This is a genomic window from Streptomyces sp. NPDC005070, from assembly GCF_053600395.1.
Genome location: NZ_JBSFZS010000072.1, coordinates 1 through 43,529 on the forward strand (window position 1 = coordinate 1; position 43,529 = coordinate 43,529).

The following is a 43,529-nucleotide window of genomic DNA, read 5'->3' on the forward strand; positions in this document are numbered from 1 at the left end:
GGCCGTCGTGGCCGTCGTCGGCTTCAAGGGCCTCACCGCCGCCGACGGCTCCGACGACTCGTCATCGATGCCGGGGATCGAATCCCAGAAGGCCTTCGACCTCATCGACCAGCGCTTCCCCGGAACCGAGGCCGACGGGGCGAGCGCGCGCATCGTCTTCGTCGCGCCGGACGGACAGAAGGTCACGGCCGCCGCCAACCGCGAGGCCATCGAGAAGTCGGTCACCGATGCCGCTGCCGGCGGCCAGGTCGCGAGCGCGGTGAACCCGTTCCAGGCGAACGCGGTCAGCGAGGACGGCGGCACCGCCTACGCGACCGTCACCTACAACGTGACGGCGAAAGACATCTCCGACGGCAGCAAGAGCGAGCTCCGGCAGGCGCTGGGTGACGCGAGGAAGGCCGGCCTCACCGTCGAGACCGGCGGCAACGCCGTGGCCGCGCAACCGGAGGCCGGCGGTCTGGGGGAGGCGGCGGGTGTGCTGGTGGCCGCGCTCGTCCTGCTGGTGACGTTCGGATCCATGGCCGCGGCCGGACTGCCCCTGCTGACCGCCATCATCGGCGTGGCCACCAGCATGCTGGCCATCACGGCCTTGAGCAGTGCCTTCGGCCTGTCGTCCTCGACGGGAACCCTGGCCACCATGCTGGGCCTCGCGGTCGGCATCGACTACGCGATGTTCATCGTCTCCCGGTACAGGGAAGAGCGAGGCAGGGGCCACACGCCACGGGAAGCAGCCGGCCGGGCCACCGGTACCGCCGGCTCCGCCGTCGTCTTCGCCGGGCTCACCGTCGTCGTCGCCCTCGCGGGACTCTCGATCGTCGGCGTCCCCATGCTGACCAAGATGGGAATCGCGGCCGCCGGAGCGGTCCTGCTGTCCGTGATCATCGCGCTGACCCTGGTTCCCGCGCTGCTCGGGTTCTGGCCGAACGCGGTCCTGCCCCGACGCCTGCGCCGCCGGAACCGCAAGGCCGGCAACACCGACGGCACCGGCGAGAAGCACCTCCCGACCGCCGCCGGGGCGCCGGCCGGGACCAAGGAATCGAAGTGGGCCCGCTTCGTGCTGCGTCGCCCGGTGCCGGTCCTCCTGCTGTCCGTCATCGGACTTGGAGCACTCGCCCTGCCGGTGACCGATCTGCAGCTGGGCACCTCCGGCGACGAGGCCAAGCCCACCTCCACCACCGAACGACGTGCCTACGACGCCCTGGCCGACGGTTTCGGCCCCGGCTTCAACGGCCCGCTGACCATCGTGGTCGACGCCCAGGGCGCCCGCGACGCGGCGGGAGCGGTGGACACCATCGCGCAGAAGATCGCTTCGACGGACGGAGTCGTCTCCGTGTCCGAGCCGCGCTTCAACGAAGCCGGGGACACCGCGATCATCTCCGCCACGCCATCCACCTCGCCCACCAGCGAGGAGACGAAGAATCTCGTCCACACCATCCGAGGCGAGCGCTCGGGGCTGGAAGCGGCGACGGACGCGACGTTCCAGGTCACCGGGACGACGGCGGCCAACATCGATGTCGCGCAGAAGATGCAGAACGCGCTGATCCCCTACCTGGCCGTCGTGGTCGGGCTCGCCTTCCTGCTCCTGCTCATCGTCTTCCGCTCCATCCTGGTCCCCCTCAAGGCGGCCGTCGGGTTCCTCCTGTCCGTCCTGGCCTCGCTGGGCGCGGTCGTCGCGGTATTCCAATGGGGCTGGGCCGCCGACCTCCTCGGCGTCGAACAGACCGGCCCGATCATGAGCATGATGCCGATCTTCCTCGTCGGCATCGTCTTCGGCCTGGCCATGGACTACCAGGTCTTCCTCGTGTCCCGCATGCGGGAGGCCTACGTCCACGGAGAGACCCCGGGCCGCGCCATGGTCACCGGATTCGGTCACAGCGCACGCGTCGTCGTCGCGGCAGCGCTGATCATGATGAGCGTGTTCTCCGGTTTCATCACCGCCGGGGAATCCATGATCAAGATGATCGGCTTCGGTCTCGCCATCGCCGTCCTCTTCGACGCCTTCGTCATCCGCATGGCCTTCGTGCCGGCCGTCCTGACCCTCCTCGGCCACCGGGCCTGGTGGCTGCCCCGATGGCTCGACCGCATGCTCCCCCGCGTCGACGTCGAAGGCGAAGCGCTCACCCGCGGCGACACCCCCACGGCATCGTCCGACGCGAGGCCACGGGAAACCGCCGGAGTCTGAGCACACCCCGGTGAGGCCGCCCGACGACGTCGAGCGGCCTCACCGGCCTTCACCGGTGGATGCTCCACCATTGATCCGACAGCCACTGCAACCGGAGACCGCGATGCCCAGCGCCGCCCGCCGCTTTGCTCTCGACCACCCGCACGTCGTGGACGCGGTGCTGCTGACCTGCGTGCTCGCCTGTGTGGTCTCGGCGAGCTTCTTCGGCACGTGGGACGTGCGGGAACCGATCGCCTGGTGGCCAGGGCTGGTCCTGGGCGTCATCGCCACCGCCGCCCTGCTGTGGCGGCGAACCCGTCCTCGTCAGGTCGTCGTCGTCACCGGCGCGTGCGCCATCGCCGCGGTGAGTCTCGGCTACCTCACCACCATGCTTCTGCTCGCCCCCGTCATGGTGGCGTTGTTCTGGCTCGCACTCCTCGACGAGCGCCGGACCGCTCACTTCTTCGGTCTCGGCGTGGTCGTGCTCATGGTCCCCATCGCGATCGTGCAGGCACCCCGCTACGCCAGTTTCATCCTCGTGACGCTGAACCCGGCCCTGGCACTGCTCCTGCCCGTCGCCTGGGGCTCCGCCCTACGGCTGCGCCGCGCGTTCACCGACTCGCTGCGGGCCCGTGCCGAACACGCGGAACACACCCGCGAGGAGGAGGCGTTGCGCCGAGTGGCGGAGGAACGCGTACGCATCGCCCGCGAGCTCCACGATGTCGTAGCCCACCACCTCACTCTCGCCAACGCCCAGGCAGCCACCGCCGCGCACCTCATCCGCGACGACCCCGAACAGGCGGAGGAACTCCTCACCGGCCTGAGCGGCACGACCGCCACCGCCCTGCGCGAACTGAAGGCGACGGTAGGACTGCTGCGCCGCCCCGAGGACTCCGACTCGCCTCTCCAGCCGGCCCCGAAACTGGAGCAGCTCCCCACCATGGTGGCGGCCCTCGCGACCACAGGACTCGATGTCGCCGTCACGACCGAGGGAGAGGCCCGGCCGCTCTCCCCCGCCGTGGACCTGACCGCCTTCCGGATCATCCAGGAGGCACTCACCAACGTTTCCAAGCACGCTGGAACCCCCACGGCGCAGGTGACACTGACTTATACGGACGACGTGCTGAGGATCGAGATCAGCAACGAGCAAGGACACCCGACCACGACGGCCTCGACGTCCGTGGACTCCGGGTTCGGGCTCATCAGCATGCGCGAACGCGCCCTGTCCACGGGAGGCCGGTTCACCGCGGGCCCCCGCCCCGGCGGTGGCTACGCAGCCGTCGCCGAACTCCCTCTCCACTTCTGATCCGGGAACCCCATGACCATCCGAGTGCTCCTCGCCGACGATCACGCCCTTCTCAGGGACACCTTCCGCATCCTGATCAACTCCGCCGGCGATCTGGAAGTCGTCGGGGAAGCGTCCGACGGCGCGGAAGCCGTCACCCTCGCCGGGACACTCCACCCCGACATCGTGATCATGGACATCCGCATGCCCGGCACCGACGGCCTGGCCGCCACGACCGCCATCTGCGCCGACCCCGCCCTCTCGGACGTCCGCATCCTCATCCTCACCACGTTCGAGACCGACGAGTACGTCGCCCGCGCGCTGCGCGCCGGAGCCAGCGGGTTCCTCGGCAAGGACGTCACAGCCGACGCCCTCCTCGACGCCATCCGCACCGTCGCGGACGGCGACGCCCTGCTGTCCCCGGCCGCCACCAAGATGCTCGTCAGCCGCTTTCTGGTCACACCCGAGCCGGCCTCCGACACCGAGCTGCCGGACCGGATCGGCGTCCTCACCGCACGCGAACGAGAAGTGATGATCATGGCCGCGCGCGGCATGTCCAACACGGACATCGCCGACGCCCTCTGCCTCAGCCCGCTGACCATCCGCACCCACGTCCAACGCGCCATGACCAAGCTCCACGCCCGCGACCGAGCCCAACTCGTCGTCGCCGCCTACCAGTCAGGACTCGTACAGTCCGGACCGCCCGCCACCCCCTGACCCGTGGACACCGGCCCGGAGTCGTCGGCGTGCCGCCCGGTCCAGCGTCGTCGAGGCAGGCGTGGATGTCAGGGCTTCCGACTCGTGGCTCCAGCGGGAGCCCGTATCAGATCGCGTCCACCTGCCAGGCGATCATGCCGGTCGATCCCTCGGCCCCGTCGACATCGATGTGCACCCACTTGCGCATCGTGATCCGTTGCTGGACCACCGACTGATCACACGGCACCTCGGTCTTCGTTCCGGCGCTCGCCGGTACGAACGTCAACTGGGCGCTGCCCCTGCCGAAGCAGACCACGTTGAGCCGGTAGGTCTTGCCCTCGCCCAGGGTGGGCTCGGTGTGGATCCCGTCGCTCACCCGCTCGACTCCAGCCTCGACCAACTTCCCGCTGTGCACGGCGGCCAGGGCCGCCTGGGCCTGCTCGGTGAGCTTCTTCTCGGACGCCTCGTCCGCCGTCCGAGACTCGCTCGGCGCGGAGGACGCCGACGGAGCGCCTTTCCCCTCACCACTGCCGGAGGTGCACGAGACGACCAGGAACACCGACGCCACCACGGCGTACACAGCCAGGTAGGACCGGGAATTCGAACGGGCCACGAGATCCCCCATGCGACACCTTTCCGGTGGACCGCCCCCTGGCGATCGAGCACTGGAACACTACGTGAAGATCACGCACGCGCATGGCCATGCCGGTGTACGGGGCAGCGACACGCAGAATCACTTCGCCGCGGTGCACGGCTCCGGCACAGGATGTGGACCTGTGGCCCTGCCCTTTCCATCGCTGATGTCAGCTCCCCGTGACGGCCTTGACCTGCGAAGACGGTGTCGTGTCCGCTCCCCCGAGGGTTAAGATCCGCTGCCGACCTGCGAGGAGTCCGTACGGGCGGCCTCCAGGAGGTGCGACATGGTCGGAACCGTCAGGCTGCCGCGCGGGCAGGCCTGGTTCGCCGGCGCCGCGCTCACCGCGTTCGCGCTGGTGACTGCCGCGGCCGGGCTGGTGGCATGGCACAAATACCAACTGCTCGGGGGACCGACGACGCCGGGGCCGTACGTCGACAACCCGCTGGTCGAGGTCGACACGTATTTCAGAAACCTGATGGGCTGGCGAACAGGGCTGCTCCTCGTGGCCCTGCTTCAGTTCAGCATCTGGCTCGCCAACATGCGCGACGTCGCCGATGTGCTCTGGCGTCAGGGACAGCGTCGGCGCAGGGCGTGGCTGGTCTTCGGCTGGGTGATACCGGTGGCGCAGCTCTTCGTGCCCAAGATGTTCGTCAACGATCTGTGGGCTGCCAGCCAGCCGGCATCGCAGCGCCGACGCGGGCATCCCCTGCTCACAGCGTGGTGGCTGTCCGTCCTGGGCGCAGCGAACGCGTATCCGTTCGACGATGCCTCGGAGGACTTGAAGAAGGCGGCCACTCCGGACCAGGCACGTCACGCCCTGCGGCGGATCATCATGGGCGACGGCCTGTACATCTGCGCTGCCGCGCTGTCGATCGCCGTCCTCTGGCAGCTCATCCGGCGGTTGGAACGCGCCGCTGCGACGGCATCCGCGGATCCGGCCGGTTGCGCACGGCCCCAGATGGACGATGTCTCGACGACCTGAGCGTTGTCCCGCAAACGGCACGCTCAGGGGCCGCTGACGGGGGCGATCCTCGCTCGCCCCCGTCAGCGACTCCCGCAGCCGTCTGCCAGCGTCGAAGGAGTTTGCTCCGCCCCACCCTCCGTCAAGCCGCGCTCGGAGACCGGGGCAACCGACGGGATCAGCCTGTCGTTGCCATCCCTTGGCGCAGCTTGACGAGGGTGCGGGAGAGCAGGCGGGAGACATGCATCTGGGAGACGCCGAGGTGTTCACCGATCTGTGCCTGGGTGAGCTCGTCGACGAACCGCATGTGGATGATGCGGCGTTCACGCTCGTCCAGTTGCGCGATCAGCGGGGCGAGTGCGTGGAAGTCCTCGACGAGTTCGAGGGCGTTGTCCTCCGTGCCGATGAAGTCGGCCAGAGCACTCTCGCCTTCGTTGTTCGTGCTGATGGCCGCGTCGAGGGAGCTGGAGTTGTAGCCGTTGGAGGCGAGGCGTGCCTCGTTGACCTCTTCCTCGGTCAGGCACATCAGCTGCGACAGTTCCTTGACCGTGGGGGTACGGCCGAGCCGGCTCCGCAGCTCCTCGGTGGCCTTGGCGAGCTGGACGCGGGCTTCCTGCAGCCGGCGGGGCACGTGCACGGCCCAGCTCGTGTCGCGGAAGAACCGCTTGATCTCGCCGACGATGTAGGGCACCGCGAAGGAGGTGAACTCGACCTCGCGGGTGAGTTCGAACCGGTCGATCGCCTTGATCAGTCCGATCGTGCCGACCTGGACGATGTCCTCCATCTCGTCCGCGCCACGGCTGCGGAAGCGCGCTGCGGCGAAACGGACCAGAGAGATGTTCATCTCGATCAGCGTGTTGCGGGCGTACTGGTACTCCGCCGTGCCCTCTTCGAGGACGGCAAGCTGGTCGAAGAACAGCCTGGACATCTGACGTGCGTCCTTGGGAGCGACCTGAGAGGGGTCCGCAATCTCCGGCAACACCCTTGTCTGCGTCTCGGTCACCGCGGTCACCGTCATCTCAGGCCCCTCCCCTATGTCGTAGCCCCTGCGCCGGTGCCCTTGGCGACCGGTGTCAGTGCGTGTACCCGGGTTCGAGGAAGGCATGCCAGGCAATTCCGGGCCGGACTCCACGAGGCCGAGCGGGACGAGGGCAGCGTGCATCGGGGCGGGCTGGATGATCGCCGGATCCACGGCGCGGGTCAGCGACGGCGCAGCATCATGACGACGGCGACAACGACGATGATCAGGACGACCGTACCCAGGCCTATGTACACGGGTTTCTCTCTTCGTTCGAGGGGACGGAACCGATCGGTGCCGCAGAATGCCGAGTGCCCTCGCCTGCGCCACCTAGCCCCCCGAGGGGTACTCCTTTTGCCCGGTCGTGATCTGGCCCGTACCACCCGGACGATGCCAACCGCCCTGTGCCGGCCCGTCTTCGAATGACGGAGTGACGTCCCGTGGCCTGTGGAGCGGCGTGTGTGAAGACGCCCAGATGACGGCGCACGAGAGCTCGGTGGCGAGTCGAGGCACCGGCTTCCATCCCCTCGGTCACCGACCAGGCCACGAACCCGGACGCCGAGGAGCCCCCTTCCGATCGAGGAAGGGGGCTCAGGTGGTCTCGGTCCGTCATGGGAGAGCCGAATCGCTCTCAGACCCACGACCGCTCGGCGCCGGCACGGCGTTCTTCACCGCCGACCGACCGGGCATGACGAGGGCACGGATCGCTTGTTGCCGAGTCTCGTCAGTGCCCCGCCACCGATGAAACGGTCGTGATCGCTCCTTACGGTGCGGTGACCACGTCCACGTTGGCGACCTTGGCACAGATGGCGTACGCCCTGAGCTTGCCGGGGGTGTTGGGATCCATGTTGGTGGCGTAGGCCCACCACTGCTGGTTGCCGTTCGGGAAGCTGGAGACGAGCTTGTAGTTCTGGGTGTAGGCGTTCCCGGACGTGACGTTGGCGCCGCCACCAGTGAGAGTTTCCCCGGCGGGGCAGCTGGCGGTGGCCGCGGCATTGCCGGCGAAACTGCCGGTGGCCGGGGGAATCGTGACCTCGGCCCCCTGGACGATGTGCAGATCCGAGTTGGCCTGGGCCATTCCGGCCGTTCCGAACATCATCGCGACGGCCGCGGCGGCCACAAGAGACTTCTTGAGCACAGGGTTCTGCTTTCGCTTGTTCTGGTGTGTGAAGCCCGCGCCGGAGGCGTGAACTTGCCAGAGGCATAACCAGGATTTGCCCGAGGCCCCCGCCCGCCTCGCGGAAGTCAGCCGTTTGCCCCGGGGCCGGTTAGGCCAGCCAGTGATTGATGCAGCCGCACATCCCTCACCCCAGCGGCTGTCCCGTCAGCCGCGGCCCACCCCACCGTCGGCGAGCAGCCAAAAACAGCGGCCGCCGCCTCGGCCTCGCTCGCTCCCGCCAGAGCCTCGGCCGCCCGATCGAGGGCCCCGCTCACGTCAGTGAGAGTCGCGGCAAGGTTTCGCGCGCCTGCGGTGCGAGCTGCCCCGCAATCGCCTGTACGCGGCCTGACATGATCGACGGGTGTCCACTGAACCTGCGCGGCCGGGCCGCATGAAGTACGTCCTGTTCGACGTCGACGGCACGTTGATCGACGCGGTGAGCAACCAGCGCAAGGTCTGGGAAACCTGGGCGGAGCGGTACGGGCTGGATGCGGACGAGGTCTACCAAGTGGCTCTGCGGACGCGGCCGATGGAGACGTTCGCCCAGGTCGCCGGGGACCGAGACCCGCGCGAGTGCCTGGCCACACTGCATGAGCTGGAGGACGAAGACGTCCGATCCGGCGTTTATGCGGCCTTCGACGGCGCATCGGAGCTGCTGCACGGCCTGCCACTGAAGTCCTGGGCGCTGGTGACCTCGAACTACGAGCACCGGGTGCGCGGGCGTTTCCTGCGGACGGGCTTGCCGGTGCCGGGCGTGATCGTGGACGCGGCCGCTGTCGAGGAGGGCAAGCCCTCTCCCGTCCCGTATCTGCTGGCCGCCGAGCAACTCGGAGCCGAGCCGGGAGACTGCCTGGTCATCGAGGACGCCCCGTCCGGAGTGCGGTCCGGGCTGCGCGCCGGAATGACGGTGTGGGGGGTGAACGTCGCTGCCGCGGTGGAAGGCGTGCATCGCCACTTCGTCAGTCTGCGTGAGGCAGTTCCTCACATCCTGGCCTTCGTGTCCGACCCCCACGGGAATTCCGCAGCCTGAGCCTGCCCGCCGGCACCACCGGGCATCACCGAGATGATCTTCGTGTGGCTGGTGTGATCACGGCGTCCGAGCCGTCTTGGACAGTCCCCTTCACCGGACTGAGCCCGCGCCGTTTCGACAAACCGGGTGCCGACGGCGCGGACGGGCGAGGGGACGAGACGCCGGCCCGAATGAGTTGCGGAGTGGTGCGGCGCAGCAAGTGCACGCTCGTGCCGCCTTGTTGTCGCCGAGTCCGCCTGAGTCGGCGCACGTAGAGCCTGGCCGGGCGATCATGGGCTCCCGCCACGCAGCCGCGGGGCGGCCGGTCGGATGACTCAAGAGTGGCAGTACAGGTCGAGGACGACGGCCTCGCCGTCGAGGCCGTCGAGATAGCGGTTGGCTTGTTCCCAGTAGCCGTCTGTGCCCGCGTCCATCCACGAGCCGTCAAGGGTGACCAGGGCGAAGCCGGGCACGGCGCACCGGACCGACCCCAGTCGGGCTTCCTCCTGTTCCTGCGCGAAGTAGGCGACTGGGTCGTTGAGCAGGAACGACGTATCGAAGTGCGGGTCTCCCGCGACGGCCCTCTGGGCCACGTCCTGCACCAGCGGCTGGGCCAGATGCTCCGTCCTGGCGTCTGCCGGGGAGTACCTCTCAGGATCGGCCTCGTGGCGAGCAAGGAAGTCGGCGAGCGGGCGAGCCGGCGGGTGTATCGCGGTCAGCCCGGTCCAAGCGGTGAGCAGGGCGTCATGCGCGCGCGACGCTCGTTCCCGCATACCGTCGAAGTCGAGCAGCCCCCGAGGCCCGCCGTAGCATTCCAGCGGCCCGAGACCATCGAGCTTGGCCTTCCTGCGCGGCACGTTTGAGGCCGTGACGAGCTTGCGGTCGCCGTCGTGCTGAGGCAGTACGAGGTAGGCATTGCCCGGGCTGGAGTGGATGGCCCACCAGTCCCAGTGGCCGACCGGATTCCATTCCTCGGTGAGGTTGGCGTTGTAGGGCGCCATGATGGCAGCTACAGCCCGCGGGACCTTCCGGGGCGCGGTCGGCGGTAGACACACAGTGGCGTAGAACTTGGTCATGCCCGGGAGCGTAAGCCCTGGGGTTTCACCCACTCATCCGACTGCCATCTCATCGGATCTCTGTCTCAGCGGGCCGGCCACCGCGGCGGGCCACTCAGTGGCGTCAAGCCCACGAACTCATGTGCCGCCAGACGTCAACGAGCCCCCTTCCCGGTGAGAAAGGGGGCTCACGACACACGCTCACGCAAAAGCCGATTCGAACCTCAGACCCACTCCACCTCGGAAACGATGTGCAGCGAAGCCTCCGGGCCCGGCAGCGGCGTCCGGAGAGGCACTGGCGGCGCCGACGGGCGCGGGACCGAGACGCCGGCCGCGGACAGTGCGGCCGTCACCTCGTCCTCGCTAGCCCCCACCAACGCCTCGATCAGCCGATCGAGTGCCCCGCTCACGTCAGTGAGAGTGACCGCTCGATGCCGGCGTCGGAGCCGCGTTCTTGACCGTCAGCGGCAGCAGTTTCTTGCCCGTCGGGCCGATCTGGATGCTCGTGTCCATCTGCGGCTATATGCCAACAAGACCTAAACCGCTACCGTGCTGGTCATGGCGAAGCGAACGAGGACGCGCACCGCAACTGACCGCAGCCAGTACTCAGTTGAGGCCGAATGGACGACAGCAGACTTAGCCCTGTTGAGAGAGCTGAAGAAGGCTGAAGCACTCTTACCCGACGACGCCCCACGAGCCCTGTTGTCCGTACGACTGTCCGTGCTCACCGACGACACGACGTCACCTGTCCGCCAGGAACTCGACCTCCGAAAACTGGCCCTGGACCGCGGCTGCCGAGTCGTAGGCGTGGCCAGTGATCTCAACGTGTCGGCGATGAAGGTTCCGCCGTGGAAGCGCAAGGAGCTTGGGGACTGGCTCAACAACCGGGCGCCGGAGTTCGACGAGATCCTCTTCTGGAAGCTGGACCGCTTTGTACGGCGCCTGACCGACCTCAGCACCATGATCGATTGGTGTCTGAAGTACGGGAAGAACCTCGTCTCCAAGAACGATTCGATCGACCTGACCACCACCGCCGGGAAGATCATGATCACCATCATCGGCGGCATCGCCGAGATCGAGGCGACCAACACGAGCACCCGCGTCGCAAGCCTCTGGGACTACACGAAGAGTCAGAGCGACTGGCTCGTGGGTAAGCCCACGTACGGATACGAGACGGCGGAGACCGAAGACGGCAGGGTCGCACTCGTCATCGAGAGGGACGCGCACCGAGCACTGCACTGGTGCCGTGACGCGGCACTACGGCCCAAGCCTGCTTCCGCCCGCCGCATGGCAAAGGTCCTCGTACGAGCCGGCTACTGCGGGCCGGGACTGACGACATCGACGCTGCTCCGTCGCCTCAGGAACCCCGCGCTCATGGGCTACCGCGTGGAAGAGGAGAAGAACGGAGGCGTACGCCGCTCCAAGATGATCCTCGGCGACGACGCCCAGCCCATCCGCGTGGCCGACGCGATCTTCACCGAGGAGCAGTTCAAGAGCCTTCAGGAGGCCCTGGACCGCCGGGCGAGGAATCAGCCCACAAGGCAACCCGGCGGCGCGACCAGGTTCCTCGGTGTGTTGATCTGCCATGACTGCGGTTCGAACATGAGCGTGCAGAGGAACCACGTCAAGGGACGGCCGTACGCGTACCTACGCTGCGGCAAGTGCAAGGCTGGCGGCCACGGCGCCCCTAACCCCGATGAGATCTACAGCAAGTTGGTGGACGACGTCCTGAGCGTCCTCGGGGACGAGCCGGTCTTGACGCGCGAGTACCGGCAAGGCGCTGAAGCCCGAAAGGAACTGCAGCGCCTGCAAGAGGCCACCGACTACTACATGACCGGACTGGAGCCCGGAGGGCGCTTCACGAAGACACGCTTCACCAAGGAGAAGGCGGAGAAGACACTGGACGGCCTCATCAAGCAACTGGAGGCCATCGACCCGGAGTCGACGCAGGACCGCTGGGTTGCTGTGCACAACGGCAAGACGTTCCGTAGCCGCTGGGAAGAAGGCGGCATGGAGGCCATGGCCGCCGATCTGCTCCGGGTAGGCGTCAGGTGCGAGGTCACAAGGAGCAAGGTGCAGGGCGTACGTGCCCCGCATATCCGCATGAAACTCATGATCCCGAAGGATGTGCGAGACCGCCTGATACTCAAGGAGGACGATTTCGCGGACGTCTTCTAGCGAGCGGCCGGGTTCAGCGCCAGCCACCGAGGCGAGGCTCCAGGTACTCGCCAAAGAGTGGGTCGAACGCCTGCCCGTCCTCGTCGGTCACGACGTAGTCCGGTTCTGTCTTTGATGCGGCTGCGTGCAATCGGACGACGAGGTCGGAGACGGGCACGATACGCAGCGACAGGGCTGCGGCCACCTGAGCAGCTTCGTTGTCGATGTCCGGGTTGTACTTGTCGCGGGACCGTTCAAGATGTTGCGCGGAGACCTGCATGACCTCCACATCGCCACCGCCCGAGAAGGAGAGGCAGTCGTGCCACTCCAGTCTGATGATGATCTCCAGCGCGTCCGCCAGGTCTTCGGCAAGCAGCCCGCCCTCCCCTTCGGAGCTCGCGAACAACACCGGCCGGCGACCGTTCTGCTCGGCACACAGGAAGTACGCTCCACCGGCGGACTCCCCGGCGATCACCTCCAGAGGCGCGCCCGAGGCAAGTCTCAAGCCCTCGCCGTAGTGCTTCCGATGGATGTCGAAGCCGAACGATGACCGCAGCAGCAGATCGATCTCTGGGGTGTTCCGGATCAGGCCAAGCAGATGATCACTTGAGGTCATGGCGAGGACGATAGCGAGTGCTGCTGACACATCAGTGCCAGAGTCTCGCCGCAGTCAGGAACCTGGCACCAAGCGGAGCTCACCGTGCCACCTCGGACGTCTTCCCCGAGGCGAACCACAACGCCGTGTCGAAAGGTTCTTCCGCCCCATCGTCGTCCACGATCACAATCTCGCTTTCGATCATGGTGGCCGTGTTGCCGCCACTACACCGCGGCAAGGGCAGGGGACTGGCGAGCTGAGAACCGCGCTTGGTCGTCAGTGCCGCTCCCCCTCTCGTTGCGCCTCCAAGGCCAGGCATCGAGACTCGGCGAGGTCATCGGCAAGGCCAGCGGCGATACGAGCCGCGCCGGGTGTGTGGCCGGAGCCGACGTACCGCCACTGTCGCTCGGTGATCGCGTCGGGCAAGTCGACGTGGCCCGCGTGACGAGCGCGTTCCGCACGCAGCACTGCGTACGTCGTCGAGTAGGCGCGGGACTTGGTGAGGATGTGTCCGCGGTAGCCGAGAGTGTGCGCCCAGCCCCGGAGACGGAGGGGATCAAACTCGGGGAGGACACCCAGACTCCAGCAGGTGCGCATCAGTCTGCGGACGTGGTCATTCACGGGTGCGGACGCAATGTCGCCTTCGGCTGCAAGCGGGTAGTCGGTGCCGGCACCCGTGTCAGTCGCACCCTTGGTGACGTACTTGGCTACGTACGCCGCCACCGCGTCATCGTCCGGACCATCGCCGTCTGCCAGCAGTGGCCGCGCATCGATTTGGGCGCCCCAGCGCAGCGTCAACTCACCGACGGCACGGCTGTAGGTCGTACGGACCATGACCCGGCAGGCGGATGCCCGCACTGCATCGATGAGCCGTTCCGCAGTACCCCAGGTCGGAGGTTCATCAGCCGACCCGTTCGGGCCGTCGAGGCGGACTACGGCGTGCACGTGGACGGCGGCACGCTTCTGGTATTCGGCGACACGGGCGAAGGACAGCCGGGCGTGCCGGGCAAAGTGGGACTGCACGAGTCCCGCGGAGGAGGCGAGACGTCGCCGAACGTCGATAACGAATCGGTCCCACAGCTTGGAGGCGTGCGCATGCCACAGGACGTGGGCTGCGTAGTCGTAGCAGTCGGGGCACAACGGTTGGCCGACAACCGAGGCATCTGAAGCGTGCACCGCCCCGCAGCCGATGGCACGTCCGTGCTCGCAGGTTCCGCCATCGCGACGGGGATGGCACCCCTCGCCAACGCGGTGGACGGAGCCGAAGGACGGGGCGGTCAGCGTGACGAAGAGTCGGGGGCGGTGGCGGACCGATTCGGGGACGTTCTTGCCGCCAAGGAGGCCTGCGCGGACCAGGTGGAACGTGTCTCCAGCGTGCAAGCGAGAGCAGGCCGGACAGACGGTGGCGCGGCGGTTGCGGCAGCGGACGAGGAGACGTTCGCCGGGTTCGTCGCGGGTGTCGTAGTGGTGAAGGATCTCGCCGGTCGCACCGTCCAGGGTGGTCGTGGAGCCGGAGAGGTGGACGGGGTGGGCGCAGCCGCCGGTTGCGGTTATCTGCTCCAGCCAGCGGGGGAACTTCGGGTCCTGGGCGATGCGGATGGCATCACGGTCTGCTTCGGGGAGCTGACGCAGGCGCGCCGCGCGGTCGAGAACGGCGCGCCTGTCAGCCGAGGTGTACTCGGGTGTGATGGTGGTGGCCTTCCGGGGTGGGCCGCCGAGGCGGCACGGGTGGTGGTTGGTGGCGCGCTGTCGGTCACGGGGATCGCTCCCTTGTGTGGTTGGGCTGAGGTTGGCTGGGTCAGCGGATGGTTCCGGTGCCCCGGCAGACGCGGCAGCGCCGTGTCCGTCCGGTCCAGGTCTTGCGGGCTCCGTCGCCCTTGCAGTGCGGGCACCTCACGCGAGGCATAGGCATAGCCGTGCGTCCTTCCTGATCAGAAGTGGGCGAAGCCGGTGAGGATCCAGGTCATGAAGCCGTTGATGGTGAGGCTGACGGGGGTCTGGCCGAGGTACATGCCGAAGAGGGCGATGCAGGCCGCTTCCCAGATCCGTACGTCGCGGGAACGGACGAGGAGGAAGGTGATGACCCCGAAGAGCAACACGAGGGACACAGCCGTACCGGCACCGATCACTTGTCGTCTCCTTCCAGGACCGCGAGCGCTCCGCCGAGGCTGGGCACGTCGGGGGTCATAGCGGCGTACTTGCGCGTGATGGACACGGCCTCATCGGTGGGGGTGAGGTGGGACCGGGCGCGGCTCCAGCCGCCATCGGGTCCGGTGCACACCGCCACGCCCCGTTCCTGTGCGCTGATCGACTGGGCGACGGCCACGGCGTCCTTGTTCAGGTCCCCCAGCGCCATTTCGGCTGTGCCGGGGTCGTTGACGCGGTGGCAGATACGGCCGCCGAGCTGAGCGCGTAGCGCGGTGACGCCAGGGCCGAGGTCGGAGCCGACGCGTTGGCCGGCGACGACCAGGTGGATGCCGAGCGCGGCCCCGAGCTGTGCGAGGCGGAGCAGGAGCGTGGAGCACTGTTCCGCCTCGGCCTTGCCGTCGCGGGTGCCGTCGGAGAGGTACAGCTCCGCGATCTCGTCGACGATCACCACCACGGGTATGGGCCGCAGGTTCTCCGGGAGCTCCCAGATCGAGCGGGCTCCAGCCGTCCGGCACGCGCTCATCCGGTCCTGCATGTCGACCACCAGGGCCGAGAGCACCGCAACGGCCTCACGTCGGCAAGTGGCCAGTGCGCTCAACCGCCCGGCGAACAGGCCGAGTTCCATGCCGCCCTTGCAGTCGATGCCGACCAGGGCGACCCGCTGAGTGGCGAGTTGGGTGATCAGCCGGGCCAGCAGGGTGGACTTGCCCGACCGGGTGGCGCCGATGATCAACCAGTGCGGCACCAGGCGCAGGTTCATCACCCAGGCTCCGCCGCTCTCCAGGACGCCGATGAGCGCTGAGAGGAGTTCGACAGGAGCCGTGGCCAAGCCGGGCCGCTCCAACGGATCGCTGGCCGTCGCGGTCAGCAGCACTAGGCCCCGTTCCGGTGAGGTGACCCGGACCGCGTGGACCTTCCAGGCGTGCACCAGCGCGTCCGCCGCCTTCATGTACGTCGCGGGAGTCTGGCCCGCATGCAGACGCACGGCCACGGTCAGGCCGAGGCGATTCGCCCTGGGGAAGGAGCGCCGCGGAGTGAGCGGCCGCAGCGGATCGCCCTTGACGACCAGGTCCCCGAGAAGCCCGCGCGACGGACGGTGGGAGACGGCGAGGTCGTTGAGCAGAGCGACCTTGCGCCAGGTCAGCAGCACCCGGCACGTGGTGGCCGGGTAGCCGATCAAGTACCAGTGCCAGGCCGGGCGGCGCCGGCGCACCATCTCACCGACGACGAGCAACCAGGCCAGAACGGCTAGCGCGAGGGCGAGCAGGATCGGCCCCATCACGCGTCACCGCCCTTCGCATGTGCCGCGGAATTGCCGGGAACGGGGGTGATCGCGTCGGCCCGGAAACTGACGCCGTGCCGGTCCCCCATCGACCACATGAACGCGGTCAGTCCGGTGACCTTGACGATCTGTCCTTCGTCGATGCCCTTGGGCTGCCCGCTGACGGCGATCTCGATGACGGAGATCCGTCGTCCGTCCTGCCGCACGGTGACGGCGACGGTCCAGACCGGGTTGCCGTCCCGGTCCCTCTTCACCTCCTGGGTCTCGAAGTTGCTGATCTTCGCTTCGGGAGCGATGGCGCACCGCAGTACGCCCAGTCGTGCCGTGTCCACGGGAATGGACTGCATTGCATGGCCTCCTTGGCCAATCAGACGCCCGACATATTCAGACGTCACTTGTCCTTACGAGTTATGACTATGCGGCTCTGTACGGCGAGGGTGCAACTACTTATGCTGACGAGTGATGTCGCGCGTGCGACGTGCCTACGACCTCACCCGGAGATGCCGAGATGACAGAGATCCAGCGCCCCGGAGCCCTCTACCAGCAGGTCGCCGCCGCGATCCGCGAAGCGATCCTGGCCGGCGAGTACGAACCCGGCGGCCCGCTCCCCTCCGAGGCCCAGCTCATGGAGCGCTACAAGGTCTCGCGCCCGACCGTCCGCAACGCCGTCGCGGCTCTGCGCGCGGAAGGGCTCATCGACGTCCGCCACGGAAAGGGCAGCTTCGTACGCTCCGCCAGCGGCCCCGTCACCGCGATCCCCCGCCACATCGGCAAGACGCCCGCCGGGCATTTCAGGCTGTACGGCGTAGCCGTGTGGCAGCAGGCCGAGGAACCGCACACCTACCGCACGCACACCACCGAAGCCACGGCCCAGCTGCTGGGACTCCAGACAGAAGAGGCCCTGTTCGGTTGTGACCAGCTGCTCGCCGACCCGGACACCGGAGCGCGAGCGATGCTCCGGACCTTGATCCCCTTCGCCACCGTCGAAGCCGTATCCGATCTCGGCAAGAGGCCGGACGCCGCCCCCGCCGCGATCTACAGCATGCTGACGGCGGCGGGACACGAGCTGTGGTGGTCGGAGTCGGTAAGGGCCCGCATGCCGCTGCCTGACGAGCGCACCACGCTGCGCCTGCCGGACGCGACCCCGGTCCTGCACGTCTCCCGCGTCACCTGCGGCACCGACGACCAGGCCCTGGTCCTCGAAGAGCTCCGCATCGGAGCAGCCCGCACCGAACTCACCTACCGGATCGACGCCGACAACTAGCCCGCGCGGCGCGCCAGCGGCCAGGAGCCGATGGCGATCGGTCGAAACAGCCTTCACTTCCTCAAGGGCGCGCCTACGGCGCGCCGGGCAGCCCGGCCGCCCCGGCCGGGCGTGCGGCGTGGCCGCCGGTCCCGTCCGGTCGCCCGACTGCCCGCACCACAGCACGCCCAAGGAGTCGAGGCATCGACCCACCGTTGTCGGCCGGGGCCCACGGGGCTGGGGGTCGCCGGCCACCGAGACTTTAGACAGCTCCCATGGGGCGAGCCTCGAAGAACAGGGGGCCGATCGGGCTATTGCGGGCAGCTCCAAGGACTGCCCGATCCGCTGGCGAGCGTAAGGCCCCCTGTTCACTCGCCCCATGGCAGCTACCGTCCAAAGTCTCAGCGACCGACGACGTGCCCACGCGCGCGACTCACCAGCCAGAGGACACCTCACGCCGCACCGCCGTCGCCGCCCGAGATCCCCTCGATGAACCCGGAGAGCCGGTCCACCGAATCGAGCCGGCCTGCCACCCGCACCACGCCCCGCCCGCTCTCATCCGTCGAGGCGACGGCCCTCACCTGCGACAGCTCGAACCCTGCCCCGAGCAGTGCCCGGTTGAGCCGGTCCGCAGCATCCCGCGCCGCACGCCATCCCGCGATGTAGTCAACTCCGGGCACCCACAGACCGCAGTCCGCGCCCTCGATGTCGAGACCGTCGCCCAACCGATCCTCGCCCGAGCCAGTCACCTTGCCCACCTCTGCCCTGATCTAGGTAATGGTTCGTCAACTTCCTTTGGCCCAGGGCAGAACACAGCGCAACGGCCCCGGTACCATCAGGCACCGGGGACCGCCGCGTCCCCTCCCGGACCACCCCAGTTGCTTGCCGGCGCGGGGGTGGTCCGGTCTCGGTATGAGGTTGTGAAGCGCGGCCCCTCAGCTCGGGAGGGGAGCTCCCGGGATGATCCGAGGAGCCGCGCCCCGTACGGCCGAAGCGGGTCAGACTCCGGCCGGCGTCCGGACCGCCGCTTACTCCCGATCGCGTGAGAGTGGGCAGGCGTGCGGCCCGGAGATCTCTACGTAGCGCTGTCGAGGTCGAACCGGACCCACACGGTCTTGCCTCCAAGACCCTTTGGCGACCACCACACCGCGTCGGCCAGTCGCTGAATGATCAGCAGCCCCCGTCCTTGGTCGGGCAGCAACGCCTCGGAGAAGTCGCCCACCAGCTCGGGCGAGACGAACTCTCGGGCCGGGAGATCGGGCGGGGTGGAGTCTTCGTCGGCGACGCCGATGAACAGCCATCCGGGCCACGCCTTCACCAGCACGTCGATTCGCCGCGCGGCACCGGGCTGTGTCAGGCAGTCGTCTGGCACCGCGTGGTGCACGACGTTGCCGACCAGCTCGGAGACGACGAGTCGGGCGTCGTCGACCATGTGGTCGAGCCCCCAGTCTTGGAGACAGGCGCCCACCATGTTGCGGGCGGCGTACGCGGTGCTGGCGGTCTCGTCGAAAAGCGTCAGTGCCCGGAAGTGACCCGCCGATGGATCCTGCACCGCGTCACGCAGCGGGACCGCACGCGGGGTGTTCGCTCTCCGTTTGCTCTGCCGGGCATCCATTGCGTCCCCTGCCACCTGCCGACGGGCCCTGTAGCCCGTCGCTCCGTGCAGAACAGTGAACGGCGCGGCTCACAGAACCGGGAGCGTTCACCCGGGGGTTCACGTGAACACCGGCAAATGCAAAGGGGGTTCACCGATGAACCCCCCAATGTCAGAGCCCTGTGCCACGATGAATGCTCGCTGTCATTCTCGGGTTGGCAGGGGAGCATGAGCCGAGAGCCAAACGCACAGTTGATCGCGGTCATGACCGAAGCGAATGTCTCCAACAAGGGACTTGCCAAGCGGATGCAGGACGCCGCAGCCCGGCACGGAACGAGTCTCGGGACGACACACGTCGCCGTGCAGCGTTGGCGAGACGGCGCGGGCATCCAGCCCCCGACGGCGGCCATCATGGCGGACGTTCTCAGTTCCAAGCTGAATCGCCGCATCACGCCCGCCGATCTCGGATTCTTCGCCCGGATCGAACAGGCGACACCGCAGCCGATCGGCTACCCGGGCACCGTGTCCGACGTGCTGTCCATGCTTGACGGACTCGCCGACGAGCGGGTCGAAGCCGTCACCCCCGACCACCTGGCGGTCGGGGACACCGATCTCAACTCGGCGGTCCTGTCATGGATGATCGCGCGCCCCGACGGCGTCGAGGCCGACAGGCCCGCCCACCAACGCATCGGCATGCGCGACGTGCGGGCCATCCGAGACGCGGCCAGCATGTTCATGCAGCTCGACTTCAAGTACGGCGGAGGCCACGGCCACAAGGCCCTCCGCCACTACTTCCGCCAGGAAGTCTTACCGCTCCTGGAGGCCAACTACAGCGAAAAGGTCGGCACCGCGCTATTCGGCGCCGCTGCCGAGGTATCGCAACTGCTCGCGTGGACCGCGTACGACACCGGAAACCAGCGTCTCGCCCACCGCTACCTGACGTCGACACTGCGCCTGTCACAGGTCATCGACGACCGCATGTTCGGCGCCCGCATCCTCGGCAACCTCAGCCACCAGGCGAACTACCTGGGCAACCACGCCCAGGCTATCCAGCTCGCGCGCGCCGCAGTCGAAGGCGCCAAGGGCAGGGCCACGCCGCGGGCCATGGCGAACTACTCAGCCATGGAAGCCCGCGCCCTGGCCAACGGAGGAGACCCGATCGGCGCCGGCCGGGCGATGAACGAAGCGGAACGCCACTTCGAGCACGCCGACACCGCCGACGACCCCGCGTGGCTCGACTACTTCGACTCCGCGGAACTCATGGGCGAACTCTGCCACTGCTTCCGCGACCTCAAGATGCGCCGCGAATCCGTCGAGGCAGCGCAACGCGCGGTCGATAAAACCGACCCGAAGTACGCCCGCACCCTGGGGTTCTGCCGCATGGTGCTCGCCCAAAGCCACCTGCTGAACGGCGAACTGGAAGCCGCCGTCACGACAGCCAGTCTGGCCGTGGACGGCGGGGACACCCTCCAGTCCTCCCGCTTCCAGCGCTACGTAACCGAATTCCAAACCGAAGTCAGCATCTACGTGGCGAACCCAGTCGTGGCAGCCTTCAACGACCAGGTTCACGACGCCCTCGCCCGCTTGGACGACGACGAGTAGCAGCTACGAGGGACGCCAGTCCCGAGGCCCGTCGTCATTACGCAGCCCAGCGATACGCCTGCGATACTCGGCCGCCGTCCGCTCGTCCTCCTGCACGTTCTGCATCAGCCACGTCGTCATGCCGAACTCCTGCAACCCGCGCAGCGTCTCGTACCCATGCCACTCGTACAGATCCCGCCCGTAGGCCCGCACGAAGTCGGCGTACTGCTCGCCGGTCTGCCACCCAAGACTGTGGTGCTCGACGGCGGTAACCATCAGGTCCCACTCAGGATGATCGAAGGAGAAAACCTCGAAGTCGATCAAGAGCACTTGCCCTTGTTCGTCCACGATGAGGTTCTGCACGTGAGCGTCACCGTGCACGGGCCCCTTGGGCGTCTCGAACCGCAGCTCTTCGAACTTGTCCCGCAGCTCTCGCCACCGTTTCCGCAGGAAGGCCCGGTCATCCCCAGGAATCACGGCCCGATCGATCCTCAACTCCTGCTTAGCAAAAGGATCGAACGGGGGTAGCTCCAAGCCAGCCGGCAGCGTCAAGGAGTGCAGGTCCCGCAGGATCGCGCCCAGCTCCCCGTACGTCGCCTTGCGATCCGCCTCCTCGATCAGGTGCCAGAACGTCACAGGGTGCCCGCCGACCACGAGCGGCTGCTCCAGGTCCTCAACGACCCGCGCAGCGGGAAACCCTTCCGCTGCCAGCCACCGCGCCACAGCCACCTCGTTGCGCGATTTCGGCAACCACTCTTCCCCGCGGGCCACCCGCACGATCACCGGTACGGACGCCAGCCGGAACAACGCGTTCTCTCCGAGGCGAATCAACTCCGCGCCTCTGTCGTTGAGCCCAGCAGCCCGGCACGCGGCAATCATCACCCGCGTCGCCCCCGCCGAGGTGAACCCCTCTTCAGACCGAGCACCATCGCCCGCCATGCCCGCACCAGCTCCCCTAGTAGCGCGCGATCAGTTGGCACACGACTTTGGGTGACCACCCCAAGTGCACCAGTACCGACTCCGACCGTACCCAGCCCAGAGCCATCAAGACGAAGTGGGCTTCAATGGAACGGCTGTCAAGCCGCTCATAGCCCGTCCAAGCGCGCCGCCCAAGCCTGGGCAATGAAGGTGCGGGCATATGAGCGTGGTTCAGGGCTGACACGTGCGGACGTCCGGTGAGCGACCTCACTGGTCTTGGTGATGTACCCCCTGCTTCCTTGCTGCCGTCCGCAGGACCTAGTCGGCCCATAGTCCGCTGAGACATCGATGACACATGCACGTCGACGAACCCGGTGCGCACCGGCCCAACAGCGTTGGTCACTCCACGACGCCTGGACAGCATCTGACTACCTGTCAGGCCTACCTGCTGTGTCCATCGTGGTGGACGAGCCCAGAAGGCTGTAGCGTGCCTGCCGACTGAGTCTGCAGGGGGCCTGTTGATCAACCGTCTATCTCAACCAACGTATCGCGAGCAGAAGTTTGACTCCTCGGGCGTAAACCTGCACACACGGGCTACAGGAACCTCGCGCGAGGTCATCGTGTTCGTCCATGGCCTCGGAGGTGGCGGGTACGCCACCTGGCAAGAAATGCCGCAAATGATGTTTGAAGGCATTCATGGATCACCTGTAGATGTTGCGATATTCGATTACCGCAGCGGCCTGCGCTCCTGGAAGCGTGGCGGCGCAAATCTGAGTGCGCCGATTTCGCGCCTCAAATCGGCACTCCAGGATCTCTCAGATGAATATAAATATGAGTCTATCTATATCGCAGCCCACAGCCTGGGTGGCATCATTGCCGAATCTGCAATTCAGAAATTGTTCCACGGCCTGAACAAGAGCCCTGTCACCTCCCTCGCTGCCGTAATCCTGTTCGCTTCGCCACGAGCAGGATCCGGATGGGCAGATTTTCGCGCATTTCGAGAGACTAGATGGCTGAAGAGGTTCTCGGATCACGTAACAGATGCTGAAGAGCACTTCTCCAGCCACATCGAGGGACGCGCGTCACCAGCGGCGGACCTATCGAGATTCTTCCTTCCTCATTACGCTTGCGTCGCCTCAGACGACCTTTTTGTCAGCAGGTTCAGTGCCGAAGTCGGCATTCCCAGCAGTCAATGCCTTCCGCTTGAGGGTTCTCACACGTCTGTCGTGAAGCCAAACAGGGAAGACTATCCGCAGGTTCGATGGTTGCACCGGATCATCAAAGATGTGACCACACTGCGTGCGTACGCACGCACTAGGTTGGCACAGGCCGGCCGATCGTCATCTACCGTAATCGTTTCAGAATTGCGAGCAGGTGTTCACGGAACTGACTGGGAAGAGATTTACAACGAAGTCCGTAAGGAGTTGAGCACAGACTCCATTTCCGTCGAAGACAAACAATCACATCCCGACGGACCCGTTGATATTCTCATTACCGTCCGACCGGCAGAAGTTGTTTTTCAGGAAAATTCTCCAGCACAAGCCCCCATCCTAAGGGTCTATGCTGAATACATCGGGAGAAAGGGTGGACTCTTCGTAGGAATTTGCACGGTTGGAGAGTCTTGGAAAAGTGCCAGCGATTTGATCACGCAGTGGCTGCCTGGAGATCTGGAAAGAGGTTTCTACGTCACAGGGGCCACTAATGACGCTGGCGTCTATACAGTAATTACAAAGTGGATCCGAGCCGCTATTCAGCGCAATTCTCTTATGCAGAGCGGTTCTCGAATCGACCGTGTACTCGACCTCGCGCCAGACCCCTATGAGATTCCGGAGAGGAAACTGCTATGAACCTGGCGTGGATTGTCGCCGTAATGCGTCCGCTCTACATCGCCCCTCACCCAAACTTCAGCGACCCGGACTACGATACGAAACCCTATGCCCAGCTGGCTGCACTCGTGTCCGGGAATCCCTACCGTTCTCGCTACGCGGTCCAAGATGAGGATAATTCTGGCTTCGATCGAGGTGTGCTCAATGCCGAGATGAGCCTAACAACAGTTGGCCTTCGGGCTGGGCTAGATGGACTCGTGGGAGAGGTGCTCTCGGGCGAATCGGGCGACCAGGCTCGAATTTGTGCACTCGGTCTTCTTGCCTGCTGTGCTGCTGCAGAACTGGACGACTACAAGACCTGCGACAGAATTCTGAAACAGCTTCTAAATACAACAACTGATGACGCACCTGAATCAAAACTACTGCGGGTCGCTATCTTGCAGCAGCAGAGCCTTCGCCTTCGTGACTCGGGCAGGGAACACAGTTCTCAATCCGCAGAAGCGCTGGAGCTACTAGCTGATCTTGCCGACCGCACTTTCCCGAGCTTTCCGATGAGCCCAGGAGCACCCGCTGGCCCGTCCGAGACGATTCAGAGCATCATCGTTGCCTTGCGTCAGGCGACGTGGAGTCTCGCGCCTATTCCCCATCTACTTGATGGTCGGGAGCAGCTCCCGGCCGATTTCCCCACCTGGCAAGAGGTGGTACGCACGGCTAGGTCTAACCCGGCCCTTGAGATTCATCGCTTGAGGGCAACCGAGTACGCGAAGTTCGTCGAAGACTCATTCAAGCAAATGTTTCGTAGCCAGACCAAGACAATTGGTGGTCGAGGGGCGGCCACACTCTTCTATGCCGCTCTACACTTTGAGCTTCTGGGCGATTCATCCGTTTACGGATTGCGTGAGGAAAGTGCCCTCATGAAGCTCGTGCAAGCCATGAACACTGCACGGGCAGATACGAATGAGGTTGCAGACGCTCTGCGCCTATTGAGGCATTCAGGCGCTAAGTCAGAAATTGACCTCGCGATTGAGCGAGTTCGCGCTACTGGCCCTTTGGCAGCCTTGAAAAAGGATGCTGGGCAGATCATCCGAAATCGCTCCGAACCTCGGATGATGCGAGCTGCCGAGTTGCGCATGCTCCGTGGGGCTGCTGACCTCATGACTCAGGCTGAAGCGCACAAGGCTTTGGAAGAAGTGCGTCGAGTCATCGATGCCGGCGGTGCGCACACCCCTCCCGGTTCTCGGCAACTTGACGTGGTAAGGCTTGAACCGGCTTGGCTAGCCGCCGCTCACTTGGCGAACACTGCTGGGGAAAACGAGTTGGTCTTTGAACTGCTGCTCCAGGCTGCCCTGGCTAGTCGGCAGGGTGACGAACTATGGGACAAAGCTGTCGGCCGCGCTCTGCGAAACCTTGACTTGGAGAACGTCTCCTCGGAGACACACTCGCGGTGGCGGGCATTCTTTGAGTCGAACCCTTCACATATGCTTGCCACTCGAAATGTATATGAAGCGCTAGTGCGCCAGGAGGTAGTCCCGGATGAGAATCCCCTTGAAGACCTAGATTCCGTCGCCAATAGAGTTAATTCCGCTATTTCTGGCATCATGATGAGCGACGCGGAAATTTCGGCGTCAATCACCATCGTGAGCGCGTCACTGGCACAAATCCGGCAGCAGGCCGCGCAAGGGGTGTGGAGTTTCCGGTCTCTTGATGCAGCAGATGTGGCTGCCGCGTTGATTATCTTTGCTAACGCGCGGGATATGTGGAGTGACCTGTGTCTTTTCCTTACTGATCCGCGCTTGCAGCGATCCGACAAGAGTACGGCCTTCGATCGCCTGGCGTTTAAATCGGTAGAACTTCCCCCTGAGGTGGAAGCGACATTCCGGCGAGAACGACAAGTTCTGCTCGAAAGCCCATCCGACTTTGAGGAAGGGTCAATAACTCCGTACCCATCGGCACTGCGTTTCCTTGCCGGTCACGGCATCATTGCAGAGCCTGAAGCCTTCTCTTTGATTGCACAGTTGTCGGGGAGCAGGGATCCCGAAGCCCGTGAAGAGGCATCTCGTACCGTAGCCGTGCTTGCGTCTTCTGTAGCCACCCCATGGTTGCTTGCTCAGGCTATGCAGCTTAGCCACGACTCTGAGCCGAGGGTTAGGGCACACGCGGCTAGAGCACTTGCCTTGTTCTTCTCGTCGACATCAGACTTCAAGCAATCCGCACAGAGGCGATTGATCGAGCTCATGGCTGAAGAGGGGACACTCGTGCCGCTTCTGGTTATGCGTCAGATGAGGCAAAGTGAGAATGTCGCGCCGTCGGCAAAGCGCGTGATCGGAACACTTGCGGAAGATCACCCTTCGCGAACAGTTCGCCAAGAGGCCAGCCTTCTGCTGGCTGACGACCGATAGAGGGTGAAGTTCTTTACCGCAAGAGCGGGGTACCCACGGCAATTTGATGGCAGTTTGCTGCTAGCCAAGAAGTTCGTCAGACTTCTTCCCTAAGTAGATGAGCGGCTTACCATGGCTCAGCTCGCCAATCCCGCTAGACGCAGTATGGCTTGCCTAGCTCGGGAGACATGCACCACGAATTACCCGGCGATTCCGTGAGATCCGCTGGCGGATAGCTCCGCGCGTCAGGCGTCACGTGACGAGGCCCTCTCAATCCCGCGTTCTTAACCGTAAGAGGCAGAAGTTCCTCGTTCGTCGGGCCTATTTGTATAACCGTGTCCATCTACGGACGCGGCAGGTACTAGAACGGAGGGTCAGGCGACCAATTCGATGCAGCTTCCCCAGCCGGCGCAGTGCCCTCGTTTCCCGGGATCGGCAGGTTCGTGACAACGAAGAGGTCCAAAATGTCATCCCGGTCCATGAAGATGAGCTGGCGGCGCCGAGAGGCATCCAGGTGTTCGCCAATCCAGGCTCGGGCCTGCTTCGTGATCTCCCCACCAGCAACGATGTAAGCGTGATCCACCAGAACTCGCTTGTTGAGTTCCGGATCAAAAATCGGGTGATCAAGCATCATGAGCGTCTGGTTCAGAATCTCTGCAACGTTAGTGTTCCCCTTCTTGGGGTATCCGGCGGCATCGAGCTTGTCTTTCTTCACCTGGATCCCGAAGTACAGCACATGCTGCGTAGGCAGAACATACTTCATCCAGATGTCTTTGCCGTACTCTAGCGCCTTGTCTCGGTGCCCGGCTGCGGTAATCCGTTGATATCCAAGCTGCCGAAATAGTGGCAGCAGAACCTGCTCGATGATCTCATCTTCCGACGCTGTACCAAGGAAGAGAACCAACTGCATGCGCCGCTTACGTTCTTCCGGGCTCAGTGGACGGTGCGGGTTAATCTTTTGCGTCGATACGGTGTTGGTTGCGACGTGCCGCAGATGACATTGTCCGTCCTCGCCGTAGAACGCCTGGTAACCATCGCGCGCCAAAGATGCATTCAACACTGCAAGCGCCTTCACCCTTGATGGGCCTTCGTTCCGCGCATCCGCACGATCCATCAAGCGAGCAATGACCCTAGAGAATACATCAGGCAGCGAATTGGCTCCAGATCTCGGTTCTTTGAGAATTTCAGTCAGAGACTCATACACCCAGATGGCTCGTGTTGAGCCATCGTGCTGGTAGTCCGTCTCAACGTCCTGAAAGAACTCGGTGAGGTACATGCTGCTGCGGTATTCAAAATAGTTCTCAGAATCCACCGCACCGTTGCCACAGATCATCTCTGCAAGGTCTCGGATCGTGCGCCGCCTGAGTTCCAATGCCGCCCCCCAGCATGCGTCCCAAAGGTGCACTCACTGTACAGGCGGCCACCGACTGTGAGCTCTGGCAGGGGAGTTCTCGGCGTCTCCCCACAGACACTCCTGCGACCTGATCTACGTGCCGAGAGCCTTGAGGACGGCAGCTGTTTCTGCCTGGCCGCCGTCCTTCAGAGCCTTCACGAGGCGCCTCACCTCAGTGTTCGAGTCCATTGGGTCGGAGCGCTTGTGACCGCCAGAGGCAGCAACTCCGGGCGCCGACTGAGCAAGCCCCCGGCCCTTGGGCGGTACCCGGCGGGTGCTCGACGCGAAGACGGCATGTTGTAGCCTCAGCGCGCTGACCAGCGGGGTCGTCCCAGAACCGGTCCCGATGCTGGCCCTTCGGAGGGGTGACGTGATCAAGCGAGTACAGAAGATTTCCGGGGCGACCTTGGCGGCAATCGTCGTCTTGTCCGCGTGTAGTGGTACCAAGCCCAAGGAAGTGACGTCCTCCCCGAGGCCGACATCGAGCTCCAGCAGCGAGGCCAGCACGCCCAAGCCTCGGAAGGACAGCGGCAAGGCTGATGCCGCGCTCACCGATAGCTGGGGTTCCTCTCGCGCATCCATGAGCTCGGACGCCGAAGGCATAGTCATACTCCACATCGATGGCCCGCGGGTCGAACTGATCGGGTCTCACCGCTGTCAAGGCAAGGTGGCCAAGGAAGACGGGCTGAACGTCATCAGGCTCAAATGCGATGACGGCAACACCGACCGAACTGTTGGACGGGTGTACGGGCTCTCGGCGAAGACCATGACCGTTGACTGGGAGGGATTCGGGGCCGACATGTTCCTGCGTGCTACGCACGCAACTGGTTCGGCCTGAGCTGACGAGTCAAGCCGTCGGTCCGCGGATTCGCTCCCCGGCGAACAGCAACGAGCTCCCCTTCCCTGTCAGCAAGGGGAGCTCGCAGGGTCGTACATGTCACGCAGAAGCCGATCCGGTCCTCAGACTCGCTCCACCTCGGAAACGATGTGCAGCGAAGCCTCAGGGCCCGGCAGCGGCGTCCGGAGGGGCACTGGCGGCGCCGACGGGCGAGGCGTCGAGACGCCGACCGCGGACAGTGCAGTCGTCACCTCGTCCTCGCTAGCCCCCGCCAGCGCCTCCATCACCCGATCGAGTGCCCCGCTCACGTCAGTGAGAGTGACCGCTCGACGTCGGCGTCGAGCCCGCGTTCTTGACCGTCAGAGGCAGCAACTTCGTGCCGGTCGGGCCGATTTGTATGGCCGTGTCCATCTGCGGACAGGCGACCGTCCACGACCATGCCCAGGCGATCGACTCAGTTAGCCGCGTGGTTCTCTGCGTTGGGATCGCCAGCGTCTCGCATGAGCCCGTACATGCGCTTCTTGAACTCACGGCTGAGCGGTTCGCTGTGGACATCCACTCCATCATCTGGCGTGAAGTTCCAGTTGAAACCGATAGTGCCCTGCCGTCCGGTCCTCTGGGTGACCGTGACACCGAGGCCGTCCTGGAGAAGTTCGATTCGATGCGTGGCCACGGTTCTGTCGGGAACGCGCGTGAAGAGTTCGGGGCCGACTTCGGAGCGGCCGTTCCGCTGGTATGGCATCAGCGCGATGGACCGGTCGCCCCAGAGATGGACCATAATGATCTTGGCCATCGGGCCAAGCATGGCGTACTGAAGAGCGGCAGACACATCGTTCCGTGCTGGCGGCGATGTATAGCCGACACGGTCGATGTCATCGAACGCGAAGCGGTCGAACATCCGACTGGCTCCGTTGGGTACGAGGTAGAGAGCCCTGTCGGAAACCACGACGTCGACGCGGATACCTCGGCCGCCGAGAAGTTGACCAAGGTCGCTGCTGGTACGGCAGATGTCGAAGGCGATGAGCTGCTCATCCTGTTCCATACGCGCGGCAAGTCTTCGTGCCGCGCGGGACAGAGCCCGGCGATTTAGGAATTCCTTGAGCATTGGGCGAATGTAGGGCACGCCTGCTTACCACGAACAGAGCCGTGCGAGAACGGACTGATCACCTTTGTCACGGGGTCCATGCCAACGCCGGATCCTCGAACAGCGTGCTGGGCAAGGCCAGGCGCACGGTTCGGAGTTTTGTGTCGACCCATGCGGGGTCCACCGGCACGCCGATGGTGCGTTCCATCAGCGCGAGGGATTCGGCGCACAGGGTTTCCATGTGGAAGGAGACACCTGCAGCCCACGCTGGCAGACCTGGGTCAGGTCCCATCGCGGCTGCATCCAGCAGATCGAACGGGTCAAACATGCCGTCCACCCGTCCATCGGCAGCGTGCATGACCTGGTAGCGAGCGTTGATGTCTCGGTAGACGCTGAAGAACTCCCCGCCATCAGCTGAGGCTCGCCTGGCGATCTCCGGAATGCTTCCGCGGTATCCCCACTCGACAGCCACGACGTGTGTCTCGGCGGTGACCACACGAAGCAATTCGGAACGTTGGTTCGCCTGCTCGCGTGCGGCCTCGGCGAACGTCATCAATCGCGACACCTCCGCGTCTCCCCCGAACGCTCGGATCACCTCGTCCTCGGTCCTGCCGGCGATCACGGAGAAGGTGTAAGCCTCCAGCTCATCCCCATCAGCCCACGCGTACTGGGCAACCAGGTCCTCCCACACCGTGGCATCCCCCTGAAGTTGAGCCCGTCATCATCGTGGCGCAGCACTGTACAGAACCGTCGGCTTGGCGACTTTGGCCGGGAGCTGCTCCCGCACCGTGCCCGTGGGGTTACTCGGCCACGAACCTCAACGAGCTCCCTTCCCGTTCAGGAAAGAGAGCTCGCAGAGTCGTACACGTCGCGCGGAAGCCAATCCGGGCCTCAGACCCACTCCACCTCAGAAACGATGTGCAGCGAGGCCTCAGGGCCCGGCAGGGGCGTCCGGAGGGGTGCCGGCGACGACGGGCGCGGGGGCGAGACGCCGGCCGCGGACAGTGCCGCCGTCACCTCGTCCTCGCTCGCGCCCACCAGCGCCTCCATCACCCGATCGAGTGCCCCGCTCACGTCAGTGAGAGTGACCGGTCGATGCCGGCGCCGGACCCGCGTTCTTGACCGTCAGAGGCAGCAGCTTCTTGCCGGTCGGGCCGATTTGTATGGCCGTGTCCATCTGCGGGCACACGCCGCAGTCGAAGCACGGGGTCCAGCGGCAGTCCTCGACCTCTGTCTCGTCGAGGGAGTCCTGCCAGTCCTCCCAGAGCCAGTCCTTGTCGAGGCCCGAGTCCAGGTGGTCCCAGGGCAGGACCTCCTCGTAGGTGCGCTCGCGGGTGGTGTACCAGTCGACGTCGACGCCGAAGGGGACGAGGGCCTTGTCGGCGCAGGCCATCCAGCGGTCGTACGAGAAGTGCTCGCGCCAGCCGTCGAAGCGGCCGCCGTCCTCGTAGACCGCGCGGATGACGGAGCCGATGCGGCGGTCTCCGCGCGAGAGCAGGCCCTCGACGATGCCGGGCTTGCCGTCGTGGTACCGGAAGCCGATCGAGCGGCCGTACTTCTTGTCACCGCGGATCTTGTCGCGGAGCTTCGTGAGGCGGGCGTCCGTGTCCTCGGCGGAGAGCTGCGGCGCCCACTGGAAGGGGGTGTGCGGCTTGGGGACGAAACCGCCGATGGACACCGTGCAGCGGATGTCGTTCTGGCCGGAGACCTTGCGGCCCTCGGCGATCACGTTCATCGCCATGTCGGCGATCTGCATGACGTCCTCGTCCGTCTCCGTCGGCAGGCCGCACATGAAGTACAGCTTCACCTGGCGCCAGCCGTTGCCGTAGGCGGTGGAGACGGTCCGGATCAGGTCCTCTTCCGAGACCATCTTGTTGATGACCTTGCGCATGCGCTCGGAGCCGCCCTCGGGGGCGAAGGTCAGGCCCGAACGCCGGCCGTTGCGGGTCAGTTCGTTGGCGAGGTCGACGTTAAAGGCGTCCACGCGGGTCGAGGGGAGGGAGAGGCCGATCTTGTCCTCTTCGTACCGGTCGGCCAGGCCCTTGGCGATGTCGCCGATCTCCGAGTGGTCCGCGGAGGACAGGGAGAGGAGGCCGACCTCCTCGAAACCCGTCGCCTTCAGGCCCTTCTCGACCATCTCGCCGATGCCCGTGATGGAGCGCTCGCGCACCGGGCGGGTGATCATGCCCGCCTGGCAGAAGCGGCAGCCGCGCGTACAGCCGCGGAAGATCTCCACGGACATGCGCTCGTGCACCGTCTCGGCCAGGGGGACGAGGGGCTGCTTGGGGTAGGGCCACTCGTCCAGGTCCATGACCGTGTGCTTGGACACGCGCCACGGGACGCCCGACTTGTTGGGCACGACACGGGCGATACGGCCGTCGGAGAGGTACTCGACGTCGTAGAACGCCGGGATGTAGACGTTGCCCGTCTTCGCCAGGCGGAAGAGGACCTCCTCACGGCCTCCCGGGCGGCCCTCCGCCTTCCAGGCGCGGATGATCTCCGTCATGTCGAGGACGGCCTGCTCGCCGTCACCGATGATCGCCGCGTCGATGAAGTCGGCGATCGGCTCGGGGTTGAAGGCCGCGTGGCCGCCCGCGAGGACGATCGGGTCGTCGAGCGTACGGTTCCTGGACTCCAGCGGGATGCCGGCCAGGTCCAGGGCCGTGAGCATGTTGGTGTAGCCCAGCTCCGTGGAGAAGGACAGGCCGAACACGTCGAAGGCCTTCACCGGGCGGTGGCTGTCCACGGTGAACTGCGGGACCCGGTGCTCGCGCATCAGTTCCTCGAGGTCCGGCCAGACGCTGTACGTGCGCTCGGCGAGGACGCCCTCGCGCTCGTTCAGCACCTCGTACAGGATCATGACGCCCTGGTTGGGCAGGCCGACCTCGTAGGCGTCGGGGTACATCAGGGCCCAGCGGACGTCAGACGTCTCCCAGGGCTTGACCGTGGAATTGAGCTCTCCGCCGACGTACTGGATCGGCTTCTGCACATGCGGGAGCAGAGCTTCGAGCTGTGGGAAGACCGACACGGCGGTTTCGGCAGGCATCTCGCGAACCTTCGTGAGCTGATGGTGGGGGTGACCATCTAGCGTAACGCGACCGGAGGGGCGCGCCGCACCGCCGGACGGGCTCCGGGCCCCGGTGGCCTCCCGGCACCCCCTCCGGCCTGCGGCGACGCCGTCAGACGGCCGTCGGACCACCGTCAGACCGCCGTCAGACCGCCGTCTGCGCCTCGATCGCCTCCCAGGCCCCCGGCAGGGCCGCCTCGGCCGCCGCGGCGCGTTGTTCCTCGCGGCCGTAGAGCACCCCGTACGTGAACGAGCTCTCCCTCGCCGCGTGGGCCAGGGCGGCCAGCTCCCGCAGGGCTTCCCGGGTCATCACGCTGTCCTGGTGGTCGCCGAGGAGGCCCTGCAGCGACTTCATCGACTTGACCAGGCCGGCGGCCGGTCCGCCCAGGGCCGGAGCCGCGGCCTCGGCGGCGTAGCGGGTGCGCTTGGCCTTCTTGCGGGCTTCGTGCATGGCGTGGTCGCGGTCGGCGCCCGGCGGCCGGTCGAGGGCCTGCTCGACGAGGTCGGAGACCTTTCCGAAGTCCTTGCGGACGGCCTTGGCGATCACCTTCGCGGGGTCGCCGCCGGCCGCCTTGAGCAACGGGGGGTCGGTCACGAGCGCGTCGAGCGCGGTCAGCAGGGCCAGGTACCGCTTTCCGTCCAGGACGGCGATCAGGCGGCGCCGGGAGCCGCCGTGGCGGGCGTGTGCCCAGGTGCGAAGCCGGGTGCGGACGGGTCCGGAGAGCAGGGTGCGGGGCAATTGGCCGAGGGATTCGGTGAGCCGCTCGGTGAGGACTTCCTGGTCGCGGTCGACGCCGAGCTCGCCGGCCAGCCATTTCAGCTCGTCGCCGATCGGGTCGGTGACGGCGCGGTCGAGGATCTTCCCGTACGAGCGGAAGGTGCTGCGCATCCGGCGGGTGGCGACGCGCAGGCTGTGGACGGAGTCGGGGAGGTCGCGGCGGACGGCGGGATCGAGTTCGACGATGGCGTCGTACTGGGCGCGGAGGTAGCCGAGGACGTGGTCGCCCGCGGTGGCCGGGTCCTTCCGGGGAGCGGGCTTCCTGGCGCGTTTGCCGGTCGTGTCGAGCGCTCTCGCGAGTTTGGACGAGGCGGCGGAGCGGCTCAGGCCGGCCTTGCGGAGTTTCTTCTCGACCTTGTCGAGGAAGGCGGGGTCGCCGTCGTCGGCGAGTTCCACCTCGAGCTCGGTCCACGCGGCGGTGCCCTTGCCCCCGCCGAGCCGGTCCGCGCGGACCCGGTCGAGGCTGACCTCGGCGAGCAGGGCGCCGGAGCCGTCGACGAGATGGCGGATGTCACGGGCGGAGCGCAGGCGTACGAGGGGGACGAGTTCGGCGTCGCGTACGCGGGAGCGGACGAGTCCGGCGATGGCGCGGGGCACGGTGTCGGAGAGGGGGGCCTGGATCTCGTCGCGCACGCCCTCGGAGACGGGGAGTTTCAGGTGCCAGCCGGCGTCGTCGCCGCCGGTGCGGCGGCGCAGGGTGAGGGAGGCGGCGGCGAGACGCTGGTCGGGCGTGTCGTAGTAGGTGGCGTCGAGTTCGGCGACACCTTTGTCGACGACGCCCGCGACACCCGGGACTCCGGTCAGGTCGGGCATGTCGGTGCCGCCCTCGGCGGCCGGACCTTCGTACTTACGCTCGATCTCGCGCTTCGTGTCCGCCATGAACCGAATCTAGACGCGTTTGCGGGCCGTGGGCAGTACCCAATCGGTCCGGCTTGGCCGGAGCACGCCTTTTCCCGTTGGGCCGGGTGTCACCTCGTGTCCTCCGAGGCGCCACCCGGCCGTCGGCCGACGAGCCCGCCGCCGCTGCCGCCGGGCGGACGGGAAGGGTCGGACACGACCTGGCTAGGCCGACATCGGGCGTTGCACCCTGATCGACTGCAGGAGGCCGATCGCGACCCAGACCGCGAACATGGAGGAGCCTCCGTAGGACACGAACGGTAGGGGCAGACCGGCGACCGGCATGATCCCGAGGGTCATGCCGATGTTCTCGAAGGACTGGAACGCGAACCAGGCGATGATCCCGGCGGCGACGATCGTGCCGTACAGCTCGGTCGTCTCGCGGGCGATGCGGCAGGCGCGCCACAGGATGATGCCGAGGAGCAGCAGGATCAGGCCCGCGCCCACGAAGCCCAGTTCCTCGCCCGCGACGGTGAAGACGAAGTCCGTCTGCTGCTCGGGGACGAACTGGCCGGTCGTCTGCGAGCCGTGGCCGAGGCCGGTGCCGAAGAGGCCGCCGGAACCGATGGCGATGCGGGCCTGGTTGGTGTTGTAGCCGACGCCCGCCGGGTCGAGGTCGGGGTTGGCGAAGGCCGCGAAGCGGTTGATCTGGTACTCGTCGAGGACGTGCAGCCGCCAGGCGGCGACCGCTCCGAGGGCGCCCGCGCCGATGAGGCCGAACACCCAGCGGTTGGAGGCGCCGGAGGAGAGCAGCACGCCGAGCACGATGACGACCGCGACCATGATCGTGCCGAGGTCGGGCATGAGCAGCACGATCATCATCGGGACGGCCGCGAGACCCAGTGCCTGCACCACCGTGCGGTGGTCCGGGTACTGCTTGTCGCCCGCGTCGACCCGGGTGGCCAGCAGCATCGCCATGCCGAGGATGATCGTGATCTTGATGAACTCGGCGGGCTGGAGCGAGAGTCCGCCGGCGACGAGCCAATTGCGCTGGCCGTTGATCGTCGCGCCGAGCGGGGTCAGCACGAGCAGGATCATGAAAACCGACATGCCGTACAGGATCGGTACGGCCGTGCGCAGGGTGCGGTGGCCGAGCCAGATCGTGCCGATCATCAGGCCGAAGCCGATGCCGGTGTTCATCATGTGGCGGAGCAGGAAGTAGTACGGGTCGCCCTGGTTGATCTCGGTGCGGTTGCGGGTCGCCGAGTAGACGAGGGCCGAGCCGATCGCCGAGAGCGCGACGGCCGACAGCAGTATCGGCCAGTCGAGCCTCCGGGCGATCGAGTCGCGGGCGAGCAGGCGTGTCCAGCCCGCGCGCTCGGGTCCGTACCGGGAGACGGAGAAGTTGTTGGCTCCGGTCATGTCAGGATCCTCAGTACCTTGGTCGCCGCCCTCGTCATGTCAGGATCCTCTTCCCCCGCCCCTTCGGCGGGTGGGCCTTACGCCGTCGGGTGACACGGTTGCCGCCGGTGGGCGAGGCGGTGGTACCGGCGGGCAGGTTCGGGTCGGGGGTGGCGTCCTTGGGGGCCTGGCTGGCCTGCTGGTCCTTGGCCGGGTCCTTGGAGATACGGCCCGACTCGATCGTGCCGTCGGTCTGGACCTTCGGCAGGCCCTTCTGCGGGGTCGGCAGGAGGCCGTTCTTCTTGTTGATGGTGCCGTCGGCGGAGACGCCGTAGAGCGCGTTGTAGATCTTGCGCACGGCCTCACCGGACGCTCCCGAACCCGTACCGGCCTGGGAGATCGTCATGATGATCGTGTAGTCCTTGGAGTACGTGGCGAGCCAGGACGTCGTCTGCTTGCCGTAGACCTCCGCGGTACCGGTCTTGGCGTGCAGCGGGATCTCGTCCTGCGGCCAGCCGCCGAACTTCCAGGCCGCGGTACCGCGGGTGACGACGCCCGCGAAGGCCTCGTTCATGCCCTTGAGCGTGGCCTTGCTGACCGGCAGCTTGCCGTTGGCCTTCGGCTTGATCTCCTGGACGGTCCTGCCGTCGGCGCTGACGATCGCCTTGCCGATGGTCGGCTCGTACAGGGTGCCGCCGTTGGAGACCGCGGAGTAGATGGCGGCTTCCTGGATGGGCGTGACGAGGGTGTCACCCTGGCCGATGGAGTAGTTGATCGAGTCGCCCTCGCGCATCTTGTTGCCTTCGAGGCAGTTCTCGTACTCGATCCGCTGGACGTAGGAGCCGTTCTTCTTGCCGGTCTTGCACCAGGCGTCCTTGTTGGCCTTCCAGTAGTTCAGCTTCCAGTCGCGGTCCGGGACGCGGCCGGTGACCTCGTTGGGGAGGTCGATGCCGGTCGTCTGACCGAGTCCGAACTGGTGGGCGGTCTTGTAGAAGTAGTCCTTGGGCTTCTTCTTCGGGTTGATCCCGCCGTCCCTCTTCCACTCGTTGTCGGCGAGTCCGTAGAAGACGGTGTCGCAGGAGACCTCCAGCGCCCGGCCGAGGGAGATCGGGCCGAAGCTCTCTCCCTCGAAGTTCTTGAAGACCTGGCTGCCGACGGAGTACGAGCTGGTGCACGGGTAGTGCCCGTCGAAGGCGTATCCGGCCTGGACCGCGGCGGCGGTGGAGACCACCTTGAACGTCGATCCGGGCGCCGACTGACCCTGTATGGCGCGGTTCAGGAGCGGGTAGTTGGACTTCTTGCCGGTGAGCGCGGTGTAGTCCTTGCCGGAGATGCCGCCGACCCAGGCGTTCGGGTCGTACGTCGGCTGGGACGCCATGGCGACGACACGGCCGGTCTTGGCCTCCATGACCACGACGGCGCCGGAGTCGGCCTTGTAGTTCTCGCCGGTGATCTTGTCGAACTGGGTCCGGGCGACCTTCATCGCGTAGTCCAGCTCGTACTCGGCGACGCGCTGGACGCGGGCGTCGATGCTGGTGACGAGGTTGGCGCCGGGTTCGGCCTTGTCGCTCTTGGCCTTGCCGATGACCCGGCCGAGGTTGTCGACCTCGTAGCGGGTGACGCCGGCCTTGCCGCGCAGGGCCTTGTCGTACTGGCGCTCCAGCCCGGAGCGGCCGACCTGGTCGGAGCGCAGGTAGGGCGAGTCGGTGTCCTTGGCCTGGGTGATCTCGTCGTCGGTGACGGGCGAGAGGTAGCCGAGCACCTGCGCGGTGTTGGCCTTGCCGGGGGCCGCGTAACGGCGCACGGCCTCCGGCTCGGCGGTGATGCCGGGGAAGTCCTCGGAGCGCTCGCGGATCTGCAGGGCCTGGCGCGCGGTGGCCTTGTCGGTGATGGGGATCGGCTGGTAGGGCGAGCCGTTCCAGCACGGCTGCGGCGTCTTGGCGTCGCAGAGGCGGACCTTCTGGATGACGTCGTTGGGCTTGAGGCCGAGTACACCGGCGAGCTTGGTGAGGACGGCCTTCCCGTCGTCCGCCATCTTCATCAGGTCCGTGCGCGAGGCGGAGACCACGAGGCGGGTCTCGTTGTCGGCGATCGGCACACCCCGCGCGTCGAGGATCGAGCCGCGCACGGCGGGCTGGACGACCTGCTGGACGTGGTTGCCGGAGGCTTCCTTGGCGTACTCGTTGCCGTTGCGGATCTGGAGGAACCAGAGGCGTCCGCCCAGGGTGCCGAGGAGGGAGAGTACGAGAATCTGGATGACGACGAGACGGATCTGGACCCGTGGAGTCCGGCCGGTCTCCGGGATATTGGTCACTGCTGCTGCCTCCCCCTCTCAGTGTGTGTACGAGTCATACGAGTACACGGCGAACCTGTGCGTGGTGACACCGCGGCCGGTCAAGTCCCGTGACGTCCGGGACGCTTGGGCCGGCCGGGGGACGGGCCGCGTCGCTGTCGTCACAGCCGCTTGACCCCCTTGATGCGTCCGGCGCGGGCGACCCGCGCCTTGGCCGCCTTCACGCGCAGTCCGCCGCGCTGGCTGCCGATGCGCAGGCCGGTGCCGGAGGACAGCCAGCCCGAGGAGACGTCGGCCGCCTTGGAGGCCGAACCGCCGTCGGCGAGCGGATCGTTCTCGGCCCGCCGGGCCAGCGCCATCAGCACCGGCACGACGAAGGGCGCGAGCAGCAGGTCGTAGAGGGCTGCCGTGATGAGCAGGCTGCTGAGCCCGACATGGCGGGCGGCGGTGTCGCCTACGAGGGCGCCGACGCCCGCGTAGAGCACGGTGGAGCCGATCGCGGCGGCGACGACCACGGCCATGGGTCCGGTGGCCGACTTGAGTCTGCCGTTCTCGGGCTTGGCGAGGCCGGCGAGATAGCCGACGACGCAGAGCACGAGGGCGTAGCGTCCGGCGGCGTGGTCGGCGGGCGGGGCGAGGTCGGAGAGCAGACCCGCGCCGAAGCCGATGAGCGCGCCGCCGACATGGCCGTAGACCAGGGCGAGGGCGAGCACGGTCAGCAGCACCAGGTCGGGGACGGCGCCCGGGAGATGAAGTCGGGCGAGAACGCTCACCTGGATCACCAGGGCGACGACCACCAGGGTGACGGAGAGCAGCATCCGGTTGAAACGCATGGGATTCGGCTCCTCCTGATTACTGCTGCTGGCCGAGGTCGGGGGCGCTCGCCGAGGGGGTGACCGTCACGGTCACGGTCGGCGTGGGCGTCGGTTTGGGTTTCGGGGGCAGCACGGTGTCGCGCGGGTCGCTCTTGGGCGCCGCGACGACCACACCGACGATGTCGAGCTTGGTGAACGAGACGAACGGCGTCACGTAGATCGTGCGGGTCAGGTCGCCGCCGGAGGGGTCGACCCGGGAGACGACGCCGACGGGGACGCCGGGCACGAACGGCTTGTCGGACTGCGAGCCGAAGGTGACCAGCCGGTCGCCCTTCTTGATCTTCGCCTTGGCGTTGAGGAGTTCGACGCGCAGCGGGCGGTCGCCCTGTCCGGAGGCGAAGCCGAGTTCGTCGGTGGACTCCATGCGCGTGCCGACGGTGAAGTCGGGGTCGTTGGCGAGGAGCACGGTCGCGGTGTCGGGGCCGACGGTGGTGACCCGGCCGACCAGTCCGTCGCCGTTCAGGACGGTCATGTCGCGCTGGATGCCGTCGTTGGCGCCGACGTCGATGGTGACGGTCCAGGAGAAGCCCTGGGCGGCCCCTATGGCGATCACCTCGGCACCCTTGATGCCGTACTGGCCCTCACCCGCCACCTTGATCATCTTGTCGAGCTGCTTGAGGCGGCTGCGGTTGCGGTCGTCGCTGCCGAGCTTCGCCTTCAACGCCGCGTTGTCGTGCTCCAGTTGGGCGATGCGGCTGTGCCGATCGCCCGAGTCGCGGACCGCGGAGATCGCGTTGCCGACGGGGTCGACCGCGGACGACACCCCGTTCTCGATCGGGCCGAAGACCGTCGCGGCGGCCTGGCGGGCACCGTCGACCGGTGAGTCCTGCCCGCCGCGGATGTCCACCGTGATCAGTGCGAACGCGATGGCGATCAGCAGCACCAGGAGCAGCCGGCTCTCTCGTGTGTCCCTCACGTGCGGCGGCCGTGCCTTCCTCGTCGTATTGGGTCAACAGGGGCGCGCCCTGGGCGAAAAGGATGCCCACGGTGCGATGAGGCTGGGGTGGGGGGTGTGAGACGGGGTGGCTGTTATGGGGGAGGTTATGACTCTATGTCGCAGGAGTTTATGCCTCCATACCAACGATCCGCCGCACGAGAAGGGCTGATCTCGTACGGCGGAATCGAAGTGTTATGTCATCTGCGGGGCTGGGCGTCCAGAACCTGCTGGAGCGCCTCGAACTCCTCGACGCACTTGCCGGAGCCGAGCGCCACGCTGTCGAGCGGGTCCTCCGCGATGTGGATCGGCATACCGGTCTCGCGGCGCAGCCGCTCGTCCAGGCCGCGCAGCAGGGCCCCGCCGCCGGTCAGGACGATGCCCCGGTCCATCACGTCACCGGAGAGCTCGGGCGGGCACTTGTCGAGCGTCGTCTTCACGGCGTCGATGATCGCGTTGACCGGCTCCTCGATCGCCTTGCGGACCTCCGCCGCGGAGACGACGACCGTCTTGGGCAGTCCGGAGACCAGGTCCCGGCCACGGATCTCGGTGTGCTCGTCGGTGTCGAGGTCGTACGCGGAACCGATCGTGATCTTGATCTGCTCGGCCGTCCGCTCACCGAGAAGGAGGCTGTACTCCTTCTTGATGTGCTGGATGATCGCGTTGTCCAGCTCGTCGCCCGCGACGCGGATGGACTGGGCGGTGACGATGCCGCCGAGCGAGATGACCGCGACCTCCGTGGTGCCGCCGCCGATGTCCACCACCATGTTGCCGGTGGCCTCGTGGACCGGCAGGCCGGCGCCGATGGCCGCGGCCATGGGCTCCTCGATGATGTGCACCTGGCGGGCGCCGGCCTGGGACGACGCCTCGATGACGGCACGGCGCTCGACGCCCGTGATACCGGAGGGCACACACACGACGACACGGGGACGGGCGAGGTAGCGCCGCTTGTGGATCTTCAGGATGAAGTAGCGGAGCATGCGCTCGGTGATCTCGAAGTCGGCGATGACGCCGTCCCTCAGCGGGCGCACGGCAACGATGTTGCCCGGCGTCCGCCCGATCATCTTCTTCGCTTCCGCGCCGACCGCGAGGATCCCGCCGGTGTTGGTGTTGATCGCGACGACGGACGGCTCGTTGAGTACGATCCCTCGGCCCCTGACGTACACCAGCGTGTTGGCGGTCCCGAGGTCGACAGCCATGTCACGGCCGATGAACGACATTGAGTTCCCCATCAGGATTCGTCTGGCCTTCCCTAAGCGAACGTTGACGGCGTTTTAGGGACGGCGCGAGGTTGGTGCAGCGACGTGAACGCTTCCATCGTAGACGCGCCTGCACGAACACTGCGCGAGGGTCTTGGCCATTGTCGGCAGATGGCGGAGCGACTCGCTTGTGGAGACGGGCCATCGGGGTCACGCGTTCCCCCGATCAGCGCGCATATGCCACGGGACGGCCTGATTTTTCAGGGCCGTCCCAGGTCAGACTGTCACAGCCGTGCTGACGCAGTCTCAGAAAATTCTTTGAAAATGTTCGGTTCGGCGGGCTCCGGAGATCGTCCGGACGGCCTCGGCGAGGCCGCCCGCGGTCTCGGGCGCGACCGTCCGTACGCCGGACGGTGACCGTCCGTGCGCGCGGACGCGGCACGGAGCCTACGTCCGTACGCTCAGGCGCGGCCGGGGAAGAAGATCTTCACCTCGCGCTCGGCGGACTCCTCGGAGTCGGAGGCGTGGATCAGGTTCTCGCGCACGATCACGCCGTAGTCACCGCGGATGGAACCGGGGGCGGCGGCGATCGGGTCGGTCGGGCCGGCCAGGGCGCGCACGCCCTCGATGACCCGCTCGCCCTCGACGATCAGGGCCACGACCGGGCCGGAGGCCATGAACGCCACCAGCGGCTCGTAGAAGGGCTTGCCCTTGTGCTCGCCGTAGTGCTGCTCGAGCGTGTCCTGGTCCAGGGTCCGCAGCTCCAGCGCGGTGATCTGCCAGCCGGCCTTGCGCTCGATGCGGCTGATGATCTCGCCGGTCAGGCCGCGACGGACGGCGTCGGGCTTGAGAAGGACGAGGGTGCGCTGGCTCACGGGAAGGCTCCTTCGGGTCACACGGGTGCGGATGACCGAGGCTACAGGGCGTGTCCGGGTCGCTGTCACACAGCGTCAGGTGATACGGACCCACGCGTCCGTCCGCCGGTACCGAGCGCCGACGCGCCCCGCCGGACGGACTCCAGGGCCTGTCCGAGCCGGACAGGCCCCGAGGATCGGACCGCCCTAGGCGGGGTTGCCGTCCGGCTCGGCCTGCGCCTGCGCGGCGAACCTGGCCTTGGCCTCGTCGATCTTCCGGCCGTAGTGGACCGAGGCCCACCACAGGGCGGCGAAGGCCGCGCCCAGGATGAACATCGACGGCACGAAGAACCCGCCGGCGATCAGCAGGATCTGCAGCGCCCAGCCGAGCTGGACACCGCCGGGCCGCGTGATCATGCCGCAGAGCAGCACGCTCAGCGTCATCAGGACCCCGCAGACCGTCCAGACCGTGGCCGTGGACAGATCGGGGTCCTTCATGGCGACGAGCCCGGCGAAGCCGATGACGAAGACCTCGCCGATCAGAGTGGAAGCACAGAGCGTACGCACGAGAGTCAGCCCCTCCCCAGGAGCAGTCGGGCCTCGCCGACCGTGATGACGGAACCGGTGACCAGCACGCCCCCGCCCGCGTACTCGCCCTCTTCCTCGGCGAGCGTGATGGCGGCCTCCAGGGCGTCGTCCAGGCGCGGTTCGACCTGTACGCGGTCCTCGCCGAAGACCTCGACGGCGATCCCGGCGAGTTCGTCCGCGTCCATCGCGCGATGGCTGGAGTTCTGGGTGACGACGACCTCCGCGAAGATCGGCTCGAAGGCTTCGAGCACGCCCCGTACGTTCTTGTCGCCGCTCGCGCCGACGACGCCGATCAGCCGGCTGAAGTCGAAGACCTCGCTCACGGCCTCGGCGGTGGCGCGGGCGCCCGCGGGGTTGTGCGCGGCGTCGAGCACCACGGTGGGCGAGCGGCGCACGATCTCCAGGCGCCCGGGCGAGGTGACCGAGGCGAACGCCTTGCGCACGGTGTCGATGTCGAGCCGCTGGTTGTGGGCCGAGCCGACGCCGAAGAACGCCTCGACCGCGGCGAGCGCCACGGCGGCGTTGTGCGCCTGGTAGGCGCCGTGCAGCGGCAGGAAGACCTCTTCGTACTCCCCGCCGAGGCCGCGCAGCGTGAGGAGCTGCCCGCCGACCGCGATCTGCCGTGACACGACACCGAATTCGAGGCCCTCGCGGGCCACCGTCGCGTCGACCTCGACGGCCTTCTTCAGCAGCACCTGGGCCGCGTCGACCGGCTGCTGGGCGAGGATGACGGTGGCGTCCTGCTTGACGATGCCGGCCTTCTCGGTGGCGATCTCGGCATGCGTCTCACCGAGCCGGTCGGTGTGGTCGAGGTCGATGGGGGTCACGACGGCGACGTCCCCGTCGATGACGTTCGTGGCGTCCCAGCTTCCGCCCATGCCGACCTCGACGACGGCGACGTCCACGGGCGCGTCCGCGAAGGCGGCGTACGCCATCGCGGTGAGCACCTCGAAGAAGGACAGCCGGTACTCCTGCTGCCCGTCGACCATCTCGACGTAGGGCTTGATGTCGTTGTACGTCTCGACGAAGCGCTCGGCGGGCAGCGGCGCCCCGTCCAGGCTGATGCGCTCGGTGATCGACTGCACGTGGGGGCTGGTGTAGCGGCCGGTGCGCAGGTCGAAGGCGCCGAGCAGGGACTCGACCATGCGGGCGGTGGAGGTCTTGCCGTTGGTGCCCGTGATGTGGATCGAGGGGTACGCGCGCTGTGGCTCCCCGAGGACGTCCATCAGCGCGGCGATCCTGGCGACGGACGGCTCCAGCTTCGTCTCGCCCCAGCGGGTGGCGAGTTCGGCCTCCACCTCGCGCAGCGCCTTGTCGACCTCGGGGTCGGAGGGCCTCGCGGGTCCGTCGGCCTGGTGACCGCCGGCGCCCTGGGTCCGCAGGGTTCGGCTGCCGGCCTCGATCACCGCGAGGTCGGGGTCGCGGTCGGTCTCGTTCGCCACGATCTCGTCGAAGAGACCGTGCGGGTCACGGTCCTGCGGCTCGTCGGACGCGCTGTCGTCGTGCGGGGGGAGGTCACTCACGGGGCCAGTCTACGGAGGTGGCGGGGGTGTGGGGGCGTGTGGGGGCGCATGGGGGTTTTCGCCCCCTCCGCCCCGTACCCGGGGCTGCCGCCCCCAGCCCCCGCTTCGGCCTACGGCCTCGTCCTCGAGCGCCGGACGGGCTGGAACTCTCCAGCGCCGTCC

The 43,529-nt window shown here is 66.7% G+C and carries 37 protein-coding genes and 1 pseudogene; 12 read left to right on the plus strand and 26 right to left on the minus strand.

The window, feature by feature from the left end:
• From ACWEBX_RS23505 to ACWEBX_RS23515, 3 genes are all read left to right on the plus strand, one after another.
• A partial coding sequence (locus tag ACWEBX_RS23505; RefSeq protein WP_451886779.1) for an MMPL family transporter occupies positions 1 to 2,182 on the plus strand: 2,182 nt, incomplete at its 5' end.
• Positions 2,183 to 2,285: 103 nt separating this feature from the next.
• The gene (locus tag ACWEBX_RS23510; RefSeq protein WP_451886780.1) at positions 2,286 to 3,467 is read left to right on the plus strand and encodes a sensor histidine kinase; all 1,182 of its coding nucleotides are present in this window, start codon (positions 2,286 to 2,288) and stop codon (positions 3,465 to 3,467) included.
• A gap of 12 nt (positions 3,468 to 3,479) precedes the next feature.
• Entirely contained in the window at positions 3,480 to 4,163 is a 684-nt protein-coding gene (locus ACWEBX_RS23515; protein WP_451886781.1) for a response regulator transcription factor, read from the plus strand.
• A gap of 106 nt (positions 4,164 to 4,269) precedes the next feature.
• On the opposite strand, the gene ACWEBX_RS23520 is transcribed toward ACWEBX_RS23515, so the two are convergent.
• The gene (locus ACWEBX_RS23520) at positions 4,270 to 4,767 is read right to left on the minus strand and encodes a hypothetical protein (RefSeq protein ID WP_451886782.1); all 498 of its coding nucleotides are present in this window, start codon (positions 4,765 to 4,767) and stop codon (positions 4,270 to 4,272) included.
• A gap of 295 nt (positions 4,768 to 5,062) precedes the next feature.
• Here ACWEBX_RS23520 and ACWEBX_RS23525 point away from each other — a divergent pair, with 295 nt between their 5' ends.
• Positions 5,063 to 5,761, plus strand: coding sequence for a DUF4328 domain-containing protein (locus ACWEBX_RS23525; RefSeq protein WP_451886783.1), 699 nt, complete (start codon positions 5,063 to 5,065; stop codon positions 5,759 to 5,761).
• Positions 5,762 to 5,918: 157 nt separating this feature from the next.
• Here the strand turns inward: ACWEBX_RS23525 and ACWEBX_RS23530 are convergent, their stop codons facing one another.
• Entirely contained in the window at positions 5,919 to 6,758 is an 840-nt protein-coding gene (locus ACWEBX_RS23530; RefSeq protein WP_451886784.1) for an RNA polymerase sigma factor SigF, read from the minus strand.
• 763 nt (positions 6,759 to 7,521) lie between these two features.
• Complete coding sequence (locus ACWEBX_RS23535) at positions 7,522 to 7,896, minus strand: hypothetical protein (RefSeq protein ID WP_451886785.1); 375 nt, start codon at positions 7,894 to 7,896, stop codon at positions 7,522 to 7,524.
• Positions 7,897 to 8,308: 412 nt separating this feature from the next.
• Between ACWEBX_RS23535 and ACWEBX_RS23540 the strand changes: the two genes are divergently transcribed.
• Both ACWEBX_RS23540 and ACWEBX_RS23545 read left to right on the plus strand, forming a co-directional pair.
• Positions 8,309 to 8,947, plus strand: coding sequence for an HAD family hydrolase (locus ACWEBX_RS23540; RefSeq protein WP_451886810.1), 639 nt, complete (start codon positions 8,309 to 8,311; stop codon positions 8,945 to 8,947).
• Positions 8,948 to 8,991: 44 nt separating this feature from the next.
• Positions 8,992 to 9,069: pseudogene (locus tag ACWEBX_RS23545) on the plus strand (IS5/IS1182 family transposase); the annotation flags it as partial.
• Positions 9,070 to 9,261: 192 nt separating this feature from the next.
• On the opposite strand, the gene ACWEBX_RS23550 reads toward ACWEBX_RS23545, so the two are convergent.
• Positions 9,262 to 10,002, minus strand: coding sequence for a hypothetical protein (locus ACWEBX_RS23550; protein WP_451886786.1), 741 nt, complete (start codon positions 10,000 to 10,002; stop codon positions 9,262 to 9,264).
• 537 nt (positions 10,003 to 10,539) lie between these two features.
• On the opposite strand from ACWEBX_RS23550, the gene ACWEBX_RS23555 reads away from it, so the two are divergent.
• Complete coding sequence (locus tag ACWEBX_RS23555; RefSeq protein WP_451886787.1) at positions 10,540 to 12,159, plus strand: recombinase family protein; 1,620 nt, start codon at positions 10,540 to 10,542, stop codon at positions 12,157 to 12,159.
• A 13-nt stretch (positions 12,160 to 12,172) separates the two neighbouring features.
• Here ACWEBX_RS23555 and ACWEBX_RS23560 read toward each other — a convergent pair whose 3' ends face one another.
• The 5 genes from ACWEBX_RS23560 to ACWEBX_RS23580 form a co-directional block, all read right to left on the minus strand.
• Entirely contained in the window at positions 12,173 to 12,754 is a 582-nt protein-coding gene (locus ACWEBX_RS23560; protein ID WP_451886788.1) for a hypothetical protein, read from the minus strand.
• A gap of 255 nt (positions 12,755 to 13,009) precedes the next feature.
• Positions 13,010 to 14,365, minus strand: a complete 1,356-nt coding sequence (locus ACWEBX_RS23565; RefSeq protein WP_451886811.1) for a replication initiator — start codon at positions 14,363 to 14,365, stop codon at positions 13,010 to 13,012.
• A gap of 299 nt (positions 14,366 to 14,664) precedes the next feature.
• Complete coding sequence (locus tag ACWEBX_RS23570) at positions 14,665 to 14,862, minus strand: hypothetical protein (RefSeq protein ID WP_451886789.1); 198 nt, start codon at positions 14,860 to 14,862, stop codon at positions 14,665 to 14,667.
• A complete protein-coding gene (locus ACWEBX_RS23575; RefSeq protein WP_451886812.1) occupies positions 14,859 to 16,160 on the minus strand; it encodes an FtsK/SpoIIIE domain-containing protein in 1,302 nt (433 codons plus the stop codon). Before ACWEBX_RS23575 ends, ACWEBX_RS23570 begins: the two co-directional genes overlap by 4 nt.
• On the minus strand, positions 16,160 to 16,510 hold the full coding sequence (locus ACWEBX_RS23580) for an SCO3933 family regulatory protein (protein ID WP_451886790.1): 351 nt from the start codon (positions 16,508 to 16,510) through the stop codon (positions 16,160 to 16,162). Before ACWEBX_RS23580 ends, ACWEBX_RS23575 begins: the two co-directional genes overlap by 1 nt.
• A gap of 161 nt (positions 16,511 to 16,671) precedes the next feature.
• Here ACWEBX_RS23580 and ACWEBX_RS23585 point away from each other — a divergent pair, with 161 nt between their 5' ends.
• On the plus strand, positions 16,672 to 17,427 hold the full coding sequence (locus ACWEBX_RS23585) for a GntR family transcriptional regulator (protein WP_451886791.1): 756 nt from the start codon (positions 16,672 to 16,674) through the stop codon (positions 17,425 to 17,427).
• Positions 17,428 to 17,858: 431 nt separating this feature from the next.
• On the opposite strand, the gene ACWEBX_RS23590 is transcribed toward ACWEBX_RS23585, so the two are convergent.
• Both ACWEBX_RS23590 and ACWEBX_RS23595 read right to left on the minus strand, forming a co-directional pair.
• Positions 17,859 to 18,155 carry a hypothetical protein gene (locus ACWEBX_RS23590; protein ID WP_451886792.1) on the minus strand — a complete coding sequence of 99 codons (297 nt, stop codon included), beginning with the start codon at positions 18,153 to 18,155 and terminating at the stop codon, positions 17,859 to 17,861.
• 326 nt (positions 18,156 to 18,481) lie between these two features.
• A complete protein-coding gene (locus tag ACWEBX_RS23595) occupies positions 18,482 to 19,021 on the minus strand; it encodes an ATP-binding protein (RefSeq protein WP_451886793.1) in 540 nt (179 codons plus the stop codon).
• Positions 19,022 to 19,228: 207 nt separating this feature from the next.
• Here ACWEBX_RS23595 and ACWEBX_RS23600 point away from each other — a divergent pair, with 207 nt between their 5' ends.
• Positions 19,229 to 20,602, plus strand: a complete 1,374-nt coding sequence (locus ACWEBX_RS23600) for a sporulation protein (protein WP_451886794.1) — start codon at positions 19,229 to 19,231, stop codon at positions 20,600 to 20,602.
• 3 nt (positions 20,603 to 20,605) lie between these two features.
• Here the strand turns inward: ACWEBX_RS23600 and ACWEBX_RS23605 are convergent, their stop codons facing one another.
• The gene (locus ACWEBX_RS23605; RefSeq protein ID WP_451886795.1) at positions 20,606 to 21,520 is read right to left on the minus strand and encodes a phosphotransferase enzyme family protein; all 915 of its coding nucleotides are present in this window, start codon (positions 21,518 to 21,520) and stop codon (positions 20,606 to 20,608) included.
• Positions 21,521 to 22,017: 497 nt separating this feature from the next.
• On the opposite strand from ACWEBX_RS23605, the gene ACWEBX_RS23610 reads away from it, so the two are divergent.
• Positions 22,018 to 23,346, plus strand: a complete 1,329-nt coding sequence (locus ACWEBX_RS23610; RefSeq protein ID WP_451886796.1) for an esterase/lipase family protein — start codon at positions 22,018 to 22,020, stop codon at positions 23,344 to 23,346.
• The gene (locus tag ACWEBX_RS23615) at positions 23,343 to 25,724 is read left to right on the plus strand and encodes a hypothetical protein (protein ID WP_451886797.1); all 2,382 of its coding nucleotides are present in this window, start codon (positions 23,343 to 23,345) and stop codon (positions 25,722 to 25,724) included. Before ACWEBX_RS23610 ends, ACWEBX_RS23615 begins: the two co-directional genes overlap by 4 nt.
• Positions 25,725 to 26,064: 340 nt before the next feature.
• Here ACWEBX_RS23615 and ACWEBX_RS23620 read toward each other — a convergent pair whose 3' ends face one another.
• The gene (locus tag ACWEBX_RS23620; RefSeq protein ID WP_451886798.1) at positions 26,065 to 27,036 is read right to left on the minus strand and encodes a hypothetical protein; all 972 of its coding nucleotides are present in this window, start codon (positions 27,034 to 27,036) and stop codon (positions 26,065 to 26,067) included.
• 430 nt (positions 27,037 to 27,466) lie between these two features.
• Between ACWEBX_RS23620 and ACWEBX_RS23625 the strand changes: the two genes are divergently transcribed.
• Positions 27,467 to 27,934, plus strand: coding sequence for a hypothetical protein (locus ACWEBX_RS23625; protein WP_451886799.1), 468 nt, complete (start codon positions 27,467 to 27,469; stop codon positions 27,932 to 27,934).
• A 454-nt stretch (positions 27,935 to 28,388) separates the two neighbouring features.
• On the opposite strand, the gene ACWEBX_RS23630 is transcribed toward ACWEBX_RS23625, so the two are convergent.
• From ACWEBX_RS23630 to folC, 13 genes are all read right to left on the minus strand, one after another.
• Positions 28,389 to 29,039, minus strand: coding sequence for a hypothetical protein (locus tag ACWEBX_RS23630; RefSeq protein WP_451886813.1), 651 nt, complete (start codon positions 29,037 to 29,039; stop codon positions 28,389 to 28,391).
• A gap of 67 nt (positions 29,040 to 29,106) precedes the next feature.
• Entirely contained in the window at positions 29,107 to 29,709 is a 603-nt protein-coding gene (locus ACWEBX_RS23635; protein ID WP_451886800.1) for a DUF6461 domain-containing protein, read from the minus strand.
• A 200-nt stretch (positions 29,710 to 29,909) separates the two neighbouring features.
• On the minus strand, positions 29,910 to 30,092 hold the full coding sequence (locus tag ACWEBX_RS23640; RefSeq protein ID WP_451886801.1) for a hypothetical protein: 183 nt from the start codon (positions 30,090 to 30,092) through the stop codon (positions 29,910 to 29,912).
• A gap of 1 nt (position 30,093) precedes the next feature.
• Positions 30,094 to 32,064 (minus strand): TIGR03960 family B12-binding radical SAM protein, encoded by a 1,971-nt coding sequence (locus tag ACWEBX_RS23645; RefSeq protein WP_451886802.1) that lies wholly within the window; start codon positions 32,062 to 32,064, stop codon positions 30,094 to 30,096.
• Between the two features lie 166 nt (positions 32,065 to 32,230).
• Positions 32,231 to 33,742: a CYTH and CHAD domain-containing protein gene (locus ACWEBX_RS23650; RefSeq protein ID WP_451886803.1), complete on the minus strand. Its 1,512-nt coding sequence runs from the start codon at positions 33,740 to 33,742 to the stop codon at positions 32,231 to 32,233.
• Between the two features lie 183 nt (positions 33,743 to 33,925).
• A complete protein-coding gene (gene rodA / locus ACWEBX_RS23655) occupies positions 33,926 to 35,122 on the minus strand; it encodes a rod shape-determining protein RodA (RefSeq protein ID WP_451886804.1) in 1,197 nt (398 codons plus the stop codon).
• A gap of 34 nt (positions 35,123 to 35,156) precedes the next feature.
• On the minus strand, positions 35,157 to 37,415 hold the full coding sequence (mrdA, locus tag ACWEBX_RS23660; RefSeq protein WP_451886805.1) for a penicillin-binding protein 2: 2,259 nt from the start codon (positions 37,413 to 37,415) through the stop codon (positions 35,157 to 35,159).
• A gap of 140 nt (positions 37,416 to 37,555) precedes the next feature.
• Positions 37,556 to 38,227 carry a rod shape-determining protein MreD gene (gene mreD / locus ACWEBX_RS23665; protein WP_384794580.1) on the minus strand — a complete coding sequence of 224 codons (672 nt, stop codon included), beginning with the start codon at positions 38,225 to 38,227 and terminating at the stop codon, positions 37,556 to 37,558.
• Between the two features lie 19 nt (positions 38,228 to 38,246).
• Positions 38,247 to 39,185: a rod shape-determining protein MreC gene (gene mreC, locus ACWEBX_RS23670; RefSeq protein WP_451886806.1), complete on the minus strand. Its 939-nt coding sequence runs from the start codon at positions 39,183 to 39,185 to the stop codon at positions 38,247 to 38,249.
• 218 nt (positions 39,186 to 39,403) lie between these two features.
• Complete coding sequence (locus tag ACWEBX_RS23675; RefSeq protein ID WP_451886807.1) at positions 39,404 to 40,423, minus strand: rod shape-determining protein; 1,020 nt, start codon at positions 40,421 to 40,423, stop codon at positions 39,404 to 39,406.
• Positions 40,424 to 40,863: 440 nt separating this feature from the next.
• Positions 40,864 to 41,277 (minus strand): nucleoside-diphosphate kinase, encoded by a 414-nt coding sequence (gene ndk, locus ACWEBX_RS23680; RefSeq protein ID WP_045557536.1) that lies wholly within the window; start codon positions 41,275 to 41,277, stop codon positions 40,864 to 40,866.
• Between the two features lie 186 nt (positions 41,278 to 41,463).
• Complete coding sequence (locus tag ACWEBX_RS23685; RefSeq protein ID WP_451886808.1) at positions 41,464 to 41,823, minus strand: DUF4233 domain-containing protein; 360 nt, start codon at positions 41,821 to 41,823, stop codon at positions 41,464 to 41,466.
• Positions 41,824 to 41,828: 5 nt separating this feature from the next.
• A complete protein-coding gene (gene folC / locus ACWEBX_RS23690) occupies positions 41,829 to 43,367 on the minus strand; it encodes a bifunctional tetrahydrofolate synthase/dihydrofolate synthase (RefSeq protein ID WP_451886809.1) in 1,539 nt (512 codons plus the stop codon).
• Positions 43,368 to 43,529: the final 162 nt, after the last annotated feature.

Excerpts from the sequence above, each read along its gene's own strand:
- ACWEBX_RS23510 (WP_451886780.1), top strand. The coding sequence starts at position 2,286 with ATGCCCAGCGCCGCCCGCCGCTTTGCTCTCGACCACCCGCACGTCGTG.
- ACWEBX_RS23515 (WP_451886781.1), top strand. The coding sequence starts at position 3,480 with ATGACCATCCGAGTGCTCCTCGCCGACGATCACGCCCTTCTCAGGGAC.
- ACWEBX_RS23520 (WP_451886782.1), bottom strand. The coding sequence starts at position 4,767 with ATGGGGGATCTCGTGGCCCGTTCGAATTCCCGGTCCTACCTGGCTGTG.
- ACWEBX_RS23525 (WP_451886783.1), top strand. The coding sequence starts at position 5,063 with ATGGTCGGAACCGTCAGGCTGCCGCGCGGGCAGGCCTGGTTCGCCGGC.
- ACWEBX_RS23530 (WP_451886784.1), bottom strand. The coding sequence starts at position 6,758 with ATGACGGTGACCGCGGTGACCGAGACGCAGACAAGGGTGTTGCCGGAG.
- ACWEBX_RS23540 (WP_451886810.1), top strand. The coding sequence starts at position 8,309 with ATGAAGTACGTCCTGTTCGACGTCGACGGCACGTTGATCGACGCGGTG.
- ACWEBX_RS23550 (WP_451886786.1), bottom strand. The coding sequence starts at position 10,002 with ATGACCAAGTTCTACGCCACTGTGTGTCTACCGCCGACCGCGCCCCGG.
- ACWEBX_RS23555 (WP_451886787.1), top strand. The coding sequence starts at position 10,540 with ATGGCGAAGCGAACGAGGACGCGCACCGCAACTGACCGCAGCCAGTAC.
- ACWEBX_RS23560 (WP_451886788.1), bottom strand. The coding sequence starts at position 12,754 with ATGACCTCAAGTGATCATCTGCTTGGCCTGATCCGGAACACCCCAGAG.
- ACWEBX_RS23575 (WP_451886812.1), bottom strand. The coding sequence starts at position 16,160 with ATGGGGCCGATCCTGCTCGCCCTCGCGCTAGCCGTTCTGGCCTGGTTG.
- ACWEBX_RS23580 (WP_451886790.1), bottom strand. The coding sequence starts at position 16,510 with ATGCAGTCCATTCCCGTGGACACGGCACGACTGGGCGTACTGCGGTGC.
- ACWEBX_RS23585 (WP_451886791.1), top strand. The coding sequence starts at position 16,672 with ATGACAGAGATCCAGCGCCCCGGAGCCCTCTACCAGCAGGTCGCCGCC.
- ACWEBX_RS23595 (WP_451886793.1), bottom strand. The coding sequence starts at position 19,021 with ATGGATGCCCGGCAGAGCAAACGGAGAGCGAACACCCCGCGTGCGGTC.
- ACWEBX_RS23600 (WP_451886794.1), top strand. The coding sequence starts at position 19,229 with ATGAGCCGAGAGCCAAACGCACAGTTGATCGCGGTCATGACCGAAGCG.
- ACWEBX_RS23605 (WP_451886795.1), bottom strand. The coding sequence starts at position 21,520 with ATGGCGGGCGATGGTGCTCGGTCTGAAGAGGGGTTCACCTCGGCGGGG.
- ACWEBX_RS23615 (WP_451886797.1), top strand. The coding sequence starts at position 23,343 with ATGAACCTGGCGTGGATTGTCGCCGTAATGCGTCCGCTCTACATCGCC.
- ACWEBX_RS23620 (WP_451886798.1), bottom strand. The coding sequence starts at position 27,036 with ATGATCTGTGGCAACGGTGCGGTGGATTCTGAGAACTATTTTGAATAC.
- ACWEBX_RS23630 (WP_451886813.1), bottom strand. The coding sequence starts at position 29,039 with ATGCTCAAGGAATTCCTAAATCGCCGGGCTCTGTCCCGCGCGGCACGA.
- ACWEBX_RS23645 (WP_451886802.1), bottom strand. The coding sequence starts at position 32,064 with ATGCCTGCCGAAACCGCCGTGTCGGTCTTCCCACAGCTCGAAGCTCTG.
- ACWEBX_RS23650 (WP_451886803.1), bottom strand. The coding sequence starts at position 33,742 with ATGGCGGACACGAAGCGCGAGATCGAGCGTAAGTACGAAGGTCCGGCC.
- rodA (WP_451886804.1), bottom strand. The coding sequence starts at position 35,122 with ATGACCGGAGCCAACAACTTCTCCGTCTCCCGGTACGGACCCGAGCGC.
- mreD (WP_384794580.1), bottom strand. The coding sequence starts at position 38,227 with ATGCGTTTCAACCGGATGCTGCTCTCCGTCACCCTGGTGGTCGTCGCC.
- ACWEBX_RS23675 (WP_451886807.1), bottom strand. The coding sequence starts at position 40,423 with ATGTCGTTCATCGGCCGTGACATGGCTGTCGACCTCGGGACCGCCAAC.